The sequence below is a fragment of the Clavibacter sp. MX14-G9D genome (genome assembly GCF_032917815.1).
Lineage (GTDB): Bacteria > Actinomycetota > Actinomycetes > Actinomycetales > Microbacteriaceae > Clavibacter > Clavibacter michiganensis_K.
This window is the reverse complement of sequence record NZ_JAVCVL010000006.1, coordinates 1-51778: the sequence shown is the minus strand read 5'-3', so window position 1 is coordinate 51778 and position 51778 is coordinate 1. Positions and strand designations below refer to the sequence as shown.

The following is a 51778-nucleotide window of genomic DNA, read 5'->3' as shown; positions in this document are numbered from 1 at the left end:
AGGACGGCGGGAGCTCTGCGCGTCCCGCCCGTGATGGGGACCGCAAGCCCTGGTCCAAGGTCGGCGGTCGAGACGCCGGTCGTGGTGGATCGCGTCCGCCCCGCGATGGCGACAAGCTGTGGACCCGTGACGGACGTCCGGCCCGCAACGACCGCGACGCCCCTCGCTACGAGGAGGCCCTGACGGAGGAGCAGCTGCGGGCCCGCGAGCTGCGGTCCGTCCGGCCGCGGCATGACGATCCCGAGATCCCGGAGGATGTGAAGCCCGGCGACCTCGACCGGATCGCCCGCAACGAGTTGAAGACGTTGAGCAAGGACAACGCCGAGGGCGTGGCGCAGCACCTCGTGATGGCGGCCCGTCTCATCGAGGAGGACCCTGAGCTGGCGCACCGCCACGCGACGTCGGCGGCCCGACGTGCCGGCCGCATCGCGGTGGTCCGGGAGTCCCTGGCGATCACGGCGTACGCCGTCGGCGACTACGCGCTGGCTCTCCGAGAGCTCCGGACGTACCGGCGGATCTCCGGGAAGAACGACCAGCTCGCCCTCATGGTCGACAGCGAGCGGGGACAGGGCCGGCCCGACAAGGCGCTGGAGCTCGGACGCTCCGTCCCCAAGGAGACGCTGCCCGCGGCGGAGCAGGTGGCCCTCGCGATCGCGATGTCCGGTGCGCGCCTCGACCTCGGTCAGACCGAGGCGGCCCTCGACGAGCTGTCGATCGCTCAGCTGAACCGCGACGTCGCGTACTCGTACAGCGCCGACCTCTTCCACGCCTACGCCGAGGTGCTCGAGGAGCTCGGCCGGTCGGAGGAGGCGGAGGCCTGGAGGCAGCGTGCCGATGCGGCCGAGGCGGCGTTCGCCGATCCGGACGAGGGCTGGGACGACATGGTCGAGGTCGTCGAGGAGGAGCTGGAGGTCGACGACGATGCTGATGTCGACGGCTCCGACCACGACGTCGACGAGGCGGATGCCGAGGCCGATGCCCGCGGTGAGGAGTCCCGCGAGGACGTCGACGGGCAGGTGTCCGCCCAGGATGCCGACGCCGACGGCGACGAGGACGCAGCGGCGGGAGCGGGTGCGGCCGACGACGCCGTGACGGCGCCCGTCGAGGACGAGGACGACGACGACATCTCGGTGGATGTCGACGACGAGCTGGGCGTCCCCGCGGAGGGGCCGGCTGGCGCTGGCGTCGACGAGGATGCCGATGCCGATGCCGATGCCGATGCCGATGCCGATGCTTTTGCGGATGCCGAGACCGACGAGGGCGACCGCGATGTTCGCTAGGGCGGGCAAGGGGCAGACGCCCCTCGACGGCGTCGACGTGATCCTCGCGGACCTCGACGGCGTCGTCTACGCGGGCCCCGCCAGCATCCCCCACGCCGTGGAGGCGCTGAACCTGGCGGCCGACGGGGGGATCCGGCTCGGGTACATCACGAACAACGCCTCCCGCACGGACGCCTCCGTCGCCGAGCACCTCAGCTCGCTCGGGCTGACCGTCGCGCCGGAGGACGTCGTGACGTCGCCGCAGGCCGCGCTGCGGCTGCTGGCGGACCGGGTCCCCGCGGGCTCCACCGTGCTGGTCGTCGGCGGTGACGGGCTCGTGCACGAGCTCGAGAAGGCCGGGTACATCGTGACGCGCTCCGTCGAGGACGCTCCGGTGGCGGTCGTGCAGGGCTTCGCCCCCGAGGTCGGATGGACGCAGCTCGCCGAGGCGGCGTTCGCCCTGGCCGACGCGTCCGTGGTGTGGGTGGCGACCAACACGGACTGGACCATCCCCGTCGCGCGGGGCATCGCTCCGGGCAACGGCACGCTCGTCTCGGCCGTGCACACGGCGGTCGGGCGCCTGCCCGTCGTCGCCGGCAAGCCCGAGACGCCGATCTTCGACGTGGCACGCGAGCGCTTCGGCGCGCAGCGGCCCGTGTTCCTCGGCGACCGGCTCGACACCGACATCCTCGGGGCGACGCGCGCCGGCATGGCGTCCGTCCACGTGCTGACCGGCATCGACCGGGCCAAGCAGCTCCTCGCGGCGGAGGAGGACCAGCGGCCGACGTTCATCCTCGAGCACCTCGGGCAGCTGCACGAGCCGTACCCGGAGACGCGGTTCTCGCAGGAGGGCCGGGTGGCGACGGTCGGCAAGGCGTCCGTCCGCATCGCGGGCGACCGGGTGGAGGTCGTGAAGGACGGCGGGTCGACCATCGACACGCTCCGTGCCGCATGCGCCGTGATCTGGAACTCGGGCCGCCCCATCTACGGGCTCGACGTGCCCGAGTCCCTCTACGTCGCCGCCGGCGCCGCCGCGGGTCGGGCCTAGCGTGACGCTGTGAGCGGCGACCACGCGCACCCCCACGACGGGCTCGGGACGGCGGCCCCCGGGCACGACGCCGCGGAGGACGGCGACGTCGCCGAGGAGCTCGTCTCGCGGCTGCAGCTGATCGAGGAGCAGCCGCTCAGGGAGCGGGCGGCGGCGTTCGCGCTCCTGCACGACGAGCTGCGCGCGCGGCTCGAGGGCGGCGACGGGGTCGCGGCGCGTGGCTGACCCGACGGGGCCCGCCGGGGAGTCCGCCGCGGACCCGGGCGGCGGGATGCGGCTCGACGCCGCGCTGCCCGCGCTCGGCCTGGCCCGCTCCCGGACCCACGCCGCGCGTCTGATCGCCGACGGACTCGTCACGGTCGACGGCCGCGGCGTCGTGAAGGCGTCGGTCAAGGTGCTCCCCGGATCCGCCGTCGCCGTCGCGGGGACCGACTCCTACGTGAGCCGCGGGGCCCACAAGCTCATCGGCGCGCTCGACGCCTTCGACGGCGTGCAGGTCGCGGGACGGCTCGCCCTCGACGTGGGCGCCTCCACCGGGGGCTTCACCCAGGTGCTCCTCGAGCGGGGCGCGCGACGCGTCGTCGCGCTCGACGTCGGGCACGGCCAGCTGGATCCCCTCATCCGCGCGGACCCGCGGGTGGACGTCGTCGAGGGCTTCAACGTCCGCGACCTCACCCCGGAGTCGCTCCGCGCGGTCACGTCGCCGGATGCCGCCGGCGAGGCGCCCGCGCTCGTCGTGGGCGACCTCTCCTTCATCTCCCTGGGGCTGGTGCTGCCCGCCATCGCGCGCACCGCCGCGCCCGACGCGGACATCGTGCTGCTCGTGAAGCCGCAGTTCGAGGTCGGGCGCACGGGGATCCGCGAGGGCATCGTGCACGACCCGGGGCTGCGCGACGACGCCGTGATGCGGGTGCTGTGGGCGGCCTGGGACCTCGGGCTCGGGACGGCCGGCCTCGTCCCCTCCCCGATCGTCGGCGGAGCGGGCAACCAGGAGTACCTCGCCTGGTTCAGCGGTCGTGCGGGGAGCAATCCGACACAATGGAGATCGACGTCGAACGAGATCACAGGAGCGTGAGCGAAGTGGCTGGACCCGCGAGGCACATCCTGGTCGTCTCGCACACGGGACGCCGCGACTCGATCGACGCCGCGCTCAGCGTGTGCGGTCAGCTCGCCGAGGCCGACGTGCGCATCGTCCTCACGGCCGAGGAGAAGGCCGACATCCTGCCGTTCGCCCCCGAGATGGACGGCGTCGCCGTGCTCGGCGAGGACGTGCAGACGGCCGACCTCGAGATCGTCATCGTGCTCGGCGGCGACGGCACCATCCTCCGCTCGGCCGAGCTGGTGCGGGGCACCTCCGTCCCGCTGCTCGGGGTGAACCTCGGGCACGTCGGATTCCTGGCGGAGAGCGAGCGGGAGGACCTCACGGCCACCGTCCGACGCGTGCTCGACCGCGACTACACGGTCGAGGAGCGGATGACCCTCGACGTCACGCTCAAGGTCGGCGCCGACGTCGTCTACCGCACGTGGGCGCTCAACGAGGCGACGGTCGAGAAGGCCAGTCGCGAGCGCATGCTGGAGGTGGTGGTCGAGATCGACGGGCGCCCGCTCGCGTCGTACGGCTGCGACGGCATGGTCGTGTCCACGCCCACCGGCTCCACCGCGTACGCGTTCTCCGCCGGCGGCCCCATCGTGTGGCCGAGCCTGGAGGCGATGCTCGTCGTGCCGCTCAGTCCGCACACGCTCTTCGCGCGCTCGCTCGTCGTCGGTCCCGAGTCCACGGTCGCCGTGGAGGTGCTCCGCCGCACGTCCGGGTCCGGCGTCCTCTGGTGCGACGGACGCCGCACGCGCGACATGCCGCCCGGCGCCCGCGTGGAGGCCCGCCGCTCCACCATCCCCGTGCGCCTCGCGCGCCTCAAGCAGTCGCCCTTCACCGACCGCCTCGTGAACAAGTTCGAGCTGCCGGTCACCGGCTGGAGAGGTCCCGTCGACCGTGATTGAGGAGATCACCATCCGCGACCTCGGGGTGATCGGCCAGGCGACCCTGCCGCTCGGCCCGGGCTTCACGGCCGTCACCGGCGAGACCGGCGCGGGCAAGACCATGGTCGTCACGGCCCTCGGGCTGCTGCTCGGAGCGCGCGCCGACTCCGGAGCGGTGCGCCAGGGGAGCGAGCGCGCCGTCGTCGAGGGCCGCTGGATCATCGCGGCCGACGGCCCGGTGCCGGAGCGCGTGCGCGACGCCGGCGGCGACGTCGACCCGTTCGGCGACGGCACGCGGGGCGAGCTCATCGTCACGCGCCAGCTCTCCTCCGAGGGCCGCAGCCGCGCGTCGGTGGGCGGCCGCGGCGCCCCCGCGGCGCTGCTGACCGAGATCGGCGAGCAGCTCGTGGTCGTCCACGGCCAGTCCGACCAGATGCGCCTGCGGTCCTCCACCGCGCAGCGCCAGGCGCTCGACCGGTTCGCCGGATCCGCGCTCGCGCCCGTGCTCGGTGAGTACCAGGACGTGTTCCGCCGCTGGCAGGCCGCGCGCGCGGAGCTCGACCGCCTCGTCGCCGAGCAGGACGCCCGCACGCGCGAGGCGGAGGACCTGCGCGCCGCCATCGATGCCATCGAGGCGGTCGCACCGCAGCCCGGCGAGGACGAGGAGCTGCGCGAGCGCATCGACCGTCTCACCAACCTGGAGGACCTGCGCGCCGCGGCGTCCGCCGCCCACGAGCTCATGTCGGCGGAGGACGCCTCCGGCGAGATGGCGGACGCCGCCTCCGTGCTCGACACCGCGCACCGCCGCCTCGACCGGGTCGCCGCCCACGACCCCGCCCTGGCGGAGGTCATCGAGTCGCTCGACAGCGCGCGCATCCTGGTGTCGGAGATCGCGGTGCAGCTGTCGGGGTACCTCGCGGGCCTCGACGCGGACGGCGCCCGCGAGCTCGAGACCCTGCAGGACCGCCGGGCCGAGCTCGTCGCGCTGACCCGCCTGCACGGGCCGACGGTGGAGGACGCCATCGCGTTCCTCGACACGGGCAGCGCGCGCCTGCTGGAGCTCGACGGCGACACCGACCGGATCGACCTCCTGCGCGTCGAGGTGGAGCGCGACGAGGAGCTCGTGGGGGAGCTCGGCGCGCGCGTCACGGCCGTCCGCGAGGAGGCCGGAGCGCGTCTCGCCGCAGCCGTCACCACGGAGCTCGGCGCCCTGGCCATGGCGGACGCGTCGCTCGAGGTCCGCGTGAGCCCCCGCGAGGAGCCGGCCCTGTCCGGCGCCGACCGCGTCGAGATCCTGCTCCGGCCGCATGCGGGCGCGGAGGCGCGGCCCCTCGGCCGCGGTGCGTCCGGCGGCGAGCTGTCGCGCGTGATGCTGGCCATCGAGGTCGTCGTCGCCGGCGACGACCCCGTGCCCACGTTCGTGTTCGACGAGGTCGACGCGGGGGTCGGCGGGGCCGCGGCCATCGAGATCGGCCGGCGGCTGGCCCGTCTCGCCGAGCGGGCGCAGGTCATCGTGGTCACCCACCTCGCGCAGGTCGCCGCCTTCTCGACGAACCACCTGCGCGTCGTCAAGGGCGGTGACGGGCAGGTCACCGCGTCGAGCGTCACGCAGCTCGAGGGGGATGCCCGCATCCAGGAGATGGCGCGGCTGCTCTCGGGACTCCCCGACAGCGAGAGCGGGCTCGCCCACGCCCGCGAGCTGGTCGAGACCGCCGCCTCCCTGCGCTGAGGGCCGGCCTCCGCGGGTCGCGGGCCGGGTCCGCCGAGGGCCCGCGCGCGTCGTGGCTGTCGCGGGGCGCCGGAACACACGTAGGATGGAAGCCCGTGGCGGACATTCACTCAGCAGCGGACACGGACTCGAACACGACGACCAGCACGACCAGCACGGCAGGCGGGAAGACCACCCGGCACATCTTCGTGACCGGCGGCGTGGTCTCCTCCCTCGGCAAGGGCCTCACGGCGGCCAGCCTCGGCAACCTCCTCACCTCGCGCGGCGTGCGCGTGGTGATGCAGAAGCTCGATCCCTACCTCAACGTGGATCCGGGCACCATGAACCCGTTCCAGCACGGCGAGGTCTTCGTGACCGACGACGGCGCGGAGACCGACCTCGACATCGGGCACTACGAGCGGTTCCTCGACATCGAGCTCGACCAGGCGGCCAACGTGACCACCGGTCAGATCTACTCGGAGGTCATCGCCAAGGAGCGCCGCGGCGAGTACCTGGGCGACACGGTGCAGGTCATCCCGCACATCACGGACGAGATCAAGCGGCGCATGCGCCTGCAGGCCTCGGACGACCCGCAGCCGGACGTCATCATCACCGAGGTCGGCGGCACGGTCGGCGACATCGAGAGCCAGCCCTTCATCGAGGCGGCACGCCAGGTGCGGCACGAGCTGGGCCGGAACAACGTCTTCTTCGTGCACGTCTCCCTCGTGCCGTACATGGGAGCCTCCGGCGAGCAGAAGACCAAGCCCACGCAGCACTCGGTCGCGGCCCTGCGCTCCATCGGCATCCAGCCGGACGCGCTGGTGCTCCGCAGCGACCGGCCCGTCTCCGACTCCAACAAGCGGAAGATCGCGCTCATGTGCGACGTCGACGAGCGCGCCGTCGTGAACGCGGTGGACGTGGCGAGCATCTACGACATCCCCGAGATGCTCCACGGGCAGGGCCTCGACAGCTACATCATCGACCACCTCGGCCTGCCGGCGACGGACGCCGTGGACTGGTCCGGTTGGAGCGACCTGCTCGACGCCGTGCACGACCCGAAGCACGAGGTCACGGTGGGCCTCGTCGGCAAGTACATCGACCTGCCCGACGCCTACCTGTCGGTCACGGAGGCGCTGCGGGCCGGCGGGTTCGCCCACTCGACGCGCGTGAAGCTCCGCTGGGTCGCGTCGGACGAGTGCGAGACGCCCGAGGGCGCCGCCAAGAGGCTCGGCGACCTGGACGCGCTGTGCGTGCCCGGCGGCTTCGGCATCCGCGGGATCGAGGGCAAGCTCGGCGCGCTCAAGTTCGCCCGCGACAACGGGATCCCCGTGCTCGGCCTGTGCCTCGGCCTGCAGTGCATGGTCATCGAGTACGCGCGCAACGAGGCGGGACTCGCGGGCGCGTCCTCCACCGAGTTCGACCCGGACAGCGAGTACCCGGTCATCGCGACGATGGCCGAGCAGGTCGACATCATCGCGGGCGGCGACCTGGGCGGCACCATGCGCCTCGGCGTGTACGAGGCCGCCCTCGCCGAGGGGTCCCTCGCCGCGGAGCTCTACGGCGCGCCCGTCTCGCACGAGCGCCACCGCCACCGCTACGAGGTCAACAACCAGTACCGCGAGCGCATCCAGGACGCCGGCCTCGTGTTCTCCGGGACCTCGCCCGACGGCACGCTCGTGGAGTACGTGGAGCTGCCGCGCGACGTGCACCCGTTCTACATCGGCACGCAGGCGCACCCGGAGCTCCGGTCGCGCCCGAACCGCGCGCACCCGCTCTTCGCGGGCCTGATCCGCGCGGCCCTCGACCGCCAGGAGGCGAGCACCCTGTTCGCCGAGGACGACGCCGAGGCCGTCGCGTGACGGACGCCGCCACGGGATCCCCGGCCGACGGCCTCCACGACGACCCGGTCTCCGTCGAGATCACGTCGAGCGAGCGGGTGTTCGCGGGGAGGATCTGGGACATCCGCCGGGAGACGTTCCGGTACGGCGACGGCGAGATCACCCGGGAGTTCGTCGACCACACGGGCGCCGTCGCGGTGCTCGCGATCGACGACGAGGACCGCGTGCTCCTCATCAAGCAGTACCGGCACCCGGTGCGGATGCGCGAGTGGGAGATCCCGGCGGGGCTCCTCGACGTGACGGACGAGCCGCCGCTCGCGGCCGTGCAGCGCGAGCTCGCCGAGGAGGCCGACCTCGAGGCCGCGGAGTGGAGCGTGCTCGCCGAGTACCTCACGACGCCCGGCGGCAGCGACGAGGCCATCCGCGTCTACCTCGCCCGCGGGCTCACCCCCACGGCGGAGGCGTTCGCGCGCACCGACGAGGAGGCCGACATCGAGAAGCGCTGGGTCGACCTCGACGAGGTCGTGACCGCGGTGCTCGAGCGGCGGATCCAGAACCCGTCGACCGTGATCGCGGTGCTGCAGGCGCACGTCGCCCGCTCCCGCGGCTGGGCGGACCTCGGCCCGGCCGACGCGCCGTGGCCCCGCCACCCGAAGCTCCGCCAGGACGGGACCGCGCCCGCCTCGTGACCGCCGACGACGCGGCTCCCGAGGTGCCCGTGGCGCTCCGCCGCGCCGTCGACCGGTGGCTGCGGCACGTCGAGGTCGAGCGGGGGCTCTCCCGGAACACCGTGCAGGCGTACCGGCGCGACCTGGCGCGGTACACGGAGCACCTCGTGGAGGAGGGCGTCCAGGATCCGGCCGACACCACCCCCGCGCACGTCGCCGGGTTCGCGCAGCGCGTCCGCTCGCCCGAGCACGGCGGCCTCACGGCGTCCTCGCTCGCGCGCATGCTGTCGAGCGTCCGCGGCTTCCACCGCTTCCTGCTGGAGGAGGGCATCGTCGAGGTCGACGTGTCCTCCGACGCGCGGCCGCCCAAGCTGCCGAGCCGCCTGCCGAAGGCGGTCTCCGTCGAGACGATGACGCGGATCCTCGACGCGACCGACGGCGACGACCCGCTCCGCGTGCGCGACAAGGCGCTGCTCGAGCTCCTGTACGCCACGGGCGCGCGCGTGAGCGAGATCACCGCCCTCACCGTGGACGACGTGCTCGGGCCCGACGGCGCGGCCGCCGAGCTGGTGCGCGTGCTCGGCAAGGGCGGCAAGCAGCGGATCGTGCCGGTCGGCTCGTTCGCCCGCCGCGCCGTCGACGCCTACCTCGTGCGCGTCCGTCCGGTCCTCGCCGCGCGCGGCACGGCCACGCCGGCCCTGTTCCTCGGGCTCCGCGGCCACGCGCTCAGCCGCCAGAACGCGTGGCTCGTGATCAAGGCGGCCGCCGAGCGCGCCGGCGTCACGGAGGAGATCTCGCCGCACACGTTCCGGCACTCGTTCGCGACGCACCTCATCGCGGGCGGCGCCGACGTGCGCGTCGTGCAGGAGCTGCTCGGCCACTCGTCGGTGGCGACCACGCAGATCTACACGCGGGTGACCGTCGACACCCTGCGCGACGTCTACACGACCGCGCACCCGCGTGCCCGCCGGGCGTGATGGGCCCTCCCCGGTAGACTTCCAGGATCCGGCGGGACCGCGTCGGAGGAGCGGCAGAGAGAGATCCACGTGACGCGCAAGCCAGATGTGACCGAGCTCCCGGGAATGGACGTCCCCGTGCTCGGACCCACCGGTCGGGAGCTGCGCGAGTTCGCCGAGCCCGAGCCGCTCGATGGCCACGGGCCCGCCAAGATCATCTCCCTCTGCAACCAGAAGGGCGGCGTCGGCAAGACGACCACCGCCATCAACCTCGGGGCCTCGCTCGCGAGCTACGGCCGCCGCGTCCTCGCCGTCGACTTCGACCCGCAGGGCGCGCTGTCGGCCGGCCTCGGCGTGCAGACGCACGACGCCGTCACCATCTACGACCTCCTGCTCGGCACCGTCAAGGACCCGCGCGAGGCCATCAGGAGCACGGGCTTCGAGGGCCTCGACGTCATCCCCGCGAACATCGACCTCTCGGCCGCCGAGGTGCACCTCGTCAACGAGGTGGCGCGCGAGCAGATCCTCGCGAGCGTGCTGCGGAAGGTGAGCGGCGACTACGACGTCATCCTCATCGACTGCCAGCCGTCGCTCGGCCTCCTCACGGTGAACGCCCTCACGGCGAGCCACGGCGTGCTCATCCCGCTGGAGTGCGAGTACTTCGCGCTCCGCGGCGTGGCGCTCCTCGTGGAGACGATCGAGAAGGTCAAGGACCGGCTGAACCCGGGGCTCGCGCTCGACGGGATCCTCGCGACCATGTACGACTCCCGCACGCTGCACTCCCGCGAGGTGCTGCAGCGGGTGGTCGAGGCGTTCGACGACAGCGTGCTCGAGACCGTGATCGGGCGCACGGTCAAGTTCCCGGACGCGTCGGTGGCGGGCAAGCCCATCATCCAGTTCGCGCCCGAGCACCCGGCCGCGCTCGCGTACCGCAAGGTGGCGCGGGAGCTCATCGCGCGTGGCGCCGTCGCGTAGGGGCTCGTCCCCGGCCGCGCCCGGCCTCGCGGTGGAGGACGCTCACCGAACGGATCCCGAGCGGGCGTTCCGCGTCAGCATCGGCAACTTCGAGGGGCCCTTCGACCTGCTGCTGTCGCTCATCGGCAGCCACGAGATGGACATCACCGAGGTGAGCCTCAGCCTCGTCACGAACGAGTTCATCGCGCACATCCGCGGGCTCGACGGGCCGGACGACCTCGACGAGGCCAGCTCCTTCCTCGTCGTCGCGGCGACCCTGCTCGACCTGAAGCTCGTCGGGCTCCTGCCGCAGGGCGAGCTCGTGGACGCCGAGGACGTGGCGCTGCTCGAGGCGAGGGACCTGCTGTTCGCCCGGCTGCTGCAGTACCGGGCGTTCAAGCAGGCGGCGTCGTGGTTCCAGGAGCGGCTCGCGGCCGAGTCCGGCCGCGCGTTCCGCGACGTGCCGCTCGAGGAGCGGTTCCGCGCGCAGGTGCCGGAGCTCGTCTGGACGACGTCGCCCGACGACCTCGCGGCCATCGCGCTCCTCGCCTTCGCCCCGCGGGAGATCCCGACCGTCGGCCTCGACCACCTGCACGCGCCGCTCGTGAGCATCCGCGAGCAGGCGGCGGTCGTGGTCGCGCGGCTCCGCGCCGGCCTGCCGATCACGTTCCGGGAGCTCGTCGCGGACGCCGGGGTCACGGGCGTCGTCATCGCGCGGTTCCTCGCGGTGCTCGAGCTGTACCGCGTCGCGGCGATCGAGTTCGACCAGCCGGAGGCGCTCGGCGAGCTCACGCTCACCTGGACTGCCGAGAGCTGGACCGACGACGCCCTCGCGAGCCTGGGGGCCGGCTATGACGGCTGAGCCGGCGGACGCCGCCGCCGTGGACGCCGCCGCGGATCCCGCCGCCGATGCGCCGCTCGAGCTCGACCGCGCGATCGAGGCGCTGCTCATGGTGGCCGACGAGCCGCAGAGCGCGACGACGCTCGCGACGGCGACGTCCACGCCCGTGAAGGAGGTGCGCCGGGCGATCCAGCGGCTCGTCGACGACTTCGACGGGCGCACCGGGGGAGTGCGGCGCGGCTTCGAGCTGCGCGAGGTCGGCGGCGGATGGCGCGTCTACGTCCGGCCCGAGTACGACACCGTGGTGCGCGACCACGTGCTCACCCAGAACCCCACGCGGCTGTCGCAGGCCGCGCTCGAGACGCTTGCGGTGATCGCCTACAAGCAGCCGATCAGCCGCAGCCAGGTCGCCGCCATCCGCGCCGTGAACGTCGACTCCGTGGTGCGCACCCTGCTCGCCCGGGGCCTCGTGACCGAGGCCTTCACGGACGGCGAGACCGGGGCGATCCATTACGGTACGACAGACCACCTGCTCACGCAGCTCGGCATCAACTCGCTCGACGAGCTCCCCCCGATCTCCCCGTTGCTCCCCGACGGGGCGGAAGGCTTCCATGACCCCCTCCCCTGAGAACGACCGCGCCGGGAACCCCGACGAGCCGGTGCAGGGCGTCCGCCTGCAGAAGGTGATGGCCGCCGCGGGCGTCGCCAGCCGCCGCGTCTGCGAGGACATGATCGCCGCCGGCCGCGTCACCGTGAACGGCGAGGTCGTCACCGAGCCCGGCCGCCGCATCGACCCGGAGGTCGACGAGGTCGCGGTCGACGACCGGGCCGTGCAGCTGGACACCTCGAAGCGCTACCTGATGCTCAACAAGCCGGTCGGCATCTACTCCTCGCTCCGCGACGAGCGCGGCCGTCCCGACCTCCGCGAGTTCACGGAGGAGTTCGAGGAGCGCCTGTTCAACGTCGGGCGCCTCGACGCGGAGACGAGCGGCCTGCTGATCCTCACCAACGACGGCGACCTCGCGCACGTGCTCGCGCACCCGTCGTTCGGCGTGCTGAAGACGTACATCGCGAAGGTCACGGGCCGGGTCACGCCGCAGACGATCCAGCGCCTCACGCAGGGCGTGGACCTCGAGGACGGGCCCATCCAGGCCGACCGGGCCCGCATCCTGTCGGGCGGCGGCGACCAGACGCTCGTGGAGATCACGCTGCACTCGGGCCGCAACCGCATCGTGCGCCGCATGCTCGACGAGGTCGGCCACCCGGTGGAGGAGCTCGTGCGCCGCCAGTTCGGCCCGCTGCACCTCGGCTCGCTCGGCGTCGGCCGGGTGCGCGACCTCACCTCCGACGAGCTCGGCCAGCTCCTCACCATCTCGCGCGAGGCCCGCGCCCAGGCCGGTCCCGCGAACCCGCAGGGGCCCGGCGCCGCCGCCGAGGCGCAGGGGGACGTCGACCGCGAGGACGGCGAGTGACCGAGGCCGCGGACGTCGTCGCCGCGGCGGACACCCGCGTGCAGGGGACCGTCCGCATCGTCGGCACCGGCCTCCTCGGCACCAGCATCGGGCTCGGCCTCTCCGCCCGCGGGGTGGACGTGGTGCTCGCCGACGCATCGCCCACGACGCTGCGGCTCGCGGCCGACATGGGCGCGGGGCGCATCGCCGACATCCAGGCGGCGCCCGATCGGCCGTCGCTCATCGTGGTCTGCGTCCCGCCCGACGTGACCGCGCGCGTGGTCGCGGCGGAGCTCGACGCGCACCCGGACGCCCTCGTCACCGACGTCGCCAGCGTGAAGGTCGCGCCGCTCGAGGAGCTGCGCGCCATGGGCGCCGACCTGTCGCGCTACCTCGGCTCCCACCCGCTCGCCGGGCGCGAGCGCGGCGGCCCGGTGTCGGCCACGGGCGACCTGTTCCTCGGGCGCCCCTGGGTCATCGCCGGGCACGGCGGCATCACCTACACCGCGGGCGCACCCGTCGAGCAGCTGATCCTCGACCTCGGCGCCGTGCCCCTCGAGATGACCGCGGAGGAGCACGACTCCTCGGTGGCGCTCGTCTCCCACGTGCCGCAGGTGGTCGCGAGCCTCCTGGCGTCGCGGCTCGGCGACGGATCCGCCACCGCCCTCGGGCTCTCCGGCCAGGGGCTCCGCGACACCACGCGCATCGCGTCGAGCGACGCGTCGCTGTGGGTGCAGATCCTCGGCGCCAACGCGGGCCGCGTCGTGCCCATCCTGAAGGCGCTCCGCACCGACCTCGACGAGGTCATCGCGGCGCTCGACGACGTGGACGCCCAGGGGGCGAGGCTCCGGGTGGCCGAGCGGATCCACGCGGGCAACGCCGGCGTCGCCCGCATCCCGGGCAAGCACGGCCAGGACCGCCGCTTCGCCGCGCTCACCGTGATGATCGACGACCGCCCCGGCCAGCTGGCCGCGCTGATCTCCGACGTCGGCGCCGCCGACGTCAGCATCGAGGACCTGCGCCTCGAGCACTCGCAGGGCGCGCAGGTGGGTCTCGTCGAGATCGCCGTGCTGCCCGAGGCCCGCGACCGCCTGGTCGCGCGGCTGGAAGAACGGAACTGGAGGATCGCCGGATGACCGGAGACGCATCGACCGCACCCGACCCGCTCGAGGCCGACCCGCTGGCGGACACGCTGCTCGTGGACGCCACGCTCAACCGCACGGTCGTCGCCGTCGACGGGCCCGCGGGCAGCGGCAAGTCGAGCGTGAGCCGCGCCGCCGCGCGCGCCCTCGGCTTCGACTACCAGGACACGGGCGCCGCGTACCGCGCGCTCAGCTGGTTCGCGCTGGAGAGCGGCGTCGACACGGAGGACCCCGCCACCGTCACGAGCCTCATCGAGGGCTTCGACTACGACATCGGCATCGACCCGTCCGAGACGCGCGTGAGCGTCCGCGGGACGGACGTCACCGAGGCGATCCGCGAGCCGCGCGTGTCCGCCGTGGTGAGCCGCGTGGCCCGCGTGCCGGAGGTGCGGCACTACATGGTGGAGCTGTTCCGCTCGCTCATGGCCTCCAGCGACAAGCCCGGCATCGTGGTGGAGGGCCGCGACATCACCACGGTCGTCGCGCCGGACGCCCAGGTGCGCATTCTCCTCACGGCCTCCCCGGAAGCTAGGATGAGGAGGCGTTCCGCGGAGACGACGAATCAGTCGGCCGCCGCGGTCGGCGAATCACTCGCCTCCCGGGATCGGGCCGACTCGCAGGTCGTCGATTTCATGAACGCCGCAGATGGTGTGACCACCATCGACTCCACGGACATCGACTTCGACCAGACCGTCCAGGCGGTGGTCGATCTCGTTCACGCACGAACAGATTGAGGCGCGGCCCGGTGACGGGCCGACACGCCAGAGGACACACGCATGGCTGATCACGACGACGACTTCCCCGAGCTCGACAGCGGGCTCTCCGAGCGGCTGTCGAGCATCGACGAGGAGCTGGCCGCCCAGCGCGCGCAGGCGCTCCGGGCCGGGCTCGCCGACTACGAGCTCGACGACGAGGACCTCGAGGTCCTCGAGACCGCGACGGACGACCCCGACCAGGTCACGTACCTGCCGGCGCTGCCCGTGCTCGCGGTCGTCGGCCGCCCGAACGTGGGCAAGTCGGCGCTCATCAACCGAATCCTCGGCCGCCGCGAGGCCGTCGTCGAGGACACCCCCGGCGTCACGCGCGACCGGGTCTCCTACAAGGCCGAGTACGCCGGACGCTGGTTCACGCTCGTCGACACCGGCGGCTGGGAGCCCGACGCGAAGGGCATCAACGCGTCCGTGGCCATGCAGGCCGAGATCGCGATGGACCTCGCCGACGCCGTGCTCTTCGTCGTCGACGCGAACGTGGGCGCCACGAGCACGGACGAGCACGTCGTCCGCCTGCTCCGGAAGACCAAGAAGACGGTGATCCTCGCGGCCAACAAGGTCGACGACGCGCGCCAGGAGCCGAACGCGGCCTCGCTGTGGTCGCTCGGCCTCGGCGAGCCGCACCCCGTCTCCGCGCTCCACGGGCGCGGCGTCGCGGACCTGCTCGACCTGGTGCTGAAGACCCTGCCCCTCGTCTCCAAGGTCGCCAAGGAGGAGGTCGGCGGACCCCGCCGCGTCGCCATCCTCGGCCGCCCGAACGTCGGCAAGTCGAGCCTGCTCAACAAGGCCGCGGGCGAGGAGCGCGTAGTCGTCAACGAGCTCGCCGGCACCACGCGCGACCCGGTCGACGAGCAGGTCGAGATCGCCGGCAAGGTGTGGCGCTTCGTCGACACCGCCGGCATCCGCCGCCGCATGCACCTCGCCCAGGGCGCGGACTTCTACGCGTCGCTCCGCACGAGCGCGGCGCTGGAGAAGGCGGAGGTCGCGGTCGTCATGATCGACGTCTCCGAGGTCATCAGCGAGCAGGACATCCGCATCATCGAGCTGGTGCTCGAGTCGGGCCGCGCGCTCGTGCTGGCGTTCAACAAGTGGGACCTCCTCGACGACGAGCGCCGCCGCTACCTCGAGCGCGAGATCGAGACCGACCTCGCGCACGTGTCATGGGCGCCGCGCGTCAACATCTCGGCGCGCACCGGCCGCCACATGGAGAAGCTCGTGCCGGCGCTCGAGACGGCGCTGGAGTCGTGGGACACCCGCATCGCGACGGGCAAGTTCAACGCGTTCCTCGCCGAGCTCACCGCAGCGCATCCGCACCCCGTGCGCGGCGGCAAGCAGCCGCGCATCCTGTTCGGCACGCAGGCCTCGAGCCGCCCGCCGACATTCGTGCTCTTCACGACCGGATACCTCGACCCGCAGTACCGTCGCTACATCCAGCGCCGCCTGCGCGAGATCTACGGCTTCGAGGGCAGTCCGATCATCGTCAACATGCGCGTGCGGGAGAAGCGGAAGCGCTAGCGCTCCCGCGGGCTCCCTCGCAGCACGACGGACGGCGTCGATCCCTTGTCGGGGTCGGCGCCGTCCGTTGTTGTCCGCGCGTCAGCCGCCGTGCGCGGAGGTCCGCTGCAGGAACACGGTCAGCTCGAGTGCCGTGGCGGGGACGTCCTCGAGGGCCTCGGCCATCTCCGGCGTCACCCGCTGCACGGATGCGGTCGACCGGCACACCCCGTCGCGGTCGGTCGACTCGCCGACGGAGCCGAGGATCGCCTCGGGGGTCGCGACGGTGATCCTCCGGCTCGCCGCCGCTAGCTCCGCGCTCGAATGCGGCGCACGGCACACGAGCAGGTGGTCGAAGATCGGCTCCAGCGTCTCCCTCGCCAGCCGCACGTCCGTCGCCGTGACGGTGGCGGACCGGCTGTCGGCGGTGATCTTCAGATGGACCCCCACGATCACGCCCCTCTCGCGGAGCGCTTGCAGGGCCGTCGTGATCTCGGAGCTCGGGGGATCGCCGTGGTCCATGGTGCCCAGCGGCGCGACGGGACCCTCGTCGACCGCCCGGGAGACCGCGACCGACCTGCCCGTCCAGACGCCCGTCAGACGTGCGTGCCGCGCCTCGGCGTCCGGCCACGCGGGTGTGTCGGTGGTGACGCCGTCCAGCCGCACGACCAGTGGCTGGTCCAGCATGACTCCGGGGAGGAGGTCGGGGTGCAGCGGTCCCAGCAGCAGTCCTCGATCCCTGCCGTCCGTGACGACGATGCCCGAGACCGTCACCTCGTCCCCGGGGCGGAGGACGAGCGACCATGCGTCCATGCGTCGACGTCCCTCGTCCGATGCCACCTCGTGCAGTGGGTCGCTCGCGCTCCCTGTCCGGGGAGCCTGATGTCCTCGAAGCGTAGACGGACGGCGTCGATCCCTTGTCGGGGTCGGCGCCGTCCGTCGTCGTGCAGGCGGGGATCACGTGTACCAGGTGGGCTCCGGGATCTCGCCGAGGAGCACGTGCCGGCCGACCTCGCGCCGCTTGTAGGCGATGGGGTCGTGGAGGCTGTGGGTGCGGAGGTTCCGCCAGAAGACGTCGAGCCCGACGCTCGACGCCGACGCGCGCGCACCCGTCAGCTCGAAGACGCGCGTGCCGACCTCGAGCCCGTCCTCGACGATGCGCGCCTTGGCCGCGGCGATCCGCACGGCGATCTCGCCGCGCTTGCGCTCCGTGAGGGTCTCCCGCGGCGCGTGCAGCACCGCGCTGATCTCGGCGCCCACCGCATCCAGCAGCGCCTCCGACGCCCACAGCTTCGACTGCAGCTGCCCGTAGCCCTCGAGGACGTACCACTCGTCGGTCGCGCGCTCCTTGTCGTCGCCGCCGAACGGCCAGGCGCGGGTGGTGCTGCGCGTGTAGGCGGCGGCCGTCTCGAGCGCGCCCTCGGCGATCCCCTGGTAGAAGTTCGCGAACACCAGCTGGATCGTGGGCACGTTGAGCGTGCCGTAGGTGAGCGGCTGGAACACCCGGTCGACGAACCCCGCGGCGTCGGACCACGGCACGCGCACGTCCCGGATCTCCACCGAGCCCGACTCCGTGAGCCGCTGCCCGAGGCTGTACCAGTCGTGTCCGAAGACGATGCCCGGCTGGTCCGTCGGCACGATCGCGAACACGTGGGTGTCCGTGCCCTCGATGACGCCCTCGAGCACGGTGAGGTCGGAGACGACGCCGCCCGTGGAGAACGACTTCCGGCCGGAGTAGACGAGCTCGTCGCCGTCCTCGCGGATGACGAGGTCGGAGTCGCGCGGGTTCACTGCCCCGCCGAACAGCAGGTTCCCGGTGGTCGCCAGCTTCTCGACGGCCTCGATCTGCGCATCCGTGGCGACGAGCCGCGCCGCCCACGCCCAGAGGTAGTGGTAGCCGAGGAGCTGGCCGATGGATCCGTCGCCGCGGGCGACCGCGCGGATCACCCGGTAGGCGGTGTCCCACGTCTGCCCGCCGCCGCCGTGCTCCGCGGGGCCGAGCAGCGTGACGAGGCCCGCGTGCTTGAGGAGCGCGACCTCCTGGTGGGGGCTCGCGCCGGCGCGGTCGCGCTCGACCTGGTCGACGGCGAGGATGTCGGCGACCTCGCGGGCGCGGGCGATCCACCCGGCGGGGGTCGTGGGGCGCGGGGTGCCCTTCCAGCGGTCGACGGGAGCGTCGCCGAGGGGTGCGGGGCGGGGGCGGTCCGTCCGCGCGTCGGCGGTGCCGGGGGCGGGCGTGGGGGAGCCGGATGCGGGTCGTGGCTCGCGGTCGATCAGGGTCATGTCCTGTCCTCTCGTGAAGGGGCGCGACCGGTGCCGCGCCTCGCGGTGGGGCCACGGTAGGGGCGGGCCGTGCGGGGTCGCGAGGGGTGTGACGGCGGGTGTCCCCGCGTGACGACGCGGGGCGTCACGCGGTGTCATGTGGGGGATCCGCCGCCCGTCGCGCCCCGCTCCCGTGACCGCCCGCCCGCGCAAACCAGCACCGCGTGGCCCGATCCCCGCGCTCGTCCCGACGACCCGTGCACCGCCCTCGACCCAGACTGGGCGGACGGGCGCGGGGGTGCCGCCCGCAGGTGGGCGATCCCGGGATCCACTGCTGAGTGCGAGCCGGGGGCCCCGACATGAGAAGAGCGCGACGACCGCCTGCCGATCCCGAGGCGCGTCATCGTCGCCGTCCGCTCGTCGCCGCGGGGATCGCCCTCGCCGCGCTGTGCGGCGTGCTGCTCCTCGTCCCCGGGACCACGGGCGCCTACGTCGCCAAGGTCACGGGCGACGCGAACTCCGCCTCCTCGGCGAGCTTCTTCTCCTGCGCGGCGGTGCAGGCGGGGGAACGGACGGGTGCGCTGTTCTCCTGGTCGCTGACCCAGCCGAGCGGATCCACCACGGCGCCCGACACGGACAGCGGCGCGTACCCCGGCACCTACCGCAACGGCATGACGAGCACGACGACAGCGCCGCAGGCCTGCCCGCGCGGCGCGGGCGGGTCGTACGCGCTGGCGGACAACGCGCTCGCGCCGTCGTACGTGACGTCGCCCCTGCAGCAGTCGAACCCGACGACGTTCAGCCTCGAGCTCTGGTTCCGCACGACCGTGAAGGGCGGCCGCGTCATTGGCTTCGGCGACTCCCCGTCCGGTCTGTCGCTCCTCTTCGACCGCCACGTCTACATCACGACGGCCGGCCGCCTCGTGTTCGTCACGTTCGGGAGCAACGCCTTCCAGACGCTGCAGACGCTGCAGACGCCGGGCGTCGTGACGGACGGAGCGTGGCACCACGTGGTCGCGACGATGTCACCCACGGCGGGATCCGCGCTGTACCTCGATGGCGCGCAGGTGGCGGCGAACCCGCAGTCGAGGACGGCGTAGGCCTACTCGGGCTACTGGCGCCTCGGCTGGGACAACCTCGCCACCTGGACCGGCACCGGCCAGTACCACTTCGTGGGCAGCATGCGCTTCGCCTCCGTGTACTCGGTGGCGCTCACGCCGGAGCAGGTGCGCGCGCACTACGTGGCGGGGACGTGACGGGCTAGGAGAGGTCGTCCTCCGGGAACGGGTCCGTGTCCTCGGTGTCGTCATCGTCGTCATCGGCTGCGTGCAGCACGAGCACCGACTCGAGGTAGAGGCGGATCTCGCCCGTGTCGAGGAGGACGTGCCACGCACGTTCGGAGTGGTCCGTCGGGCGGGCGCTGAGCCGGATCCACGGGCTGGCGCCGGCGCTCGGCTGCACGATCCATCCCTCGCGCTGCTCGGTGACGATGCCGACCCGCGTGCCGGCGGCAGGCACGTCGTGATCGTGCTCCTCGTGCGCCCATGGGAAGACGTCGGTGGGGAGGGTCGCGTAGGAGGCGGCGCCTGCGGCGTTGCTGGCGTCGCGGATGGCGAGCGCCTCCATCCGGTCGGCGGCCGTGACGAAGCCGCGCTCGCGCACGCGGTCCTTCACCGCCTCGAGGTCGCGCGTGGTCCACATGCAGGTGATCTCGGTGCCTGCGGCGACGCTCTGCAGCGCGCCGAGCGCCTCGCCGGTGGTGGCAGGGCCTGGAAGTCGCATACGGGTCTCCTTTCGTAGTGCTGGTGGTGAGTGGGCTTCTCGAGCGATCCTTGGGGAAGCATCACAGACGGCACCGACTGGGCGGGATCAGAGACGCGAAATCATGTATCGCCTCCGCGGGCGAAGATGATTTCGCGCACCCACCGTGCGTAGGCACAACGTGCTATGCGCCGGAACATGAGGAATGCCGCCCCGGGTCGACGTCGGCACCTTCCCGTAGGTTCGACTCATGGAACCCAAGAAGACAGCTCGTGAACAGCACATCGCCGTATTCGGAGAGTCGGGCAGCGGCAAGACGGTGCTGGTGTCGTCGTTCTACGGATCCGCGCTCGAACCGGCTTTCGCGGACACGAGCTTTTTCAACATCGTGGCCGATGATGTGGCAGACGGCCGTCGTCTGCACCAGAACTACCTCGGGATGAAGAACTCGTCGACCCTGCCCCTGTCGACACGAGCGACGACCTCCTACGCGTTCTCCATTAAGCGCCGGCCGGGTGCGGACGCTGCGGCGAAGAAGCCGGCGGAGGATCTGCGACTGGTGTGGCACGACTACCCGGGGGAGTGGTTCGAGTCCGAGCCGGAGAGCCCCACGGAGGGTCAGCGGCGTCTGGCGACCTTCCGAGCCCTGCTGGGCTCGGATGTGGCTGTCGTTCTGGTGGACGCACAGCGACTGATCGATAACGCAGGCGAGGAAGAGCGCTACCTCAAAGCCTTGCTGTCCGGCTTCAAAACGAACCTGGTCCGACTCCACGAGGAGCTGCTGCCGGACCGCAAGCCTCTCGTGCAGTTCCCGAGGATCTGGTTGATCGCGCTTTCCAAGGCGGACCTCCTCCCCGACATGGACGTCGACGGCTTCCGAGATCTGATGACGGAGAAGGCCGCGGCGGAGATGTCGGCGCTCGGTAAGGAGATCTCCACGTTCGTCGAAGCGCCGGAGGCTCTGTCGGTCGGCGAGGACTTCCTCCTCTTGTCGTCGGCGAAGTTCGAGCCCGGCAAGATCGAGGTGAGCAAGCGGACTGGACTGGATCTCATTCTCCCCATCGCCGCCATGTTGCCGTTCGCACGTCATCTCACGTGGGCGAAGCGGCTGAAGGACGGCGGGAGAGTCGCGAAGCAGCTGCTGGACCGCGCCGGCCCTCTCCTGTTGCTGTTCAACGGCAAGGTCAAGTTCCCCGGTCCCATCGGAGTCGTAGCTGCACTGGTGCTCCCGAAGGCGAGTGAGGCTCTGGCCAAGCTGGCCGGCACCCAGCTCCAGGCGTTCCACGATCGGGCAGTCGCCAGGCACGACTTCCTGACGGCCGTCCTCACGCAGTTCCAGCTCGACCTGGAGCGCGGGGAGAAGAAGAAGGTGCTCATCCGGAGCATTCGGAGCAGCGGATGAAGTTCATCTGGGTGACCAGGGGCAGGACGTGGGGCTTCCGCGTCCTCCGAACTGGTGGTCTGGATGACCCGTTCTAGACGTACGAGGCTGCCTTCGCCGGTCTCGAGGATGCCCCAGACGCCTACCGTGCCGCGAGCGAAGGCATTGCAGTCCGGTTCCCCGATCCTGAAGAGCGCCGCGATCGCGCTGGCCGAGTGATCTCCCACGAGTTCGTGCTCCTACCGCCGCTGACAGAGCGCGTGCATGATCTAGCGACCGCGAAGGATCTGCTCTGGCCGGAGGTGGTGGATGCGTTCCAGGACTCCTGGGATGAGGCGACGCCTCCTTCATCAACGCCCTGAGCCTCTCCGGAGGCGTCCGCGCGCGTATCTCGCCGTTCTCACTCTGATCGGCCTGGCTGGCAGCGTGGGAGATCATCCGAGGCGTTGCCGTCCTTCCCGGCGGATCCGGGGCCCCGCCGTCGTACCCTGTTCCGGGCGCACTCGACGCTCGATCGCGCGACCAGGAGGACGACACCGGTGGACCAGCTGTTCAGCCGTCTCGACCGCATCGCGGCGGGACGTCAGGCCGGGCACGTGATCCGCACCGAGATGCGCGACCACGCCGCGACCGCTCGGGCGTTCCGCCGGATCCGGTGGATCCTCATCGCCGAGACGTTGATCGGCGCGACGGCCGTCGTCATCGCACTGACGCTCGCCGACGAGGGCGTGGCGATCGCCACGGCCGTGTGGTTCCGCTGCTTCGTAGTGCTCGCGATGACCCTAACGCTGTACTACTTCGCCTGGCGCGCGTCGCTTGGCTACTGGTGGGCGTACTCGCGGCTGCGCCTCTTCAGCCAGATCTTCCCCATCGTGACGCTCGTCGTCGCCGCGATCCCCGGCCTCTACCCGCTCTGGATGGTCGTGGAGCAGATAGTCTTCTCGCTGCTGCTGATCGGGGTGGGGGACATCCTGCGGGGCGACCACATGCGGGAGGCATTCCCGAAGCCCGCGGGATCCCGTGCTGCAGGGGAGCCCACCGGCGCGGCTGCTGGCCGCTCGGGTCGCGCGCCGGCCTGATCCGGCGGCCTCACGGCGCGGAGCACCGTCGCTGATGCGCTAAGCTCTACGAGTTGCCCAGTGACGGACAGCGGGCTGTGGCGCAGCTTGGTAGCGCACTTGACTGGGGGTCAAGGGGTCGCAGGTTCAAATCCTGTCAGCCCGACGGACATGCCTCGGAAGGACCAATCGGTCCGGCCGGGGCATCTGTCGGTTTTCTCCGACGATACCTTGCGCCGATGGCGGCGTTTAGCAGGGCCTGGCGGCTCCCGCGCCGTGGGCGGAGGCCCAGGCGACCACGTTGTTGTCGTATCGCTGAACGAGTGTGGTGGATCGTCGCCCGCACCACTCCTAAGTGCGCGAAGCCTCCGATGCGGTGCCGTCGAGTGCCACGGAGGGCTTGCCGCGGCGGGCGTGTCCGTTAGGCCCATGCCACTGATCCGCGCGCACCGCGGATTCGAGCCCGTCGAGGAAAGCGGTGCACAGAAGATGCCTGTGGGTCTCGCGCCATGCGCTCATGTATACCTCGGCGATACCGTTGGCGTCGTCGGGATCGGCAGGACGGACGATTGCGTGGGTGGGTATCCTGTCGCCTTCGGCAGCATCGCGTCTACGTGACAGGCGCCAGCCAGCGTTCCCAGCGACAGCCCGACACCGAGCGGATCTGGGGCTGCATCCTCTTACGGCCTCGCATGAGAGAAAACTGCGGTGCTCAATATGCTCGATCCAAGGCAGACCGGGGAGTTGGTTGAAGCGACCATGACGACCAAAGTTGGGCCTGGCGCGGTCAAGTCGGCAAACTGGCTACATGGCTTATCCACACTGGTCCTACTTCCCACGAAATGTTCGTCCGCCAGAGTGGGCACGGGAGCTTGTCGAGGTCGTGGCCGCTCACCGCCCCGTCATCGACAGTCAGCCCGTCCCGGTAGAGAAGTCCGTACGCCTTACTAGTGACTACGTCTTGGAGAAGCTACGCGAGGCGATGGAGGCGCTCGGCTATCAGGTCGAGTCCGGCAAGGCAGCGTCCCAGAAGATCACACGACCAGTGCTTTTCGGCGAGGAGGGCAAGGCCGCAGTGTCGTATGACATCGATGCGTTCCACGACAACCTGGGTATCGCCGTCGAGGTCGAAGCCGGACGCGGCTCCAACAGCAACGCAGACTATCGAGATATATTGCGTACGTCGCTGCTACTAGACGCTCGTTTTCTCGTTCTGTTTATGCCGATCGCATACCACTTCACATCGGCCGGACGCGCCCAATCCATCAGCGGGTATGCAAACACGCTTAACCAACTGTCCGCGATTTACGCGTCGCAACGCCTTCGGCTGCCTTTCGAGGGGGTTCTACTCATCGGATACTGAGACCGAACGTCCCGGCGACCGCCATAGGAGGACGGACCATCGGAAGGGTCTGATTTCTCGCAGGCTGCCGCTGACGTCGACGGTATTCCCCATTGCTCACCTGACGATCGGCACCGGATACTCACAGGGCTAGGACGCCAGAGATGCTAGATCCTAAGGGAGCTCTTCCGACAAGCCCATATAATCATTTCAAGATGCAATTTCAATTTTCTACACCGAAACGCCGACATGTAAAAGCAGCCACATGGTTGCTGTTGGCCGTCCAAGTGACTATTTGAGGAATCCGCACATCAAGCGGCAATGTGCCAGCAGCACTATGCGTGATCTTTAGCGGCACCGTATTGAACACAGGCCGCGCACTTTGTAAATGTTGCGAAGCGCTGGCCAGGTGAGCCGGTATTTACTCATTACCGTGCAGGTACAAGTAGATTGACTCGGCAATTTTTTGTCCTAAGGGAATGGGTACAGCGTTGCCGATCTGCTTCGCGATCTGAAGCTTGGACCCGTACCATTGGAAGTCATCTGGGAAGCCCTGAAGCTTGGCCGCTTCAAAATGAGTTATAGGCCGGTCCTCGGCCGGGTGGAGGTATCGACCTTTCTCTGGCTTGAAAAACTCGGTTCGGATGGTCACAGAAGGTCTGCCGTTCCGCAGCCGGCCCATGACGTCCCCGGAGCCTGCGTCATGCATGTCCCATGCCGCGGTAGAAAGGTACTCGAGGACAGCCGTCCGGTGTAAGCCGTTTGCGCTAAGGATCACCTGAAAGGCTTCCGATTTGCTACGACGGTTCCCCGAGCCAGCGAAAGCTGAGACACGATCGACGGTGCGTACTTTGACTCGGCGCGCTGTAACGGCACCATCGATAACAACGGCGTGAGTGCCAAGAACGTTTAGCGTCCCATCGGGGTACCTGTGGTCTCCTTCTCTTTCAAGGATTATTTCACTGCCGTCCTCAAAACGGCATGCATACCTTCCTCGCAGGTCCTTACGATTGCCACCCTTCGGGATCGCGCGATAGCGCCACCGTGAGATCGGTTCTGGTTTACGCCCGATGTGGAGATCGGTAGTCAAAAATGGACCGACGACGCTGCATTCGACTCCAGATACAAGTCGCGGGGAGGCGGCCGGAAGATCAAGGGCAAGTTCCTTGCGTGCACTCTCTCGGAATAGCTCGTCCACTGTGACCCACGGAGTCGACTCAGCCAGCAGCTCGTTCAAGGGGTATAGCCCCTTGGGCGGCAGTTTACTTATGGGCAGGCGCGGGAAGTGCGTCGGCTTGGGGTAGGTTAGCGAGTTAGAAGGCAACCCAGCGTCAGTGCGAACACCGATTACAATCGCTCTACGGCGGGCTTGCGCAGCACCGTAGTTTGCTGCGTTGAGCAAGTAGCGCTTGTCACGGTCTATCTCGGTCTCCCCGGCCTTCGAACCAGGGTCGACAAGCTGATAGTTTGTGAGGTCCGCGCCGCCAATCCTATTCTTTAGGTCCATGAACTCCGGGGACCGAAGGAATCTGTCGACATTCTCGATTACGAAAACCTTGGGTTGAAGCGTCACTACAACACGGATGAATTCCTCCCAGAGCAGGTTCCGCTCCGAGCCGACCCTCGCGCGGTTCAGGCCGGAGAACCCCTGGCACGGCGGGCCTCCAACCACAACATCAATCTCGCCCGGCTTCCATCGTGGCTCCCAGCCGACGATGGTGCGACAAACGATCTCCGGCGGTAGCTGGTCACCAAGTCGGGCCGATCCGGCACCGAAGTTTGCGGCGTAAGACGCGGCGGCCGCTGGCTCCCACTCGACCGCGCCGACGCTTCGGAACACCGGGTCTGCAACGCCTTCGGGACGGTACTGGTGGAAGCCCTCTGTCAGACCCCCGCAGCCAGCGAAAAGGTCCAGGACGGTTACGCGGGTACGGCGGTCTGCCTCGGATGTCACCTAGCAATGTTAGCTGGTGCGGCCTGCGGCTGACGCGTACGATAGTCGCCTCGCGATGCCCTAGTCATGCCACGGCGCCCACGCCGCACGCGGTGGCAAAAGACACAATATGAGCGACAGGCATCGCTACTGACCAGCAGATCAATTGGGCGGTTCTAGTTGCTGATTCCCCAAGATCGACATTTTCGCATGATTAGTCACGGCGTATCGTAAAGGTTCTATGCCTATGGGGAATTCCGGTTTGATGCTCATCGTCGGTCCCCATTGTTCCTGTCATGTCTGGCAGTGAGCCCGCACAAGTCGTCGACATGCCCTTGCAGCCACCGTCGGGTCCTGCGGATCGTCGACTTCGTTAACGAGTCGCATGAACGTGCCCGAGTATATCGAGGCGAGGCGTCGACATCGCCTGCGCGATGGCGAAGATATCGGTGTTTCTCTGCAACTGCTTATTGCTCGGGGTCTGCATTCTCGGAGCACGGTGTAGAGCAATTCGAACGCCGACCCGGCTGTCGTAATCCGTTCAAACAGGGCGCCGGATTCTGCACATAACGACGTAACAAGAGCCGCAGGCTGACTCGTACTGCTGTTCTGAGAGAAAAAAGACCTCCAGCGGGTGGACGACTGTAGCTGCTCACTCGTCCGGGCACTCCGCTCAGAACCTGACATTGAAAGGCTAGGGCACGCTGAGCCTACGAATCTCGTGGAGTACGCCCTCCAACAGGCCTGGTAAGTCACTCCCGCCGAGTACCAACTGACGGTCGAGCAGCCTGTTCGCGGTTTCGCATGACGTCTCACTCACAAGCGAGCAACCGTGGCATGCCGACAAATTAAGACTCGAGGCGCCCTGCCTGTCGCTCTCGATGCAGACCGGATCGTTTGAGCAGACATCGGCGTCATCGAGAGCTGCGAGAAGTAACGGAACGAGCTGGTCGGGGTCACCCAGCCGAACGAGACCGCCAAGCGTGCCCTGCGCGTCACCGGCGGCCGTGTAAATCAGAACTCCGGCCGTACGGTCGGGACGGGCGGAGCTCGCGTAGATCCGTTCCCGAAGCGAGGCCGACGAGTACCCTGACGCGTATGCGAGTCGTCGGATTAGTAAATGAGCAATCGTGTGGAGGGCGATGAAACGCGCCTCTGGGACGTCTAATCGACTTGCCCACTGCGTCTTCGAGCGCCGCTCTAGCAGAATGTCGGCCCGCGCACGGACCGCGGCGCCCTGCTCCCAGTCCGCGAGGAATTTCTCGCTGAACTCGAGGAAAATGCCATCTCCGTACGTCTCGATGGCAGGCAGTGTTGGCTTGCGCTGGCCTTTTAGTGACAGATCTGCCGCAATTAGCTCGGCCTCAGCGGAGTGCCGGCGGAAGCCCTTGAGGACTCTGACTTCCCGCACTCGTCGAACCTGACCGACCGCCGTCAAGGTTTCGGCCAGCGCCACGGGGACGCCAGGACGACCGGAGGTCGACCACGAATCGACAACGAATTCGCCCTCGCTAAGGTCGCGTCCGGGCATTCGCAGCTTCTTGAGGAAAGCCGCCCACTCGCCATCTTTGAGATCTGCGAGGACGTCGTCATGTGGGATGCCGCCCACGGCCGCTAGGTTGAGGACGTCCTCGGCCGCGGCACCGACATCGTCAGCGATCCAGCCCGCGATCATCTCGGCCTTGGGACCACCGTTGTCATCGACGAGTCGACCGAAGTCAGCATGCGCGCGTATCGCGTCAGCGAGCGCGGTCGCCTGCGGCTTCTCTTCGGGAATATCGAGTGCGGAAATGTGCTCTGCAATGTAATTGCCTGTCGCACCTCGCTGCACGGCGAAAAGTGCGTGCTCGCACGCATCATTCTGCTGGGCGTCTTGCCAAGGTTGGGCGCCCTTGCATCGGATGCCGTCGTGGGCAAGTGCTTCCTTGGTGACCAGATCCGACATCGGGCGTGAGCGCCGGCAGCCGCCGCATTCCACCCGAATGGATTTTAGACCCTCCCCGTGCTTGGCCGAGCGAACGAACCGTAGTTCCTTGTAGGCACGACAGTGGCGGACGACGTCCGACACGCCTGCGTCGCGTCCTCGATGGGCCCACATGAACCATGGGATGTCCTGGAGGTGGCTACCCTTCTCGCAAACTGCGACATATCGCATTGGGACGAGCATGCCGCCGCAATCGCACTTGTTGGTCCACCTGCCCCGGTCCTTGCCAGTCTGCTGCGAGAGCTTGGAGCACCGCTCGCAGAATCGCCAAGTCGGGAATCGCCAGTACAGCAAGCTGGCAGTGTCCTTCCCCGTGCGACCCGAGTGAGTGGGAGCCTCCCGAAGCACGCTAGGACCCAGCCGTTCGACGAGTCGCTCGCAGTGGATCTCGGGCGCGAACCGCTCGTCCCACCATGAAGTGTCTGGTGCGATCAGCGACTCCCCTCGAATGTCGACGATTGCGCCGACGCCGAATGGTGAGACTGTCTCCGACAGCCGCAGGTCATGCTTGATCCTTTGCACTGGACCCCTCCTCATATGGCTCGCGCACCTCGACAGCAACGTTCGGTTCAACCGAGCGCATCGAATCGGCAACCAGCCAGCCTTCACCGGATTGCCCGAACCGCTTGAACAGGGCGGAATCGTCCGCCTTGGCCCGGTCATACAGCAGGCTCGCGCTAGCCTCGCGAGCGGCGCGTGCGCGGCGGTCCCATTGACTCAGGAGTGTATTGACTCGCCCGCGCGTCTCCGAAACCTCGACTGAGTCCGCATTCGCCACCCGCTCGATGAGCCCATCAACCAGCATATCTACGAGCGCGCGCTGAGCGGCATTGTCGAGGTCGAGGTCCTTCGCCGCGTCGTTGGAGGACAGCCCCGGTCCGAGGTGGCGAATCAAAACTACTAATGCACCGGCCAGCGAGCGTTCGCGCGACGCCAGCGACCACGGAGTGACGCTCGTTGGCTCGACGCTTCGATAGAGAGCGTCGTGGTAGCCGCGAAACGTCTCGAAGTGAGAACGGTCCCTGGCTCGATTAGAGCGGAATAACGTCGCTACGATGCCGCGGACCTTGCCTCGTCCGACGCGGCTGGTCGCCTGGATGTACTCGGACGTTGTCTTAGGCTGGCCGACCATCAACATCAGCGCAAGTCGTGGGATGTCGATGCCGACGGAGAGCATGTTTGAAGAAAGGACGACATCTACGGCCTGGTCGGACTCGTCGGCGCTCTGGCGCAGTTCGCGGAGGTCGTTGGGCAGCTCTTCTGGCCCGCGCCGGCTTGTCAGCTCCAGTACACGTCCGGCGCGAACCGTGCGCAGTTCGTGCTCTAAGCGATCGGCTCGAGGCTCGAGGCGGGCGTTGACGTCATCGACAACCAGCGTTCCGGTGCGCCCTAGCTCCCGAAGGCTGTTGTGGTACATCACCGCGGTCCAGTAGGCGTCAAGGCTCGTCTCCGCATCTGGGTGCTTCCGGAGAATTTCCGGAATCTCAATCAAAGGCGCTGACGCCGAAACCGTCGCCGACATTTGAGAAAGGGCTTGGGGCATGAGCCCCAGGTAAAGGCGACCCTCACCGCTCGTGACCGGTCGGGAAAAGAACGTCGTGTCGTCGTCAAGGCCAGAAGGCGGGTACAGAGCGACTTTCCTACCGTACAGCCCCTGAACTTGGTCGTCCGAAGCTCGGATCGTCGCGGTTGACGCAACGATCTTGGGTGTTGAGCCGTTCGCAGCGAGTAGCATTTGGACCACAGCGTCGAACACTGCAACCGTCGTGCCGAGAGGGCCCGAGAGCAGATGGAGCTCGTCTTGGACGATCAACGAAGGCTGATGGAACGCGGTATTCAAACCGAGCAAACGGCCAGCTTGAGGGAGGAACTGCAGGCGCGCGAATTTGTCGACCGTTGCAAGCAAGATAGTGGGTGGCTCTTCATAGAGCATCTCGTCGACGACGCGCACGGGGATCTCATCGGCGAACTCACATGACGAGTTGACGCAGTAGATGACGATATCGCGACCCATCATCCGAACTCCATATTCGCTCTGGCGCGGAGACCTGGTGCGGGGAAGTAGGGGTGTGGCGCACCAGGGGCAACTTTCCACCTGGAACTGATTCGCCTCCTCAGGCCGGGCGGCCTTGTGAAGGCGCTCGAGAGCCGACTTTGCATCCTTGCGTGTCCCGGGCGTCACTTCGTTGCCTACCCACAGGCCGATCGAAAACGGCGTCATGCGAATCGCTCGCGGGTCGCCAAGCTTGTCGGACCGCCGGAGCAGCTCCATCGCACACACGAGCGAGGCAGCACGCTGAAACTGCTGAGAGGTGAGCAGTCGCAGCGTGTAACGAGTCAAAACCGCAGTGCCACCACCGGCCGAGCCGTCTGAAAGGCGTCTACGGAAGATTTCTATGGCTGCAAGCCCGAGGTACGCCTCAGTTTTTCCGCCGCCCGTCGGGAACCAGATTAGGTCGACGAGCCCTCGCTCTTCATGTGTGTCGTCAGCCGTCGAGTCGAGAGCGACGAGGAGAAAACCTAACTGGAAGGGGCGCCACTGGGGCTCCGACCGGCTACCGTCACGATTAAAGACTGCCTGCTGCATCTGAAGGCGCATCGCGGCCATAGCGAGCGAGAAGGCTGTTCGAAGCGTGCCGTTTCCTTCCCTTCCGAGCCGGTCGAGAGAACCGTTCATTCGCGAGAGCGCTTCTTTAGACCGGCCCACGATTCGACCTGCGATCTCGCGCTCTCGGCCGAACGAATCGACCAGTTCCTCCTGCGCCAAGATCCACACACCGAACTGGTGAACGAAGGCCCGCAGCGACTCAAGAACTTGATCGGCGTTCTTGTCTAGGGTGGCTAGATGCTCAAGGCGTAGGGCATTCGCTTCCAGGGTTCCGTCCTTGAACCCAGTTGTCTCGACGTCAGGGACAACAAAATGTGGAACCGGATCCAAACGCACCTCGCTGCAGAGGCCGTCCGAGACGGTCCAGTCGGCAGCCATGCCATGTCCGACCGCGAATACCTTGCGGTTCCTGTACCTCAGACGCAGTTCCGCGGACTCGTCGTCGATGTCGAAAGCGCGCCTGGTGTCGTACTCACGAATCGTTCCACCACCGATCGGGGAGACGGCGAGCGCAACTTGATACAACATACTGATGGCGTCGAGGCGGTCATCACCGGTCGATGTGGCCAGGACGCGTAGGTGGACGGTTACAAGACGGGCTCCTCGGAAATCCCGCCAGCGACTGCCGATCTCGACGGGCACGCCTCCGACAGTCTGTTCATGTACTCGACGATCGGGCGAAAGGGTCAGATCAGAGATCGTGAAGGGCGTTCGACGCCAGCTCGGTGGACCGTCACCTTCTATTGCGGCGTACGTTGCGCCAGCGACACTGCATACAACTGTGTCGCTGTCAGTGATGAACGAGATCGCCGCCGATGACGGCCTCCAGTCCTCAGCGATCGGGACCGCGGCTCCGCTCTCTTCCATCTCGCCGTCGGAAGCTGTCATCAGGTCGATGTCTACGTCGTCGGGCTCGTGCGTAGCAACACCATCGTCGGCCTCGGGCTCAGCATCGCGCGGATACAACATTCCAACGGAATACTGCCTGTTCGGCGGGTTGTAGATCACCTCACTTTCGCCGCTGTCCGGACCGATATAGGCCGACCTCAGATGCGAAAGTACGATTTTCTGTGCACGAGTAAGTGTCATCGAGTCGCCATCCCTTCCCTCACCAGTTGCTGAAGTCGACGCCTGTCATCCTTGGAGAGCACGACGTGCAGGGAGACTCGGGCGCGGGTCACGGCGACGTAGAAGGCAGCCATCCCGGAGGCATCGAGAGTCTCGGGCAGTCCACACACAACCACATGCTCGGCTTCCAATCCCTTTGCGAAACGAGGGCTTGTTTTCAGAATGCCGCTCACCATCGTCGGCGCCGTGACGGACTTTGGATCAATCACCCAGATATCGGACCTCGGAACCCCCTCCGCCGCGAGCTCGGCGGCGATCCTCACACCTTCGTTGATGTTGACCTCTTGCGCTGTAGTGATCCACTCCACGCGTTCGCCATGAACGATCCCAGGATCGCCGACGTCGGCACCCAAATACTCCTGAACGACGTGCACGATCGCGCGGGTATTGCGCACGTTCAACGACAAGTCCACGGTAATTGCCTCGCCGGTGATCAGTTGCGCGACGTCGGGGTCGTAGTGGCCATCGACGTGCGCTTGATTGTTCGGATCGAGGAACATCCGCCATCGGCCCGCCGCTCTGCCGCCCACAAGAACAGCACTGAGCCGGTCCATCGCCTCGGCGGACATCATGTCCTGTGCCTCATCGACGAGCACCACATCGTAGGGACCCAAACCCTCGAGGTCCGCGAAAGGAATCACATCGATGTCACGGTCACCGAGATGTGGTGCGAAGTATCCCGAGAGCGAAGGTGAGTGGAATGTGACCAGTACCGACCTCCCCTGCTCTTTCTCCTGTTTCGCAGCCTCGACGAGCACTAGTGACTTCCCCGTACCTGCCCCTCCGCAAACGAGCACGCGCTGGTTCCGCGCCAACGCTGCGAGGACGCGGGCCTGGCCGGCCGTGGCGCGGTTCTGCTCCTCAATCACCGCTCCGCGTTGAGCGTCGACAACCGGCATTCGGGTGAACTCGCCGAACAGACGCTCCCGCAGGTCGCTCCGCCGCGCGACTTTTTCTCCCCGAGGCGCGCATCGAGTCTCCGCGATCACGGCATCTAGCGCCAGGGTCAGCTCTGCTGCTGTCATCGACTCGCGGGCAAGCCAGTGTGTGGGCTTCCAGTCGACGGAGCTCGGTGGCGCGTCAATGTCCGGCGTGACAACAAGGGCCTCGTGGCCATACCATCCAACACCCTGCTCCTTGAGGATGTCACGTAGCGCGTACCCCGCCGATCGTGCTTGCTCCATCGGGGACGTGCCGAGCTTGTGCCAGTCTCCACGGCGGTCAATGCTGTACCAGATGCCCTCGTGCTTTCGCACACCACCGCCCTTGACCTCGACGACAACAACGATCCCCCTCCAGAGGATTACGAAGTCGGCCTCGGCCTGCTGCTTGTATTTGTGCGAACGTAGCCCGACCGAGTAAAAGGCCACTGCGTCGCCATCCAAGTCGACGTCGTGAAGGAGACGGGCGACTCGCCGCTCTGCCTCGCTTCGTGACGCTGTTTCGATGTCGGCCAGTGAAGGAATAAGTATCATTCGCGCTGCTCCGCCCAGAGGTCCTCGTAGTCGTGATAGCCGAGAAAGTCGTTCATCGCGCCCCAGTTGTCAGCTACATCCACGACGAGGCACTCGTCCTTGCCGCCGTTCTGGGTGCCGCGCAGGCCGCGGCCCGCCATCTGGATGTACGCGCCCGGGCTGAAGGTGGGGCGCGCGATGTAAAGCGCCCTTACACCGGGGGCGTCGAAGCCTTGGACGAGGAGGTCGCAGTTGGCGAGGACCTGGATCTCATTGTCCTGAAATTGCTTGATCACTTTGCGCCGCTGTTGCTTGCCGGTCTGTCCGCTGACCGACTCTGCAGCGATTCCTTGGTAGCGCAGCGAGGCCGAGAGGACCTGTGCTGAGAGCACACTCGGAGTGAAGACCAAGACGGGCCATTCGGGGTGCTCATTTAGGGTGTGGAGGATGTGGTCGACTAGAACCCGCATGCGCTGTTCGTTGCGCCCGATGCGTTCGTAGACGTTCCGGTCGATGAGGTTGTTGGATCTAATATCGTTCACCTCGGCACTACTGAGCTCAATGTCGACGCCGGACGGCAAGACCTCGTGCTTGACGTTTGCGAGCACACCAAGCCTTACTAGCTCCTTGTACGGCTCCTCATAGGGAAGTGCCAGCCTGTTGCCGAACCTGGCTTTCAACTCCTTGATCCCGCTATCATCACCAGCTCGCCCTTTAAACGGGGTCGCCGACAGTCCGACAAGTGGCCTCTCCCAGCTACGTCCATCGACACCGAGCCACCGAAGAATTTTGGTGTACTGAGATGAACTCGCTCGATGAGCCTCGTCGATGAAAACTGCCACTGGCGTACTGAGCCAGGCGTAGTCGTCTCGTCCAATGAGATGGGCGAGTTGCGCGTCAGTTGCTACCACCACAGACAGCTCGGTGTCTGGCTCTTGAACTGTATTCGAGCCCCACAGGCGGCCGATCGAAAGCGATCGTTCGTCGCCCAGGTACCGCCAGACGGTCTGGAAGGTCTGGACGGCTTGCTCGCAGAGCTCCTCCGACTGTGCAATCCAGAGGATCGTCCCCGTGAGAACCTCGTCGACGAACAGCTTGAGTACGGTCTCGGTGGCGACTCGGGTTTTGCCCGATCCTGTCGGGAGCTCGACCATCGCCTTCTGCGCCGGACCCTCTGCCGACGGTTGCGTCAGGACCGTACGCAGATCCTCGCTGATTCTTTTCTGGTACGTGTGCAGACGATTCAGCACCACCGCGCCAGGGACGATGAACTCCGGAGGCTGTTTCTGGTTGCGCTGGCCAGCGAACTCAGCACTGAACCCCATCTTTCGGACCCAGGACACAGCGGGTCCTGTACCGCCCCAGGCCTCCGGAACGTCCGCAAATCCGAGGTCTCGGAACCTGTCCGCAAGGATGCGGAGCGTGTCAGAGCCGTAGACCGTTAAGAACAGACTTGCGACGGGCGTCTTGTTGCCGACGAGGCCCTGCGCCTCAAGTGCGCTCCAAAGCCCAGTCGGAAGTGCTTCTTTGAGGTCGTCGGGACCGATGTAGTGGTCCAGACGATCGGCGTCGTTCTCGATGGCCTGGGCTTCATGACGAAGGAGCTGGAGCTTGTTGTCCAGCCCCGCCTTGAGCACGGCAGCAAGTCGCAGGTTGTCGAGGCGAAGAGCGAAGGCGTCATTTATGAACTCGAGGATGCGCCGGTCGTCCGCATCGCTTTTGACAATAAGGTCTTGGCCGTCAAGGTGCCAATCTCGGGGTTGATCCTCGGTGCCGTCCTCCGTGACAACTCGTTTTGCGATGAAAAGTGCCCGGGCGACTTTCGCTGACGCGAGTGTCGTACCGTATGCCGAGCGGAGACCGGTGTATACGTCAAGAACCCGCTGCGAGTCCTGCTGGCCTTCGACGACCATCGCGAACGAGTAGCTGTCGGCGAACCGACGGCATCCAATCGTCTCGACGAATTCGTCGACGGCGTCGGGATGAATCCTGAGGAACGGTCGCTGCCGACTGTGAAGAAATTCCTCTTCTTCGTCCGACGATGCGAGGAACACCGTCGAAGGCGCATGGGGTTCCACGACTCGCTTGACCCTGGCTGGGATCGTCGTTGGCTTCGCGCCAGCGTAGCCGGCCTTCGTGGCCTCGAGAACAAACTCGGTCAGGACTGCATCGTCGACGGACGGGAAGAAATCTGCCTCGAGCATCTCTCGGAGCACGTGCGCTGGCACTGCTTCGAGCTGGTCCGGCAGGTCGAGGGCAGCCTGAACCTGATGTGAGCCCTTGAACAGCGGAAGGAGCGCACCGAACCGGACAAGCGAAGGTGCGACTGCGTCGCTTGGCGCCCTGAACCCACGGGAGGTCGGGAGAAGACCCGCCTGCTTGACCGCCCATCGAGACGGCGCTAGTGCTACGTATGTGCGCCCGGTATCGATGTCCTCCGCGACCCAGTTCTGGTCCGGAAGTTCCAGTAGCGAGGTTGTCCATGAGGCTCGCAGCTGTTCCGGCGCCTCGGCATCCCGCAACATAAATAACACAGAGAACGGCCCAGGCCCTGCCGCGGGACTGATCTCCACTCGTTCGATGAGTCGCTCACCCGGCCCCCGCTGGGCGTTGAGCGCGTCCACGGTGGCGGCGATGTAAGCCTCGTATTCCGCCTCGTCCTCAAGAAAGAAGTCTTTTACGGGCCGCCGAGCGACACCTAGCATGTGCGCGACCTCGGCAGTTGCCCGACTTCGATCCAAAATTTGCGCCCCGAAACTCTCCGGGAATGTTGCATCCACATCAATCACTTGCCGTGGCCATGCCCATGCGCCATCCCGCGTGGGGACCTTAATAGACGCATTCGAGGCTGTCATCATCTTGATGGCATCTGCTTGACTGACGGAGACGACGGCGTCCCAAAGCTTGTCGAGGTCCTCGCTGGAGGGAGATGTGGGCAACATTGCTAAGCGCGCGTTGAGGATCGCCCCTGGGTTTAAGTCGCGGAAACCACGCCTGCGGAGCAACGATTCGACCCCGCTCTCCGTCAGGAACGCGGAGTTAACGAAGACCGCGCCTTCAACGATCAGCTCTTCCTCCTGATGGAGAAAAACGACGCTTTGGTCCTCGAGTGCCTTCATGCCGTCGGTCGTGGGAATGACTTTGGCAGAAACAATACCTTCAAGTGCAAGGTGCCCGAAGACCATCTTGAGAGCATTTGCCGACGATACAGGGTCATCCCCTTCGGCCCACTCGCGAAGCCAAGTCAGAAGACCACGCTTGGGCATGCGTTCCATCGCCGCACGGATGTCGGAAAGGCTGGGATCGGGGTCAGGCTCCTGGGCACCCAAGAGGAGATCTCTGAGGCGTGTCGCCCTCTGCGGAGTCCTATAGCAAAGCCAATGGGGCACATCGCCACCGGTATTCGGCGAGTCCATCCATACTTGGTGAACACTGGGGTCGAGTCGGACGGCTGGGTCCAGCGGACGAAGCTCCGTCCCGTTTCGAAGGTCTCCAGCCTTATCGGGAATATATTGGCCCGCGCCAGCCAAACTGAGAATTTGTGTCCGCAAGGCGTCACCGGCGAATCCACGACTCTCCTGGTCGCGTTCGCGCGCTGGCAGATAGTCCAAATGTCCTGCGGGATCATCGGTCGAGCGCAACCTCGTGAGCAGCGGTACGAAGAGCCCCGCGAGGGTCTTGATTATCCCTAGGTTATATCGGTTCTCGAGCAAATTCGTGCGGTCATCGTTGACGCTCCACGGCGCATTGAGAAGTGCTCCTACTGAAGTCTTGTCCTGGAGTGGAAAATACGACCAGAACTGCCCGGAGCTAAGTCTGCTGCGTTGGGCCGGCACGGCGACCGTGACCTTGACCTCCTTGCGTGAAACCGCCTCGCCAACTTCGCGTCGTGCTTCTGGCGATGGCTCGTGCATTTTGCTTTGGACGAGCCACTCGTCACCAGTGCCGTCGGGGCGATCGATCCTAAACCTATTGTTTCCCAGATCTCGGGAAACGTGACTTGTCTCGAACGGGTCGTCTCCGATCACACGCAGCCGAACTTTCCGGACGGCATCGACGAACAGCAGGAACTCGGACGTGAACCCCTGGATTTCTTCGCGCAAGCGCTTGAGATTTGTCGCCGCGGGGAGCTTGACAATTGTCGTAGCCCACGTCGCTAGTTCCGCGAGTACGGGATCTCGCTGCAGCTCGGTCTCGGCATCGAGAACTGTGGCGGTTCGGAGCACGGGATACCGCTTAGCGGTCGTTATCTTTGCCATCTCGGTTCGAGCTTTCGTCGAGTTGAACTCGAACGAGATAGAGCGGCTTAATACCTGAGGTGCCTGCGACACCGCAAGCACCGACTTGAATCCGAGGCCGAAACGCCCGATCTCGTCGCCGCGCTTCTCGCTCAGGTAGGCCATGGTGACAGCTGTCAGGCCGCTCATAGAGAATGGGCGTCCTGCGTTCGCACAGTAGAGCACGCTGTTGGCCGTGTCCAGGATGATTTCAACGCGTCCTGTGTTTTCCGCCCCGGTATCGTCGGCACCCGCCAGGGCGTCGGCGGCGTTCTGAATCAATTCGAGCAAGGTCCGGTTCGCGTACCCCCCGGTACGGATCGACTCTTCGTGATTGGCGTGCTCGGAGATCAGGTTCGGATGGATCCGGTAGGACTCGATAGTCCGACTGAACTGATCCTCAACTTCCCGCACGAGTGAGGCGTCCGGCTCCCATGACCCACGTTCCATCGTCACCTTTGACTGCATGTTTAAGACCGTACCCCTTCAACTCTTCCACCGAGAAACGGAGCCACAGCTACACGGACGTCAACAATTGGGTCGGAACCTTGCTTGTTTTCACGTAAGCCCACTGCAGTGATGACAGGACTCGGGTAGTGATCAGCTTACAAAGTATCGGCGCCGTATGCGCGAACGCGGTGCGGGTTCGCCGTTGTGATGATCGTGATCGGCATGCGACGGGTAGGCGCTCTTCGGCTGGGACGCCGCATTGGGTGGAGGCCACGCCGCCGGTGACCGCCACACTGCGAAGGCCCTACCTGCTGCTCGAGTACCGCGACACGAAGGTGTCGCTACAGCGCTCCCCGGAAGAGGAGTGTCATCTTGCGTCGAACCCCCTCGTGATCGGCACCACGAAGACCGTCGATCGCTCTATCTCGCTGATGGACTCGACCATCGGGCGTCATGTCTCGTTCGTCGAGCTGCACGCGGCGGAAGAACCCGTGCGCGGGCTCCTCGATCGCCGGTCGACGGCGAACGACCACGAGGTTGGCTTCGGGGTGTTGCTGCACCTTGTGAACCACCGCATCGACGACGTCGACCGCGACTTCCAGCTCGGTCCGGCGTACCCGCTGGTGCCCTCGGCTCGGACGGAAGCCGGGCTCGCCCGGATTTTCGACCACGACATCCTGCCGTTGCTCGACGAGCATTACTGCGGGCGGTACTCGCGCATCGAAAGCCGGTACAGGTTCGGCTTTGCCACGCTGATACACGACGGACGCGATCGAGCTGGCGGTGTAGAAGTAGACGACCCACATCGCGGAGAACCACATCCTCGGGGCGGGGCGCGGCTTCTGCTCGCGATGACTCGCGCACCGAAACACTTACGTCGTCGGCTCGCGTACCTCGAGCCGCGGCTGACGTAAGGCGACGCCCTCGCGCTCGGCGGTGTGCTCCCGGTCCGGCAGTCCTCTCGGCTCGACGCCCGAACTCACTTCGCGTTGCGGTACGCAGATTCGGTCCTGCGTCGGCTCAGCCCGTTGCTGATGCACGGGACCCTTGACGCGAGCGGCAGATCGACACCAGCTTCGAGGCCATCAGCAGGGGTGTGAAGGTGCAGTCGGCCATCTTGCTCGCCGTCCTTACGGACGGCACGAAGGCCGGACTCATGCGCCCCGCCTAGCTGGGGGGTCGAGACACAAATCTCGACGCAGGAGTCCATGCTGATTTAGCGCCAGGCGAGCAGGCTGATCCAGCTGCTTGACCGGTACGCCGAAACTGGCATGGCCCAGCCTGACGCCTACTGACGACGGGGCCGGAACCGGGATCGATAATGAGGAGATGGAGATGGAGATGGAGACGGGCGACGAGGCTGCGGCGACAGCCCGCTCGTGGGCTTCGTCTGCGGGCTCGCGTCGCTCGATGCTCGGCAACAAGCGGCGAGACACTAAGCCCGAGCTCGCGGTCCGGCGCTTGCTCCACGCTCAGGGTCTTCGGTACAGGGTGGACTTCCGTCCGACCACGGCCGTGAGGAGTCGTGCGGACATCGTCTTCACGAAGCAGAGAGTCGCGGTGTTCATCGACGGGTGCTTTTGGCACGGCTGCCCGCTCCACGCCACGTATCCCCGTGCCAATGCCGCCTACTGGTTGCCCAAGTTGGCCCGGAACAAGGAGCGGGACGCCGACGTCACTCGCCTCCTTGAGGATCTCGGCTGGGCGGTGTTGCGGTTCTGGGAGCACCAGGCGCCGGAGGAGGCGGCTTCGGAGACAGCGGCGCTGGTGCGTAGGCTTCGAGGGGCCGGGGCGCGTCGGCGGATCGACAGCTCACCGACGGTGCCCCTTTGACGGGCCTTGTCTGCTTCTCAACGCACTCAATATCGATAGGACGCGTTGTCGCTTTTGGCTGATCAGCCAACCTGAAGTGCGTGCGCCTCCTCTCACCGCACCATCCGCACCACATCCACCAGCACCGGCCCCCGCTGCACCTGCTTCGTCGCGCCATCGCGGGTGAAGCCGTTGCGGCGGTAGAAGGACTCCGCGCGGGGGTTGTCGTCGGCCATCCAGAGGTCGGCGGGGTCGGTGCCGACGGCCGCATCGTGGAGGGACTGTCCGACGCCAGTCCCGTGGGCGGACGCGAGCACGTAGATGCCCTCGAGCTCGCGCGGGCGCGGGGCGTCGGCGTCGCGGCCGGATTCGGTGCTCGCCCAGCCCATCACGACGCTGTCGTCGGCGGCGACGAGCACCCGGCCGGGGGCGCTCTCGAGGATCCGCGTCCACCGTGCCGCGCGCGCCTCCACGCTGACGGAGGCGAGGTAGTCGGCGGCGACGAGGTGCGCCTACGTCTCGCGCCACGCCTGCACATGCACCCGCGCGATGCCCGAGGCGTCGTCGACCGTCGCGCGGCGGACGACGACGGGACTGCTCATGCGCACACCCTAGGCACGCGGCCCGGGGATCAGGACGCCCGGGACGAGTTGCTCCCGCCGCACGGCAGGCGGCGGTGGGCGGCACGGCTCGCGCCTGCTCGCCCGCCCGAGGACGAGCTCAGCGCCTCGGGGCCGTCGTCAGGCAGGAGTCCGGAGCCCGGCGGAACGCATCGTCCCTTCAGTGCCGTCCTGCTTCTTCGGCATCCTGGGACGAGCCGGGGGACTGGCCTCCGACCTGACCGGCGACCGAGGAGGAGTGCTCGTGATGACTGCGTCGAACCTGGACCGCGCCATCGGCATCGTCGCGGCGGCGATCGCTGGGATCGCGTTCTCGGCTTCCGGGGCGACCGGCCTCGGGATCCTGTCGATCGTGGCCGCGCTCGCGGCGGCGTTCCTGGCGGGACCGGCGATCCTCGGCGACCCTTCGAGCATAGGGCCGCTCCCCGACGACATCACCGCGGCCGACATCAAGGCCCATCGCGAGCGGCACGGCGGTTCCATCTCGGAGGCCGTGAGAGGACTCTCTCGACGGGAGTGACTCTGGCTGCACGTGGTGGCCGAGGCTGACGTCGCTGCATGGGACGCCCGTCAGGAACTGCTTTACGAACTCCGCCGCCTCAGGCCGGAGGCCGAGCGGGGACGGCACGCGTCCGTCGCCACTGCTCACCTCGCGGCGATGGCCGCGTAGATGCTCCGGATGGCGGCTCTCCAAACGGGGGCGATGAGGCGGGAGGAGGCGGCCGACCGGTTCGTGGAGACCCTGTACTGGGGTGCGGAGGCGTCCGATCCGTCGAAGCACGGTCCGCCGGATGCGCCTTCGTTCATGCTGCAGGCGACGTCCTGCCCGTAGTCGTAGACATCGGGCTCGGCCTGGCCGCGGCACAGGAAGGCCTTCGATGCGTCGTAGGGCGGGAGCGCCGGGTAGCCGACGATGGTCGTCTCCAACAGGCGGGGACGGTCGAACTCGGGGGGCGCCGAAGGTCGCGGACAGCGTGCGGCCGGTCGGGCTCTGCACGCGGAGGAAGGCCATGTCGCCGTGCGGATCCTGGCGCTCCGATTATCCCGGCCCCGTGATGAAGCTCGAGACGGGCCACTCGCCGTAGGGTGACCTGCCGTCCTCATAGCCGGGGACGAACAGCATCGTCGTCGCCGGCCCGTCGTCGCCCTCGGTGCAGTGCGCGGCGGTGGCGACGGTCATGCCGTTCGGGGAGGCGATCGCGTTCGCGGAGCAGGTGAAGTAGATGGCTCCGACGTCCAAGTAGAGGCGACCGACGTGCGACGGCGGGCTGATGCGGATGGCCGTGCTGATGGGCGGGCGCGTCGCGAAGTCGATTCCCCGGGCGCGGGAACGCGTCGAGGAGGTCAGCCACGGCGAGCGGAGCGCGCGAAGGACCTCCAGGCGGGATTGGAGCTCCTCGACTCCATCCCGGATGACGTCCTCCGGACAGGAGACGCGGGCACGGCTGCCTGGTTCCGCGAGCACGCAAGTTCAGCGGAAGATGCCGAGCGCGGGTGGGAGACCATGCAGGTGAGCTTCGTAAGCTGCGCTGCGGCCATCGCGATGGTCATCGCCTCCACCGCGATCCCCGCGGCGAAGATCCTCCGGGTCAAGAGGCTGATCGACGAGTTGGGCGGCGTCTCGAGAGCGGTCCAGATCCTCTGGGGCGCGTCGTTCTCCTACGAGAAGCTGCAGGTCGTGGGCGGAGCCGCCCTGGCCTTGGCGGGCGAGCTCCTCGGGATCACCTCGATCCAGACGGAGTGCTTCTCGTGAAGATCGGGAACACCGTCCGGGTGGTCGGCATCCTCGCCGTCGGTGCAGTGGGAGTGGCGCTGGTGGCGACCGGCCAACGCAACATGGGAGCTCTCCTCCTCCTGGCGGCCCTCGCCGGGGCGTTCCTCACGGGCCGCGCGATCCTCGGCGATCCTCGCGGCGTCGGCCACCTTCGGGACGGAGTCTCCGCGGCGGACGTGAAGGCGCATCGGCAGCTGCACGGCGGATCCATCTCCGATGCCCTCCGCGGGTCGTCGCGGGGGAGGGAATGAGGGCCGGCTGACGGACGGCGCCCGTGGCCGGATGACACGGGCGTCGTCCCGCGAGGAGCGTCGCGGTGAACGTCGGGCAGACGGCCGGACCACCCGCTGGCCGCACGAACCGCGTCCCCACCGCATCCCTTCCCCGCATGACGCCCCGTTTCACCCCGTTACGCCGCGTGTTCCGCGGACCTGCGAAACCCCTCCATGCGTGTTGGAGTCGTGTCATCCCACCCGCACACCTGACACGCAGGAGCAGAACCATGCCTCGTCCACCGCGCACCGCCCTCGCCCTCACCGCCCTCGTCGCGGCGACCGGTCTGATGGCCGGCTGCTCGGCCGGGGGCGGGGGAGGGGCGGGTGGAGCCGGGAGCGGCGAGCCGAAGTCCGGCGGCACGCTCACCTACCTCGAGCCGCAGACATGGACGACGCTGTACCCGCCGGCCGCCGGCTTCTACCCGAACGGCGCGGTCGTGAACAACATCACCGACCGGCTCCTCTGGCAGGACCCGGAGACGCTCGAGCTGCAGCCGTGGATCGCCACCGCCCTGCCCGAGGTCAACGCCGACGCGACCGAGTACACCTTCGACATCCGCGACGACGTCACCTACTCCGACGGCACCCCGCTGACCGCGGAGAACGTCGTCGCCAACTTCGACCTCTACGGCAAGGGCGACACCGCGCGCGCCCTCACCGTCAGCGAGGCGATCAACAACTACGACCGCGGCGAGGTCGTCGACGCCGACACGGTGAAGTTCCACTTCACGGCGCCCGCGCCCGGCTTCGCGCAGGCCACCTCGACCATCAACTCGGGGCTCGTCTCCGACTCCACGCTCGCGAAGGCGGACGACGGCTTCGGGCCGGGGCAGGCGACGACCGTCATCGGCAGCGGGCCGTTCGTGGTCGGCGACGAGGCCGTCGGCACGCAGATCTCCCTCACGGCCCGCGAGGACTACGACTGGGCGCCGCCCGAGGCCGAGCACCAGGGCCGCGCGCTCGTCGACGGGGTCGACCTCATCGTCGCCGCCGAGGACAGCGTGCGCACCGGCACGGTCGTCGCCGGGCAGGCCGACATCGCCCGGCAGATCGAGGCGCCCGACGAGGCGCAGTTCCGCACCGGCGACCTGCAGCTCGTCGCCGCAGCCACCAACGGCGTCGACAACGGCCTCAACCTCCGCTTCCGCACGCCGCAGCTCGAGGACGTGCGGGTGCGGCAGGCGATCATCGCGGGCGTCGACCGCCAGGCGATCCTCGACACCCTCTTCAGCGACAGCTACCCGCTCGCCACCGGCGTGCTCGCGGAGAGCGCGCTCGGCTACGTCGACACCTCCGCGTACTACGCGCACGACGCCGACAAGGCCGCCGCGCTCCTCGACGAGGCCGGTTGGACGCTCGGATCCGACGGCGTCCGCCAGAAGGACGGGCAGGACCTGGAGCTCGTGGTCAACGAGGCGCTGCCGCAGCCGCGCTCCAAGGAGGTCGTGACGCTCATCCAGTCGCAGCTCGCGGAGCTCGGCGTGAAGGTGGACCTGTTCTCGGGCGATCAGGCCGCTCAGACCAAGGCCTCGCAGGATCCGGACGCGCTCGAGGTGTACCACTCCATGGTCGGCCGCGCCGACTACGACGTGCTCAAGTCGCAGTACTTCTCGACCAACCGGAACGTGCTCCTCAACCGCGACCCGTCCGACGGGAGCATCGCCGACCCGGAGCTCGACGCGCTGCTCACGGCCATCGCGTCGGAGCCCACGACCGAGGGGCGCCAGGCCGCGTCCGCCGCGGCGCAGCAGCACATCGCCGACCAGGCCTACGTGCTGCCGCTCTTCGAGGAGCCGCAGGTCTACGGCCTCCGCGGCGACGTGCAGGGCTTCGCCACCGAGTCCGTCGGGCGTCCGACCTTCGCGGGCGTCTGGCTGGACCGCTGATGCGCCGGCCGTCGCGCGCGATGGCGCGGCGGGCGGCACGGCGAGGGGGAGCACGATGAGATACGTCCTCCGCCGCGCCGGCCAGGCCGTCGTCGTGCTGGTGCTCGCCTACGTCGTCGCCTACGTGCTGCTCGCGGCGCTCCCCGGCGACGCCGTGCTCGCCCGGTACGGCAGCCCGGAGCTCGGCCTGTCGCCGGACCAGCTCGCCGCGATCCGCGAGTCGTACGGGGCCGACCGGCCGCTGATCGTGCGGCTCGGCGAGTCCGCGGGAGCGTTCCTCCAGGGAGAGCTCGGGTACTCGGTGCAGAGCGGCGCGGCCGTGTCCACGCTGCTCGCCACCGCGATCCCGTCGACGCTCGTGCTCGCGGTGCTCGGGCTCGTCGTCGCCGTGGTGCTGGCCGTGCCGATCGCGTTCCTCGCGACCTACGGCGGCGCCCGCTGGATCCGCCGGATCTTCCGCGACCTGCCGCCGCTGCTCGTCTCGCTGCCGGTGTTCTGGGTGGGGATCATCCTCATCCAGGTGCTGTCGTTCCGCCTGGGGCTCGTGCCGCTGATCGGCGCGAGCCCCGGCGAGGCGCTGATCCTCCCGGTGCTCACCATCGCGGTGCCGATCGCGGCGCCGCTCGCGCAGGTGCTCATCCGCAGCATCGACGACGTCTCCGCGATGCCGTTCGTGCAGGTCGTGCGCTCCCGCGGCGCCGGCACGCCGTGGCTGCTCCTCCACGGGGTCGGTCGGAACGCGCTCCTCCCCACGCTGACCATGGCCGGGCTGCTGTTCGGCGAGCTCGTCGGCGGGGCCGTCGTCACCGAGGCCGTGTTCGGCCGCGCCGGCGTCGGCCAGCTCACCGTGCAGGCCGTCGCCAGCCGCGACAGCCCGGTGCTGCTCGCCGTCGTGGTGCTCTCCACCGTCGCCTACGTCGTCATCAACCTCGTGGTCGACCTCCTCTATCCGGTCCTCGACGCGCGCCTGCGCAGAGGAGGTGCGCGATGAGCGCCACCACGCTCGCCACCCTCGACGCGCCCCGCGCGCGTCCCGCCAGCCGGGCCCGCCTCGCGTGGGGGCTCGTCGTCCCCGTGCTCGTCGTGCTCGTGATGCTGCTGTGGGCGCTCGTCCCCGGCCTCTTCGCCTCCGGCAGCCCGACCGCGTCCGTCGCGCCGTCCCTGCAGGCGCCGAGCGCCGCGCACTGGTTCGGCACCGACTCCACCGGCCGCGACCTCTACACCCGCGTCGTGTTCGGAGCGTCGCAGTCCGTCGTGGGCGCGGTCGTCGCGGTGCTCGTCGGCCTCGTCGTCGGGACGCTGCTCGGCGTCGTCGCGGGGGCGGTCGGCGGCATCGTCGACGACGCCCTCATGCGGCTCGTCGACGTGCTGCTCGCGATCCCCGGGCTGCTGCTCTCGCTGAGCATCGTGATCCTCCTGGGCTTCGGCACCACGAACGCCGCGATCGCGGTCGGGGTCACCTCCATCGCCGTGTTCGCGCGGCTCTCCCGCGCGGAGGTCGTGCGGGTGCGGGTGAGCGAGTACGTGGAGGCGGCGTACGGATCCGGCGGCACGCTCGTGCAGGTGCTCCGTCGGCACGTGCTGCCCAACTCCCTCACGCCCGTCATCGCGCTGGCGGCGCTGCAGTTCGGCTCCGCGATCCTGCAGATCTCCACCCTCGGCTTCCTCGGCTACGGCGCCCCGCCGCCCACGCCCGAGTGGGGCCTCCTCGTCGCGGAGGGGCGCGACTACGTGGCCACCGCGTGGTGGCTCACGGTGCTGCCGGGCGCCGTGGTCGTCGCCGTCGTGCTCGCCACCAACCGCATCAGCCAGTCCATCCGAGGAGGGCAGCTCGCATGAGCGATCCCACGTCCCCGCCCGCGTCGGCACCCACGTCGCCGCTCCTCGCCGTGCGCGGCCTCCGCGTCGACTACCGCACGGCGGCGGGCACGCGCACCGCCGTCGACGGCGTCTCCTTCGAGGTCGCCGCGGGCCGCGTGACCGCGCTCGTCGGCGAGTCCGGATCCGGCAAGTCGTCCATCGCGCAGGCCGTCGTCGGGCTGCTCGCGCAGAACGGGACGATCGCGGGCGGCTCCGTCGCGCTCCGCGGCACCGAGCTGGTGGGCATCGGGGAGTCGCGGCTGCGCGGCATCCGCGGGCGCCGCATCGGGCTCGTGCCGCAGGATCCGGGCAGCTCGCTCGACCCCGTCGCCACCATCGGGCAGAGCGTCGCCGAGGGCTTGCGCATCCACGGCTCCCGCGACCGCCGGCGGAACCGCGCCCGCGTGCTCGACCTGCTCGAGCGCGTCGGCATCGACGACCCGGAGACCCGCGCCCGGCAGTACCCGCACGAGCTCTCCGGCGGGATGCGCCAGCGGGTGCTCATCGCCGCGGCGATCGCGCTGGAGCCCGAGCTGATCATCGCCGACGAGCCCACCAGCGCCCTCGACGTGACCGTGCAGCGGCGCGTGCTCGACCTGCTCGACCGCCTTCGCGCGGAGACCGGGGTGGGCGTGCTGATGATCACGCACGACCTCGCGGTCGCCGCCGAGCGCGCCGACGACGTGGTCGTGCTCCAGCGCGGCCGCGTGCAGGAGCAGGGCCCCGCCGCCCGCGTGCTCGCCGCGCCCGCCACGCCGTACACGCGGGCGCTCCTCGCGGACGCGCCGTCGTTCCGCCAGGTGGTGGAGCGGCGGCCCGCCGTCGTCGACGCGTCGGCGCCGCCGCTCGTCGAGGTCGCGGGGCTCCGGCGGGAGTTCCGCCGCCGCGGATCCTCCCCGCTCGTCGCCGTCGACGACGTCTCCTTCGCGGTGCCGCGGGGCACGACGCACGCGATCGTGGGGGAGTCGGGCTCCGGCAAGACCACCACCGGCCGCGCCATCGCGGGCTTCGACCGGCCGACCGCGGGCACCGTGCGGATCGGTGGCGTCGACGTCACCGCGCTCCGCGGGCGCGCGCTGCGGGAGTCCCGGCGCACCGCGCAGCTCGTGCACCAGAACCCATTCGGGTCGCTGGATCCGCGGCAGACCGTCGCGCAGATCGTCCGCGAGCCGCTGCTCAACTTCCGCGACGGCGGCGACGCCGCATCGCGCCGGGAGGCCGTCGCCGAGCACCTGCGGCTCGTCGACCTGCCACCCGAGACCGCCGACCGGCACCCGCGGGAGCTGTCCGGCGGCCAGCGCCAGCGCGTCGCCATCGCCCGGGCGCTCATCCTCCGGCCCGAGCTGGTGGTGCTGGACGAGGCCGTCTCGGCGCTCGACGTGACCGTGCAGGCGCAGGTGCTGCGACTGCTCGCGCGCCTGCAGTCCGAGCTCGGGCTCACGTACGTGTTCATCTCGCACGACCTCGCGGTCGTGCGGCAGATCGCCGACACGGTCTCCGTGCTCCGGCGCGGCCGGCAGGTCGAGGGAGGACGGGTGGACGACGTGTTCCACGACCCGCAGCACGAGTACACGCGGGAGCTGATCCGGGCGATCCCCGGCGGCGGTGCGACCGAGCCCGGCACCGCGGGGACGGCTCTCCCGGGCCTGTCCGGCACCGCCCGTGCCACCCACGAGGACGAGGGGGCCCGCGCATGACCGGCGCCCGGCTCGGCTTCTTCGGCCGCGTGCTCGACGCGGGCACGCCGGCGGAGCGCTACGAGGCCGCGCTGGAGCAGATCCAGCACGCCGAGCGCCACGGCTTCGCCTCCGTCTGGCTCGCGCAGCACCACTTCGGCGAGGAGGGCGGAGGGCTGCCGTCCCCGTTCGTGTTCCTCGCGGCGGCCGCTGCGCGCACCTCGCGCATCGGCCTCGGCACGGCCGTGCTCACGCTGCCGATCGAGGATCCGCTGCGGGCCGCCGAGGACGCCGCGGTGCTCGACCTCTTGAGCGGCGGACGCGTGCAGCTCGGCCTCGCGAGCGGCGGCACGCCCGCGTCGTTCCCCGCGTTCGGACGCGACCCCGGGGAGCGGCACGCGCTCTTCCAGGACCACCTCCAGGTGCTGCTCGACGCGCTCGACGGCCGCGGCGTGCGCGGCACGGGCTCCCGCATCTACCCGCCCGCGCCGACGCTTTCGGCCCGCATCTGGCAGGGCACGTTCTCGGTCGCGGGCGGGGCGCGCATCGGATCCCGCGGCGACGGCCTCATGCTCTCCCGCACGCAGCCGCGCCCCGGCACCGCGCCCGACGCGCCGCTGCACGAGCTGCAGCTGCCCATCGTCGACGCGTACCGGGAGGCCCTGCCCGCGGGGGCGCCCGAGCGGGTGCTCGCGTCGCGGACGGCGCTCGTCGTGGATCCGGGCGACCTCGCCGCCGCCCGCGCCCTCGCGGAGCCCGCCCTGCGCCGCTTCGCCCGCACGATCGTGGGCGACGCGGCCGACGCCCTCGACCTCGACGCGGTGCTCCGCGTGACCGACACGCACCTCGGCACGGTCGACGAGGTCGCCGACGGCCTCGCCGCCGACCGCACCCTCGACGCGGCGACCGACGTCTCGTTCCAGGTGCACTCCATCCCCGCCACCCACGCGCTGACCCTGCGGAGCCTCGAGCTGCTCGCCACCGGGGTCGCCCCGCGCCTCGGGCTCGCCACCGGATCCGCCGCCGCCGACGGCCTCCGGAACGCGCACCTCGGCGGCGCCGAGCGCATCCCGGCCGACCGCACCCAGACCGACCGCACCCCGACCGACCGCACCCCGACCGACCGCACCCCGACCCCCGCACGAGGAGGAGCCTCATGACCGGATCCGACACCGCCCACGCCGCCGACGCGCCTCGCGCCGACGTGATCGACCTGCTGGCAGGCATCACGCCCGACCACCCGCTGAGCCGCGTGCGCGACCTGCGCCCCGACGCCCGCGCCAACGCGCAGCGGAGCTTCGCGGCGCTGCTGGAGCCCGCGGACCCCGGCGCGTTCGGCTACGCCGAGCGGTACGCCGTGGCCGCCTTCGTGGCCGGGCTGCACGGATCCGCGCGGGCCGCCGCGTTCTACGCCGACCTGCTCGGCGACGCGGACCCGGACCTCGCGCCCGTCGTCGCCCGGGCCGCCCGCAACTCCGCGACCGCCGGCCCGACCGGCGCCTACCGGGAGCCGGGCCTCGCCGACGAGAGCGTGCCCGCGGATCCGTGGCAGCCCGACGCCGCCACGCGCGATGCCCTCGGCGTCCGCCTCGCCGCCGCGCTCGCCCACGCGCACCTGCTCGTGATCCGCCCCCGCGAGTCGAGCCCCGCGGCCCTCCGCGCGCTCGGCGCCGCCGGCTGGACCCCGGACGAGATCGTGAGCCTCTCCCAGCTGGTCGCGTTCCTCTCCTTCCAGCTGCGCGTCGCATGGGGGCTGACGGTGCTCGCCGCGACGCCCGCCGACGGGTCCGCCGACGGATCCGCATCCGCACCCGCCCCGGAAGGAGCCACCCGATGACCGCCGTCGAACCCGCCGTCGATCCCGTCACCGACCCCGTCGACCTCGCCCGTCCCGACGCGTTCACCCAGCAGGGCCTCGGCTGGGTGCCGTGGCTGGAGCCCGTCGCCGAGGACGCCCTCGACGACGCGCAGCGCGCCGCCCTCATCGAGCCCGCGCGCGCCCGCATGCCGTACTTCCGGCTGCTCGCGCGGGATCCGGCTGCGCTCGAGGCCCGCACGCTCACCGACCTCGACATCTTCCACAACCCCGACGGCGGCATCGGCCGGGCCGAGCGCGAGCTCGCGGCCGCCGCCACCTCGCGCGCCAACGGCTGCGTGTTCTGCGCCTCCGTCCACGCGGCCGCCGCGACCCGCTTCTCGGGCCGCGGGGACGACGTGCAGCGCCTCCTCGACGAGGGCACCGACGCGGCGCTCGGCGACGAGCGGTGGGACGCCGTCGTCGCCGCATCCGTCGCGCTCGCCGCCACGCCGCTCGGCTTCGGCCCCGCGGACGTCGCCCGCCTCCGCTCCGCCGGCCTCGACGACGCGGCGGTGGTCGACGTCGTGAACGGCGCCGCGTTCTTCAACTGGGCGAACCGGCTGATGCTGTCCCTCGGCGAGCCCGAGGTGCCCGCGACGCGTCGGGGCGCGGGCGCATGAGCGAGGCGTCCGCCGCCGCGTCCGCCGCGGTCCCGGCGCTCCTCGACCACGTCGTCATCGCGGGTCCGGACCTCGCGGCGCTCGTCGCCTGGTTCCACGACCTCACCGGCGTCGCGGCGGAGCCGGGCGGCGTGCACCCGACGGGGACCGCCAACGCCCTCGTCGCGTTCACCGTCGACGGCGCGCGCGGCCCGCGCTACCTGGAGCTCATCGGCCCGGATCCGGCGCGGGACGCCGGCGTGGAGCCGACCCGCTTCGGCATCGACCGGCTGACCGCGCCGCGGGTGGTCACCTACGCCATCCACCCGGACGGGATCGAGCGGGTCGCCGCCGACGCCCGGGCCCGCGGGGAGGACCCGGGGCCCGTGGCCGACCTGTCCCGCCGCACGCCCGACGGCACGCTCCTCCGGTGGCGCCTCACGCATCCGCGGGGCGACCGGCCGGACGTGCCCTTCCTCATCGACTGGGGATCCACGCCGAACCCGGGCTCCACGATCGGCCCCGCCGTCGAGCTGGTCTCCTTCACGCAGCGGGCCGAGGACGCCGCGGCGACCTCGGCGGCACGCGACGCCCTGGGCCTGCCCCCGGGATCGCTGGCCGCCCTCGGCGCGGGCACAGTGGGCGTAGCGCGCGGTGCGAGCGACACGGGCGCGACGGACGGCGACGGCGCCGGTGCCGGCGCAGCAGCCGGCTACGTGCTGCGGGTCCGCCGTGCGGACGGCGGGATGGTCGACATCTGAGGGCCGCGGTCAGCGCGCCTCGACGGCGCGGTACGCCGCCTGGATCACCGGACCCCAGGCGGGGGAGAAGAGCCGGGTCGATCCGAGCGAGCGGTTGGTGCTGACGCTGTACTGCGGGGCGTCCGCGTCGTCGCCCGCGAACCACGGCCCGCCCGACGCGCCCTCGTTCATCGAGCACGCGACGCCCTGTCCGGCCGGAGCGTCATCCGACGACGCGGTGCCGCGGCAGAGCAGGGGATGCCGGCCGTCGTACGGGGGCAGCCCCGGGTACCCGTAGACCGTCGTCGCGAGGTCGCGCCCCGCACCGAACCGCACCGGGGACTCCCCGACCGTCGCGGCCAGCGTGCGCCCGGTCGGGCTGGAGACCGTGAAGAACGCGGTGTCCGACGCCGGGGAGTGGGCGCCGGTCCATCCCGCGGGCAGCGCGTACGCGGCGAGCGGCCACGTGCCGAACGGCGCACGCCCGTCCTCGTAGGCGGGGACGAAGGCGATGTGCGCGTGGAAGGCGCCGAAGTCGTCGATGCAGTGCGCCGCCGTCGCGACCGTGACGCCGTTCGCCGACACCACGGCGTTGGCCGAGCACGTCTGGTAGGTGTCGTCCGCGTTGACCATGTACATGCGGCCGACGTGGGGGACCGGGGCGACGCGAGCGGCCTGGCGGACCGGGGCGGCGGCGAGGGAGGAGGCCGGCCCCGTCGTGGTCTCCGCGGTCGCGCGGTCCGCTGCGTCGATCCTTTCGGGCGTCCAGAAGGAGGCGGTCGCGGCGACCTCGTCGGCGGCGAGGGCGACCACGTGCGGTCGGTCCGCGTCGCCGGTAACGGGATCCGCGACGGGCGCGCCGGGTCCGCCGGTCCCGACCGGTCCGCCGAGCGCGACGGGCGCGGCGAGCGAGGCTGGCCCGCCGGACGCCGGG

The 51778-nt window shown here is 69.1% G+C and carries 45 protein-coding genes and 1 tRNA gene; 34 read left to right on the top strand and 12 right to left on the bottom strand.

Annotated elements, in window-relative coordinates:
* From Q6969_RS01640 to der, 16 genes are all read left to right on the top strand, one after another.
* Positions 1-1280, top strand: a 1280-nt coding sequence (locus Q6969_RS01640) for a hypothetical protein (protein WP_317228892.1), incomplete at its 5' end; no start/stop codon positions are given.
* The gene (locus Q6969_RS01635; protein ID WP_317228891.1) at positions 1270-2307 is read left to right on the top strand and encodes an HAD-IIA family hydrolase; all 1038 of its coding nucleotides are present in this window, start codon (positions 1270-1272) and stop codon (positions 2305-2307) included. The genes Q6969_RS01640 and Q6969_RS01635, both read left to right, overlap by 11 nt.
* Positions 2308-2316: 9 nt before the next feature.
* Complete coding sequence (locus tag Q6969_RS01630) at positions 2317-2532, top strand: hypothetical protein (protein ID WP_317228890.1); 216 nt, start codon at positions 2317-2319, stop codon at positions 2530-2532.
* A gap of 46 nt (positions 2533-2578) precedes the next feature.
* Complete coding sequence (locus Q6969_RS01625; protein WP_317228894.1) at positions 2579-3382, top strand: TlyA family RNA methyltransferase; 804 nt, start codon at positions 2579-2581, stop codon at positions 3380-3382.
* A gap of 5 nt (positions 3383-3387) precedes the next feature.
* Positions 3388-4305: an NAD kinase gene (locus Q6969_RS01620; protein WP_396335500.1), complete on the top strand. Its 918-nt coding sequence runs from the start codon at positions 3388-3390 to the stop codon at positions 4303-4305.
* Entirely contained in the window at positions 4298-6013 is a 1716-nt protein-coding gene (gene recN / locus Q6969_RS01615) for a DNA repair protein RecN (protein WP_317228888.1), read from the top strand. Before Q6969_RS01620 ends, recN begins: the two co-directional genes overlap by 8 nt.
* Positions 6014-6108: 95 nt before the next feature.
* A complete protein-coding gene (locus tag Q6969_RS01610) occupies positions 6109-7851 on the top strand; it encodes a CTP synthase (RefSeq protein WP_317228887.1) in 1743 nt (580 codons plus the stop codon).
* On the top strand, positions 7848-8519 hold the full coding sequence (locus tag Q6969_RS01605; protein ID WP_317228886.1) for an NUDIX hydrolase: 672 nt from the start codon (positions 7848-7850) through the stop codon (positions 8517-8519). The genes Q6969_RS01610 and Q6969_RS01605 overlap by 4 nt, the downstream gene beginning before the upstream one ends.
* Positions 8520-8548: 29 nt before the next feature.
* Positions 8549-9475 (top strand): site-specific tyrosine recombinase XerD, encoded by a 927-nt coding sequence (gene xerD, locus Q6969_RS01600; protein WP_317228893.1) that lies wholly within the window; start codon positions 8549-8551, stop codon positions 9473-9475.
* 105 nt (positions 9476-9580) lie between these two features.
* The gene (locus Q6969_RS01595; protein WP_396335499.1) at positions 9581-10429 is read left to right on the top strand and encodes a ParA family protein; all 849 of its coding nucleotides are present in this window, start codon (positions 9581-9583) and stop codon (positions 10427-10429) included.
* Positions 10430-10460: 31 nt separating this feature from the next.
* Positions 10461-11270: a ScpA family protein gene (locus Q6969_RS01590; protein ID WP_317228884.1), complete on the top strand. Its 810-nt coding sequence runs from the start codon at positions 10461-10463 to the stop codon at positions 11268-11270.
* Positions 11260-11877: an SMC-Scp complex subunit ScpB gene (scpB, locus tag Q6969_RS01585; RefSeq protein WP_317228883.1), complete on the top strand. Its 618-nt coding sequence runs from the start codon at positions 11260-11262 to the stop codon at positions 11875-11877. Before Q6969_RS01590 ends, scpB begins: the two co-directional genes overlap by 11 nt.
* Positions 11861-12721 carry a pseudouridine synthase gene (locus Q6969_RS01580; protein ID WP_317228882.1) on the top strand — a complete coding sequence of 287 codons (861 nt, stop codon included), beginning with the start codon at positions 11861-11863 and terminating at the stop codon, positions 12719-12721. The genes scpB and Q6969_RS01580 overlap by 17 nt, the downstream gene beginning before the upstream one ends.
* Positions 12718-13836 carry a prephenate dehydrogenase gene (locus Q6969_RS01575; protein WP_317228881.1) on the top strand — a complete coding sequence of 373 codons (1119 nt, stop codon included), beginning with the start codon at positions 12718-12720 and terminating at the stop codon, positions 13834-13836. Before Q6969_RS01580 ends, Q6969_RS01575 begins: the two co-directional genes overlap by 4 nt.
* Positions 13833-14576, top strand: a complete 744-nt coding sequence (gene cmk / locus Q6969_RS01570) for a (d)CMP kinase (protein ID WP_317228880.1) — start codon at positions 13833-13835, stop codon at positions 14574-14576. Before Q6969_RS01575 ends, cmk begins: the two co-directional genes overlap by 4 nt.
* 42 nt (positions 14577-14618) lie before the next feature.
* Positions 14619-16127, top strand: coding sequence for a ribosome biogenesis GTPase Der (gene der, locus Q6969_RS01565; protein WP_094116150.1), 1509 nt, complete (start codon positions 14619-14621; stop codon positions 16125-16127).
* Positions 16128-16208: 81 nt separating this feature from the next.
* Here der and Q6969_RS01560 read toward each other — a convergent pair whose 3' ends face one another.
* A complete protein-coding gene (locus Q6969_RS01560; protein WP_317228879.1) occupies positions 16209-16919 on the bottom strand; it encodes a hypothetical protein in 711 nt (236 codons plus the stop codon).
* Between the two features lie 144 nt (positions 16920-17063).
* Positions 17064-18389 carry an acyl-CoA dehydrogenase family protein gene (locus Q6969_RS01555; protein WP_317228878.1) on the bottom strand — a complete coding sequence of 442 codons (1326 nt, stop codon included), beginning with the start codon at positions 18387-18389 and terminating at the stop codon, positions 17064-17066.
* A gap of 338 nt (positions 18390-18727) precedes the next feature.
* Between Q6969_RS01555 and Q6969_RS01550 the strand changes: the two genes are divergently transcribed.
* Positions 18728-19468, top strand: coding sequence for a LamG-like jellyroll fold domain-containing protein (locus tag Q6969_RS01550; RefSeq protein WP_317228877.1), 741 nt, complete (start codon positions 18728-18730; stop codon positions 19466-19468).
* Between the two features lie 160 nt (positions 19469-19628).
* Here the strand turns inward: Q6969_RS01550 and Q6969_RS01545 are convergent, their stop codons facing one another.
* Entirely contained in the window at positions 19629-20150 is a 522-nt protein-coding gene (locus Q6969_RS01545; RefSeq protein ID WP_317228876.1) for a hypothetical protein, read from the bottom strand.
* 229 nt (positions 20151-20379) lie between these two features.
* Here Q6969_RS01545 and Q6969_RS01540 point away from each other — a divergent pair, with 229 nt between their 5' ends.
* The 4 genes from Q6969_RS01540 to Q6969_RS01525 all read left to right on the top strand — a co-directional run bounded on the left by Q6969_RS01540 (position 20380) and on the right by Q6969_RS01525 (position 23931).
* The gene (locus Q6969_RS01540; RefSeq protein ID WP_317228875.1) at positions 20380-21531 is read left to right on the top strand and encodes a TRAFAC clade GTPase domain-containing protein; all 1152 of its coding nucleotides are present in this window, start codon (positions 20380-20382) and stop codon (positions 21529-21531) included.
* 518 nt (positions 21532-22049) lie between these two features.
* Positions 22050-22589, top strand: a complete 540-nt coding sequence (locus Q6969_RS01535; RefSeq protein ID WP_317228874.1) for a hypothetical protein — start codon at positions 22050-22052, stop codon at positions 22587-22589.
* Positions 22590-22660: 71 nt separating this feature from the next.
* Positions 22661-22734: transfer RNA gene (locus Q6969_RS01530), tRNA-Pro, on the top strand.
* A 642-nt stretch (positions 22735-23376) separates the two neighbouring features.
* The gene (locus Q6969_RS01525) at positions 23377-23931 is read left to right on the top strand and encodes a hypothetical protein (RefSeq protein WP_317228873.1); all 555 of its coding nucleotides are present in this window, start codon (positions 23377-23379) and stop codon (positions 23929-23931) included.
* Positions 23932-24331: 400 nt separating this feature from the next.
* On the opposite strand, the gene Q6969_RS01520 is transcribed toward Q6969_RS01525, so the two are convergent.
* From Q6969_RS01520 to Q6969_RS01500, 5 genes are all read right to left on the bottom strand, one after another.
* Positions 24332-25864, bottom strand: coding sequence for a DNA cytosine methyltransferase (locus Q6969_RS01520; protein ID WP_317228872.1), 1533 nt, complete (start codon positions 25862-25864; stop codon positions 24332-24334).
* A 673-nt stretch (positions 25865-26537) separates the two neighbouring features.
* Positions 26538-28364, bottom strand: coding sequence for a DUF1998 domain-containing protein (locus tag Q6969_RS01515; protein ID WP_317228871.1), 1827 nt, complete (start codon positions 28362-28364; stop codon positions 26538-26540).
* Positions 28330-31524: a helicase-related protein gene (locus Q6969_RS01510; RefSeq protein ID WP_317228870.1), complete on the bottom strand. Its 3195-nt coding sequence runs from the start codon at positions 31522-31524 to the stop codon at positions 28330-28332. The genes Q6969_RS01515 and Q6969_RS01510 overlap by 35 nt, the downstream gene beginning before the upstream one ends.
* Positions 31521-33038 (bottom strand): NERD domain-containing protein, encoded by a 1518-nt coding sequence (locus Q6969_RS01505; protein WP_317228869.1) that lies wholly within the window; start codon positions 33036-33038, stop codon positions 31521-31523. The genes Q6969_RS01510 and Q6969_RS01505 overlap by 4 nt, the downstream gene beginning before the upstream one ends.
* Entirely contained in the window at positions 33035-37762 is a 4728-nt protein-coding gene (locus tag Q6969_RS01500) for a sacsin N-terminal ATP-binding-like domain-containing protein (protein WP_317228868.1), read from the bottom strand. The genes Q6969_RS01505 and Q6969_RS01500 overlap by 4 nt, the downstream gene beginning before the upstream one ends.
* Before the next feature lie 263 nt (positions 37763-38025).
* Here Q6969_RS01500 and Q6969_RS01495 point away from each other — a divergent pair, with 263 nt between their 5' ends.
* Both Q6969_RS01495 and Q6969_RS01490 read left to right on the top strand, forming a co-directional pair.
* On the top strand, positions 38026-38658 hold the full coding sequence (locus Q6969_RS01495) for a hypothetical protein (RefSeq protein ID WP_317228867.1): 633 nt from the start codon (positions 38026-38028) through the stop codon (positions 38656-38658).
* 415 nt (positions 38659-39073) lie between these two features.
* Entirely contained in the window at positions 39074-39577 is a 504-nt protein-coding gene (locus Q6969_RS01490; protein ID WP_317228866.1) for a very short patch repair endonuclease, read from the top strand.
* A 92-nt stretch (positions 39578-39669) separates the two neighbouring features.
* On the opposite strand, the gene Q6969_RS01485 is transcribed toward Q6969_RS01490, so the two are convergent.
* On the bottom strand, positions 39670-40029 hold the full coding sequence (locus Q6969_RS01485; protein WP_317228865.1) for a GNAT family N-acetyltransferase: 360 nt from the start codon (positions 40027-40029) through the stop codon (positions 39670-39672).
* Between the two features lie 394 nt (positions 40030-40423).
* Between Q6969_RS01485 and Q6969_RS01480 the strand changes: the two genes are divergently transcribed.
* On the top strand, positions 40424-40696 hold the full coding sequence (locus Q6969_RS01480) for a hypothetical protein (protein ID WP_317228864.1): 273 nt from the start codon (positions 40424-40426) through the stop codon (positions 40694-40696).
* 125 nt (positions 40697-40821) lie between these two features.
* Here Q6969_RS01480 and Q6969_RS01475 read toward each other — a convergent pair whose 3' ends face one another.
* Both Q6969_RS01475 and Q6969_RS01470 read right to left on the bottom strand, forming a co-directional pair.
* Positions 40822-41103 (bottom strand): hypothetical protein, encoded by a 282-nt coding sequence (locus tag Q6969_RS01475; protein ID WP_317228863.1) that lies wholly within the window; start codon positions 41101-41103, stop codon positions 40822-40824.
* A 112-nt stretch (positions 41104-41215) separates the two neighbouring features.
* Positions 41216-41416, bottom strand: a complete 201-nt coding sequence (locus Q6969_RS01470; protein ID WP_317228862.1) for a hypothetical protein — start codon at positions 41414-41416, stop codon at positions 41216-41218.
* A gap of 270 nt (positions 41417-41686) precedes the next feature.
* Between Q6969_RS01470 and Q6969_RS01465 the strand changes: the two genes are divergently transcribed.
* The 10 genes from Q6969_RS01465 (at position 41687) to Q6969_RS01420 (ending at position 50865) form a co-directional block, all read left to right on the top strand.
* Positions 41687-41929, top strand: a complete 243-nt coding sequence (locus Q6969_RS01465; RefSeq protein ID WP_317228861.1) for a hypothetical protein — start codon at positions 41687-41689, stop codon at positions 41927-41929.
* Positions 41926-42201, top strand: coding sequence for a hypothetical protein (locus Q6969_RS01460; RefSeq protein WP_317228860.1), 276 nt, complete (start codon positions 41926-41928; stop codon positions 42199-42201). The genes Q6969_RS01465 and Q6969_RS01460 overlap by 4 nt, the downstream gene beginning before the upstream one ends.
* A 251-nt stretch (positions 42202-42452) precedes the next feature.
* Positions 42453-44111 carry a TIGR04028 family ABC transporter substrate-binding protein gene (locus Q6969_RS01455; RefSeq protein WP_317228859.1) on the top strand — a complete coding sequence of 553 codons (1659 nt, stop codon included), beginning with the start codon at positions 42453-42455 and terminating at the stop codon, positions 44109-44111.
* 55 nt (positions 44112-44166) lie between these two features.
* Positions 44167-45102 (top strand): ABC transporter permease, encoded by a 936-nt coding sequence (locus tag Q6969_RS01450; RefSeq protein WP_317228858.1) that lies wholly within the window; start codon positions 44167-44169, stop codon positions 45100-45102.
* Entirely contained in the window at positions 45099-45950 is an 852-nt protein-coding gene (locus Q6969_RS01445; protein ID WP_317228857.1) for an ABC transporter permease, read from the top strand. The genes Q6969_RS01450 and Q6969_RS01445 overlap by 4 nt, the downstream gene beginning before the upstream one ends.
* Positions 45947-47668, top strand: coding sequence for an ABC transporter ATP-binding protein (locus tag Q6969_RS01440; RefSeq protein WP_317228856.1), 1722 nt, complete (start codon positions 45947-45949; stop codon positions 47666-47668). Before Q6969_RS01445 ends, Q6969_RS01440 begins: the two co-directional genes overlap by 4 nt.
* Entirely contained in the window at positions 47665-48807 is a 1143-nt protein-coding gene (locus Q6969_RS01435; protein ID WP_317228855.1) for a putative FMN-dependent luciferase-like monooxygenase, read from the top strand. The genes Q6969_RS01440 and Q6969_RS01435 overlap by 4 nt, the downstream gene beginning before the upstream one ends.
* Positions 48804-49484, top strand: coding sequence for a CMD domain protein (locus Q6969_RS01430; protein ID WP_317228854.1), 681 nt, complete (start codon positions 48804-48806; stop codon positions 49482-49484). The genes Q6969_RS01435 and Q6969_RS01430 overlap by 4 nt, the downstream gene beginning before the upstream one ends.
* A complete protein-coding gene (locus tag Q6969_RS01425; protein WP_317228853.1) occupies positions 49481-50125 on the top strand; it encodes an alkylhydroperoxidase domain protein in 645 nt (214 codons plus the stop codon). The genes Q6969_RS01430 and Q6969_RS01425 overlap by 4 nt, the downstream gene beginning before the upstream one ends.
* Positions 50122-50865, top strand: coding sequence for a VOC family protein (locus Q6969_RS01420; protein WP_317228852.1), 744 nt, complete (start codon positions 50122-50124; stop codon positions 50863-50865). The genes Q6969_RS01425 and Q6969_RS01420 overlap by 4 nt, the downstream gene beginning before the upstream one ends.
* A 9-nt stretch (positions 50866-50874) precedes the next feature.
* Here the strand turns inward: Q6969_RS01420 and Q6969_RS01415 are convergent.
* On the bottom strand, positions 50875-51778 hold a 904-nt coding region (locus Q6969_RS01415; RefSeq protein ID WP_317228851.1), incomplete at its 5' end, for a hypothetical protein.

Bases quoted from the DNA above. Each gene is read 5' to 3' on its own strand.
- Q6969_RS01480 (WP_317228864.1), top strand. From the start codon at position 40,424: ATGACTGCGTCGAACCTGGACCGCGCCATCGGCATCGTCGCGGCGGCG.
- Q6969_RS01515 (WP_317228871.1), bottom strand. From the start codon at position 28,364: ATGAGGAGGGGTCCAGTGCAAAGGATCAAGCATGACCTGCGGCTGTCG.
- Q6969_RS01420 (WP_317228852.1), top strand. From the start codon at position 50,122: ATGAGCGAGGCGTCCGCCGCCGCGTCCGCCGCGGTCCCGGCGCTCCTC.
- Q6969_RS01580 (WP_317228882.1), top strand. From the start codon at position 11,861: ATGACCCCCTCCCCTGAGAACGACCGCGCCGGGAACCCCGACGAGCCG.
- Q6969_RS01425 (WP_317228853.1), top strand. From the start codon at position 49,481: ATGACCGCCGTCGAACCCGCCGTCGATCCCGTCACCGACCCCGTCGAC.
- Q6969_RS01555 (WP_317228878.1), bottom strand. From the start codon at position 18,389: ATGACCCTGATCGACCGCGAGCCACGACCCGCATCCGGCTCCCCCACG.
- Q6969_RS01450 (WP_317228858.1), top strand. From the start codon at position 44,167: ATGAGATACGTCCTCCGCCGCGCCGGCCAGGCCGTCGTCGTGCTGGTG.
- scpB (WP_317228883.1), top strand. From the start codon at position 11,260: ATGACGGCTGAGCCGGCGGACGCCGCCGCCGTGGACGCCGCCGCGGAT.
- Q6969_RS01540 (WP_317228875.1), top strand. From the start codon at position 20,380: ATGGAACCCAAGAAGACAGCTCGTGAACAGCACATCGCCGTATTCGGA.
- cmk (WP_317228880.1), top strand. From the start codon at position 13,833: ATGACCGGAGACGCATCGACCGCACCCGACCCGCTCGAGGCCGACCCG.
- Q6969_RS01595 (WP_396335499.1), top strand. From the start codon at position 9,581: ATGGACGTCCCCGTGCTCGGACCCACCGGTCGGGAGCTGCGCGAGTTC.
- Q6969_RS01525 (WP_317228873.1), top strand. From the start codon at position 23,377: ATGGCTTATCCACACTGGTCCTACTTCCCACGAAATGTTCGTCCGCCA.
- Q6969_RS01435 (WP_317228855.1), top strand. From the start codon at position 47,665: ATGACCGGCGCCCGGCTCGGCTTCTTCGGCCGCGTGCTCGACGCGGGC.
- Q6969_RS01455 (WP_317228859.1), top strand. From the start codon at position 42,453: ATGCCTCGTCCACCGCGCACCGCCCTCGCCCTCACCGCCCTCGTCGCG.
- Q6969_RS01505 (WP_317228869.1), bottom strand. From the start codon at position 33,038: ATGATACTTATTCCTTCACTGGCCGACATCGAAACAGCGTCACGAAGC.
- Q6969_RS01545 (WP_317228876.1), bottom strand. From the start codon at position 20,150: ATGCGACTTCCAGGCCCTGCCACCACCGGCGAGGCGCTCGGCGCGCTG.
- Q6969_RS01490 (WP_317228866.1), top strand. From the start codon at position 39,074: ATGGAGATGGAGATGGAGACGGGCGACGAGGCTGCGGCGACAGCCCGC.
- Q6969_RS01440 (WP_317228856.1), top strand. From the start codon at position 45,947: ATGAGCGATCCCACGTCCCCGCCCGCGTCGGCACCCACGTCGCCGCTC.
- Q6969_RS01445 (WP_317228857.1), top strand. From the start codon at position 45,099: ATGAGCGCCACCACGCTCGCCACCCTCGACGCGCCCCGCGCGCGTCCC.
- Q6969_RS01635 (WP_317228891.1), top strand. From the start codon at position 1,270: ATGTTCGCTAGGGCGGGCAAGGGGCAGACGCCCCTCGACGGCGTCGAC.
- der (WP_094116150.1), top strand. From the start codon at position 14,619: ATGGCTGATCACGACGACGACTTCCCCGAGCTCGACAGCGGGCTCTCC.
- Q6969_RS01560 (WP_317228879.1), bottom strand. From the start codon at position 16,919: ATGGACGCATGGTCGCTCGTCCTCCGCCCCGGGGACGAGGTGACGGTC.
- Q6969_RS01625 (WP_317228894.1), top strand. From the start codon at position 2,579: ATGCGGCTCGACGCCGCGCTGCCCGCGCTCGGCCTGGCCCGCTCCCGG.
- Q6969_RS01500 (WP_317228868.1), bottom strand. From the start codon at position 37,762: ATGCAGTCAAAGGTGACGATGGAACGTGGGTCATGGGAGCCGGACGCC.
- Q6969_RS01550 (WP_317228877.1), top strand. From the start codon at position 18,728: ATGAGAAGAGCGCGACGACCGCCTGCCGATCCCGAGGCGCGTCATCGT.
- Q6969_RS01430 (WP_317228854.1), top strand. From the start codon at position 48,804: ATGACCGGATCCGACACCGCCCACGCCGCCGACGCGCCTCGCGCCGAC.
- Q6969_RS01510 (WP_317228870.1), bottom strand. From the start codon at position 31,524: ATGACACTTACTCGTGCACAGAAAATCGTACTTTCGCATCTGAGGTCG.